Origin of the sequence: Pseudomonas sp., assembly GCF_032058845.1 — a bacterium.
Taxonomy (GTDB): Bacteria; Pseudomonadota; Gammaproteobacteria; order Pseudomonadales; family Pseudomonadaceae; genus Aquipseudomonas.
Map to the genome: position 1 here is coordinate 1 of NZ_DAMCCR010000028.1, position 43,724 is coordinate 43,724.

The window sequence follows — 43,724 nt, forward strand, 5'->3', positions numbered from 1 at the left end:
CGGCCGGCGGCCGCGAAGCCGCCGGCGGCCACTACTTCGGCGAAGTAGAACAGGTCATTCAGGTCACGGGCGGCGGGCGGGGTACGCAGCGTGGTCATGGCGAAGGCCGGTTTACCGAAAGGGCGGCCATGATAACGATCGCAAAGGCGACAGGGAAAGAGTACAAGTGTGCTCTTTAGGGTTTTGAGGCGACCTCTAGCTACCGAATGGCCGTTTTCGTCCTACTGATAGAACGATGCAGTGCTTATCCGCGGGCTTATCACGGATTGATACCTCCCGTAGGATGCTGATCATCCTGATCGGCCTGCCGATTACCCGTCCTACAGGAGCCCCACCATGAAACTGCTGCACATCGATTCGAGCATCCTTGGCGAACATTCCGCCTCCCGCCAGTTGACCCAGCAAGTGGTCCAGGCCTGGCAGGCCGTCGATCCGAGCGTCCAAGTGACGTACCGCGACCTAGCTGCCGACGCCATCAGCCATTTCTCCGCCGCCACCTTGCTCGCTGCCGGCACCGCCGAAGCGGCGCGTGACGCCGCCCAGGCCCACGAGGCTCAGCTCAGCGCCCAGACCCTGGCCGAATTTCTTGCTGCGGACGCAGTGGTCATCGGTGCGCCGATGTACAACTTCAGCGTGCCCACCCAGCTCAAGGCCTGGATTGACCGCATCGCCGTTGCCGGCCAGACCTTCCGCTACACCGAAGCAGGCGCCGAAGGCCTGTGCGGCGGCAAGAAGGTTGTGCTGGTGTCTACGGCAGGCGGTCTGCATGAAGGCCAGGCCAGCGGCGTCGGCCATGAGGACTTCCTCAAGGTGTTCCTGGGCTTCATCGGCATCACCGACGTGCAGATCGTGCGTGCCCAGGGCCTGGCCTACGGCCCCGAGCACCGCGATGCGGCCCTGCAAGCAGCGCAGTCGCAGATCGCCGGCGAACTGTTCGCCGCCTGATCGCAGCCTTGGCTGTGCCGAACCGGCTGGCGCCGCGAGCGTCCGCCGGTTTTTTTCATCGAGATTTCATCTTCGAGGCGCTGAGCGGCCCTAGGCTGCTATGCATCCAATTGGTTGGCGGTCGCCCGCCTTGCGTCAGCCCCCAAGAATGAGCACTAGCCAACGACCGGCGCCGATCGGAATCTCGGCGCCTGGCGGCGGTCCACTCACTGTGCAGACCGGCTTGCGCTCACGGTCTGCATCACCCCGGCTTACCGACTTGCCGAAAGGTTCTTCGGCACACATCGCCAGATCCTGCACAGGAATCGCCCCATGCGTGCGCCTCGCCAATCCTTTGCCGTGTTGCTGGTCGCCTTGATGACGCCGGTGGTCGATGCCGCCTCCTGGAGCGCCGGAATGCAGACGCTGCAACTGATCGACCCGGTGGACGACCAGCCCATGCAGGCGCTGGCGTTCTACCCCTCCAGTGCGCCGCCGACGCAGATGCACCTAGGTGATTACCAGATAGACGCCGGCGCGCAACTGCCCATCGCAGCGGGGCGTTTCCCGCTGCTGGTGATGTCGCACGGCAACACCGGCAGCCCCTTGGCACTGCACGACCTGGCCACCTCGCTGGCCCGCCAAGGCTTCGTCGTCGTGGCCGTGACCCATCCCGGCGACAACACCCAGGATCACAGCCGCCTCGGCGCACTGAGCAATCTGTACGGTCGGCCTTTGCAGGTCAGTGCGGCCATCAGCGCAGCGCGCGCCGATCCGCGTCTGGGCCTGGCACTGAACCGTGGCAAGGTTGGCGTGATCGGTTATTCGGCCGGTGGCGAAACGGCCTTGATTCTTGCAGGCGCCGAACCAGACCCTACGCGTCTGCGCCAGCATTGCCTGGAGTTTCCTGGCGATGCCGATGCCTGCCACGCTCACGGCGTGCTGCGTGCTGACTACGATGAGCTGGGCCCCGCTGCCGACCGGCGAGTCGGCGCCGTCATGCTGCTGGCGCCGTTGAGCCTGCTGTTTGGCCGTCAGGCGCTGTCAGCGGTGCACGTGCCCGCATTGATCTACAGCGGCGACAACGATCAGTTACTGATGCTGGCACGCAATGCCCAGGCGCTGGCGCGCAAACTGCCCCAGGCGCCGGACTACCGGTTGCTGGCCGGTGCAGGGCATTTCGTGTTCATGGCGCCGTGCGATGCGCAGCAGCTGCAGCGCATGCCTGCGCTGTGCAAGGACGCCGATGGCGTGGACCGGGAAAACATTCACCAGACACTGCAAAGCGAGGCGGGGGCGTTCTTCGGCCAGGCATTGACTCTGCCGCATCTGCAGCGCGTCAGCGATCGGCATTGAGCGCAGCCCGCACGCTGGCAAGCCGACCCCGACCCGCCTGAAACAGGCCGGCCGGATAACGGCAAGGATCAGAGGGGCTTAGCCCCCGGACTGATCTTCTGGCTTGACGGTGTCTTCCGGCCACTCTGGAGGTGGCGGCTGAGGATTGTCGGGATCCAGCTCGGGGTGCTCGGAGTCGGCGGGCGGGCTGTCCGGCGACGGGTGCGCACGCCCCGGTGCTGGCTCGCCGGGATTTTGCAGCACTTCGTCGATGTACGGGTCGGGGGTGTGGGGAGTGGTCATGACCAGGTTCCTCTGAAGGTGTGCGGGGACAATAGAACGTTGGGCCTGCGCACCAACCCGAGGGTTCAGTCTTTCGTCTCCAGCAGCACTGCCGGTGTGCTGACCGCCAGCTCGCCGAAGCGCTGCGCGGCATCGATGTAGCGCAAGGCAGACTTGGCATCCTTCCAGCCCACATAGCTCATGAGCGATTTCAATTCCCAGCCGTTGGCCGTGGCCCAGGTGGCAAAGCCGCGGCGCAGCGAGTGCCCGGTGTACAGCGCCGCCGGCACCTCAGCCCGCTCCAGCATGCGCCGCAGCAAGCCGATCAGGCTGTTGCTGTTGAGCGGTGCGTCGCCGAGGTTGCCCCAGCGGTCGAGCTTGCGAAACACCGGACCGCGGGCCAGGCCGGCGACTTCGATCCATTGCAGATAGGCCGTGACCGGGCACAGCGCCTTCAAGGCCGGCGTACGGTGCTGCACGCCCTGCGCCTCTCGGTCACCCTTGCTGCGCGGCAGGTACAGGCTGATGCCAACACCGGCCTGGGCCTGAATGTGTTCGACCTGCAGACGGGCCAGCTCATCGCCGCGAAACCCGCGCCAGAAGCCCAGCAGCAACAGGGCGCTGTCACGGCGTGCGCGCAGCAGGCCGGGCACGTCTTGCTCGGCCTGGGCCTGGGCAGCCTCGCGCTCGAAGCACGCCACTGCGCTGCTCAAGTGCTGCAACAGCAGGGGCGCGGCCTGGCGCGGCGGCGCTGGGTGCAGGGTGCGGATGCCGCGCAGTACCTGGCGCACCAGCGGGGCTTTGGTCGGGTCGGGAAAACCCTGGCTGACATGCCACTGGCTGAGCGCCGCCAGGCGCTGGCGCAAGGTGCTCACCGCATGCACATCGGCATGGTCGGCCAGGTAGCGGGCGATGCTGTCGGCGGTGGCTGGGAGAAAACCGCCCCAGTGCACCTCGAAATGCTCGACTGCTGCCTGGTAGCTGCGCCGGGTGTTGTCGCGGGTGGCGGCGCGGACGTAGCGCTCGATGTCAGTCATGGTGAGGGTTTCAAGCGGGAAATGCCGCCACCTTAAACCAGTGTCCGGCCACGGCCAAGGCTCGCCTCAATGGGTACAGGCCGCGTCCTCGACGCCATTGAAAGGGGGATACGCCTGCAACTGCTGGGCGCACAGTGGCCGGCTGAAGTGATAACCCTGGGCGATGTCGCAGCCGGCAAGCTTCAGGCACACCAGTTGCTCACGGGTTTCCACGCCCTCGGCCACCACTTCCAGGCCCAGGCGCTTGGCCAGGATGATGGTCGAGGAGACGATCGGGCTGTCGTCGTAGCTGTTGCACAGCGGCGCGATCAGCGTGCGGTCGATTTTCAACTTGCTCAGGGGCAACGACTGTAAATGCGCAAAGCCTGCGTAACCGCAACCGAAGTCGTCCAGGCTGATGCCCATGCCCGCTGCGCGCAGCCGGCGTAGATGCTCCAGCGCCAGGCCCTCGCCGTCGAGCACGGTGGTTTCGGTAATTTCAAGCTCCAGCCGCGCGGGTGCCAGGCCGCGTTCCTGCAACTCGCTCAGCAGGCGCTCACTGAAATCAGCCTGGCGCAGCTGCAACGCCGAAACGTTCACCGCCAGACGCGCCGTGACCGCTTGCACCGACCAACGCACCAGTTCCTCACAGGCCAGGCGTAGCACCTCCCAACCCAACGCGACGATGAACCCGCTGCGCTCGGCCAGACCGATGAAGCGGTCGGGGTACAGCAGGCCAAATGCCGGGTGCTGCCAGCGCACCAGCGCTTCATAGCCGGTGACCTGCAGCGTGTCGAGGCGGATCAGTGGCTGGTAATGCAGGACGAACTGACGCTCGGCCAAGGCGTTGCCAAAGGCCTGCTCAAGGGTGAAGGCCTGGATATCGGCCAGGTTCAGGGAGGGGTCGAAGAAGCGGTATTGCGCGCGCCCGGCCTGCTTGGCCGAATACATGGCGGCGTCGGCGCAGCGAATCAGGCTGTCGATGTGCTGACCATCACGCGGGCAGATGCTGACGCCTACGCTCGGGCTGGTGTTCACCTCCTGGCCGTCCAGGGAATAGGTGGCCGACAGCTTGTCCACCAGCGCGCGGACCCAGGCATCGATCTGCTCCTCGCTGCGCTCACCGGCCAGCAGCACGACGAATTCATCGCCGCCAAACCGTGAGGCCTGGTCGGTGTCGCCCAGCAGGCGCTGGATGCGCCCGGCGACGGCCTGCAACAACAGGTCACCGACCTTGTGCCCGAGCGAGTCGTTGATTGACTTGAAGCGGTCCATGTCAATGAACAGGATCGCCAGCAATTGCCGGCGGCCGCGCTGTACGGTGAGTGCCTGGCTGGCCACTTCGACGAACTGGCGGCGGTTGAGCAGACCGCTCAAATGGTCGGTGGAGGCGGCGTGGCTGCTCAGGCGGTGAGCGTCTTCCAGGCGGCCGATCAACTGCTGGTTGACCTGCTGCGACTGCTCCAGGGCGTTGAAGGCATCCTGGCGCTTCTGCAGCAAGCGCAGGCCCCAGGCCAGGCACGCCAGGATCAGCCCGGTCATGCACAGGTTCAGCCAGAACTGGCGTGCGGATGCAGCACTGGCACCGGCCAGAATCTCCTCATGGCGCTGGCTGACCACCACGCTGAAACCGTGATCGGCCAGGCGCCGGTACAGGCTTTGGTACACGCCGTCGGCACTGGACTGGGTAATCAGCCCGGCCTCGCTGGCACTGGCCGGCAAGGTGGGCAGCAGAGCCCGGCCTCTGGCCGCAACCCCTTGACTGTCAATGCGCAGTCGCTCCTGGCCATCGTCTTGCAGCAGCCGCACCAGGCCGCTGTGGCCCAGTTCGATGTGCTGGAACAGCACCGACAGATAACCCGCATCCAGCTCCACCCACAGAATGCTGTCGATGTCGTCGGTCAGCGGCGCACTCAACGGCAGCATGAACATCAACTGCGGCGCCGGCGACGCACTGCCGGGCTGGAGGTCAAGGTGCGCGAGCAATGGGGTGAAACCCACGTTTTGAACGTGCTGCGCCAGTTGGGTCAGCCAGGCGGCGGGCAGTTGCGGCAGGTCATCCGCCTGACTGCCTGAGAGCAAGCGGCCTTGCCGATCGTACAGCGCCATGCGTGCAAACGCCGGGTCCTGGGCCAGCAGTTGGGCGAGGCTGAAGTCGATGTGGTGCGCGGCGCTGAGGCTGTCACGGGTGACCCGCCCGACGACCAAGGCCCGATCGACCACTTGGCGCAGGCTTTGCGCAACCACGCTGGCGAGGTTCAGGTGCTCGGCGGCTTTGGCCTGCAACGCTTGCTCGCGTGCAGCGGCGCGCTGAGAGAAATGCAGCGCCCAGAGAAAGACCAAGGTGAGGACGCAGAGCGCCACCAAGAGCTGTGGCAATAGGCCTGCGGAGGAAAGGGTGCGGCGTGTCACGGCGGGGGCGTCTCGACAGGGGCGGTGGAGGAGGAAATTACGACAGCGAGATGACAGCCGGATGACTGGTGGCTAAATGCCTTGCCTCAGCGACTCAGGGGCGAGCGCATTCTGCTGGCGACTGAGCGGGGCCTTCAGCGTGCCTTTGCCTCCTGAAACGAGGCCGGCGATGCGTTCTTTAACCCTCTGCTGGCGGCGATGCGCAACCGGGGTTTCGTACTGCAGGCAATGGCTATCCCCAGCCATCGCGATAGAAACGCCCATCTGATGCGATAAGCCGTGATTATTTAATGTCAGAATCCGTTTGATTACGTCCTCTGTTTACTACAGAATCAGTACGTAATTACATAGTACGTAATACAGTACGAAATTGAAGGAGCATACATGGCCAGAGGCGGCATAAACAAAGCGGTGGTGCAGCAGGCACGCCAGTCGCTGATGGCGCGTGGTGAGCACCCGAGCATTGATGCGGTGCGCGTCGAACTCGGCAATACCGGCTCGAAATCCACCATTCATCGCTACCTCAAGGAGCTGGAGGCCCATGAACCCGCCGGCTTGAACGGCGTGCAATCGCTCAGCGACCAGCTCGCACAACTGGTTCAGCAACTCGCGGTCCAGCTTGAGCAAGAGGCGCAGGCACAGTTGCTCACCGCGCAGGCTGCGTTCGAGGAGCAGGCTGGGCAGTTGCAGATTCAGCTGGATCTGACTCAGCAGGCCCTGGCAGCCGCTCATCAGCAGCAGGAAGTACAAGCGGCGGCGCTGCAGGCGGAATCGGAAAGGCTCACCGAAAGCAAGGCTTCGCTGCAGGCCGAGCAGTTGCGCAATGCGAGCCTCAACCAGGCGGTGGGTGAGCTTCAGGTGCGGCTTGCGGACAAGGACGAGCACCTGCACTCACTCGAGGAGAAGCACCGGCATGCCCGTGACGCCCTGGAGCACTACCGCGCCGCTACCCGTGAGCAGCGCGAGCAGGATCAGCGCCGTCATGAGGGCCAGGTGCAGCAATTGCAGGTCGAATTACGCCAGGTACAGCAAAGCGTGATCATCAAGCAGGATGAACTGACGCGCCTGCACCGCGACAACGAGCGGTTGATGGCCGAACAACGCCAGGCAGCAGTGCAATTGCAGCTGCGTGACGAGCACCTGGAGCAGCGCGATGCGCAGATCGATGGCTTGCGCTCGATGCTGTCGCAAGTCCAGGGCGCCAGTGACGAGCTGCGCCGCCAGGTCAGCGGGCAAGCGCAGGTGCTCGAGCAGCGTCAGGGCATCTGTACCGAACAGGCACGGCAACTGGAGCGATTGGGCGCTGAGGTGCAACGGGTCAACGAGGCGTGGCAGGCGAGCAGGGAGGAGGTCGAGGCGTTGAGAGAAAAGGCGTCAGTCGAAGCGGCCCCTCGTCTGGGCAAGGGGCCGGCATCCGATCACTGATCGGCTGTTTTTTCAGCTTCAGCACGTTGGGCGGCATCGACGCCGGAACTGGACAATTTGATCGGGTAATTGACACTCACCTGGTGCTCATCGACCTCAACGCTGCCGTCATGAATCAGCCCTTGATCCTGCAGGGTCTTGAGCATGCCGGCGACGGCTTTCTCGCCGCGGTAATTGTCGAGAATTTCCTTGCCCAGCCCATGGGGATGGGCGTGCAGCAGACGCGTGAGCAGTTCGGATTGCAGTGCTGGGTTGCTCATGTAGTTACCTCAAAAGTGGGTTCATCAGAACAGCGATGGCCGCCATGTGCACTGCGGTTGAGCGCTTTTACACGCAAACGTTTGATTTTTTTCTGCCGGCGCAGCGCCGGCTTCGGAAGGAACCGTGCCGATCCGCTGCGGTTCCCATGCATCACAGACGCTGCGCTGGCGCGCTGCCAGCGCTATAGTCAGGGCCGCGAAAGGCTCCAAGAACAGGGATTGCAATGCGTTCAGGCAAACAACAGGACGACGAAGGGCTACTCAGCGCGACGGGCGATGCACGCGCGGTGCCGCTGTTCCGCCTGGTTGCCAGTTTCATGGTCGTGGTCATGCTGACCTTCTTCACAGTCGAAGGCTGGCGCATCTGGCGCGACTACCGGCACGCCTTGCTCAATGCGCAAGACGCCGTCAGCAACCTGGCGCGCGCCACCGCGCAACATGCCGATGACGCCATCCGCCAAGTCGATGCCATTACCGCGGCGCTGGCCGAGCGGGTCGAGGGTGATGGCCTGGCCCACCTTGACCGCAAGCGCCTGCACCGTCTGCTGCACCAGCAGGCCGAGATCATGCCGCAGTTGCATGGGCTGTTCATCTACGACGCCCAGGGCTACTGGCTGGTGACCGACAAGACCTCGGTGCCGCCCAATGCCAACAACGCCGACCGCGATTACTTCGTGTACCACCGCACGCACACCTCGCGTGAAGTACACATCGGCTCGGTGATCAAGAGCCGCTCCACCAATGACCTGATCATTCCCATCTCGCGCCGGCTCAACTACCCCGACGGCAGTTTCGCCGGGGTGTTGCTGGGCACGATCAAGGTCGACTGGTTCGTCCGCTACTATGGCGACTTCAAGATCGATCAGCGCGGCGCGCTGGTCCTGGCCAAACGCGATGGCACGATCCTGGTGCGCCGGCCGTTCAGCGAAAAGGTGCTCGGCCGCAGCCTGGCGCAGAGCGACATCTTCCTCAAGCACCTGCCATATGCCGACCAGGGCGTGGCCGAGGCCAAGGCCGTAGTGGACGGCACGCAGCGCATCTATGGCTATCGCGCGCTGGCGACGTACCCGCTGGTGGCCGAAGCCGGGCTGTCGCGCGAGTCGATCATCGAGCCGTGGCGCCACGACATGATCAAGAGCGTGCTGGTGCTGTTGTTGCTGCTGATCGGATTGTCGGCGTTTGCCTGGATCGTGCTGCGCCAGCTGCGGGAACGCATTGCCATCGAACGCGCATTGTTGCAGGCGCACCAGACGCTCAGGGCGCTGGCGCTGACCGACAGCCTGACGGGGCTGGGCAATCGCCGGCGGCTGGACAAGGTCATGGAATCGGAGCTGGGCCGGGCACGGCGTCAGGATTACCCGGTGGCGGTGGTGATGCTCGACCTGGACTACTTCAAGCGTTACAACGACCGCTACGGCCACCCGGCCGGTGATCAGTGCCTGCAACGGGTCGGCGAGGTGCTGCAGGCCGCCATCAAGCGTCCGGGCGATCTGGCCGTGCGCTATGGCGGCGAAGAGTTCACCCTGCTGCTGCCCGATACCACGGCGGATGGGGCCTCGACACTGGTGCAGGAGATTCTGCAGACCCTGCGCCGGCTCGCCATCGAGCACGGCGCCAGCCCCCTGGGCATCGTCTCGATCAGTGCCGGCATCGCGGTCGGCCAGCCGGCGCATCAGTCGCTCACCGTCGCGACGCTGATGGCGGCGGCCGATGCGGCGTTGTATGAGGCCAAGGCACAGGGGCGGGATCGGTTCTGCCTTACCCAGGAGATTGCTGAAGGGGCAGTCTGAACCGGGCCGGGTCAGTGACTGAAAGCGGCACTGGCCTTGGCCACGGGGCGATATCAACGTGCCTCAGTCGACCGCCGGTGCCTGGGTCAGCAGTTGCCAGCGTACCGACGTCACACCTTTTTCCAGGCTGACCCGGCTGACCATGCGCTCCAGCTGCAGCGGCGCCTGGGCCCCGCCAAGCAATTGTGCGCGCACTTCGAGCCGCTCGCTGATGGCCAGGTCTTCGCTGTGCAATGACTGCAAGCGCAGTTCAGGATCGCTCAGGCTATGCAGCATCAGGCTGCGCACCTGAATTTCATCCTCGGCGCGGCAAATCACCCGTACCTCGAAATGCTGCTCGACCTCACTGGCCGGAACCACGTCTTGACGATCGAGGCGCTGCGCCACTTCACGCAGCAGAATGTTGGCGCACAGCACCACCAGGCTGCCGAGTGCGGCCTCGAGCAACAGACCGAGGCTGCACAGCACGCCGACGGCGGCCGTGCACCACAGGGTGGCCGCGGTGTTCAGGCCGCGCACGTTCAGGCCATCGCGCATGATCACGCCACCGCCGAGAAAACCGATGCCCGAGACGACATAGGCGGCAACGCGTGAGGCGTCTGCCGCCTGCATGCCCGGCACAGCCTGGGTCATCAACACGAACAGACAGGCGCCGGTGCTCACCAGCGCATTGGTGCGCAGGCCTGTGAGGCGTTGACGCAGTTGACGCTCGGCACCGATCAACGCACCGAGCAGCAGCGCGGTGGCCACGCGCTGCAGGAAGATATTCCATTCCATAGCAAACCTCTGAGCGGGCGATTGCCCACGGTATCGCCGCAAAGGGCGCGGCAAGGGGGTGAAGCCAGAGATGCGCAGGGCCCGAAGGGCACGGAAGGGAAACCAGGGCCTGGAGGCCAGGGAGACCAGGGTCGAGGGACGCCGACCCTGGCAGCAGTACTGCCGGACTAGCGCGCCCTGTGGGCCTGTCGCAAACGACTGGGGCTACTGTCCAATGCAGGACTCCTGTGTGGGGATGCAAATGTGCGAGGCGGACCTTACGGACGTCCCTGCTCGGGGTCAACGCCGGGGGCCGTTCCTTGGAGAAAATTCGGAAAGGTCCTACACGATGAGCGCGTTGGCAGTGCCAGCCACCGCAGTGGTAATCTCTGCACCCCCTCGCTTTTCCGCGGACCCTCACATGCTGTACAACCTCGCCGTCCTGTTCGGCACCTTGCTGGCCATGGAGGGCGTCGGCACCCTGGCTCACCAGTACGTCATGCACGGCTGGGGCTGGTGGCTGCACCGCTCGCACCACGAGCCGCACCTGGGCATGCTCGAACTCAACGACGTCTACCTGCTGGCCCTGGCGCTGATCGCTGCCGGACTGGTGGCACTGGGCAAGGCCGGACACGCGCCGCTGCAGTGGGTAGGCGGCGGAGTGGCGGGGTATGGCGTGCTCTACGTGGTGCTGCACGATGGCCTGTTTCACCGTCACTGGCCGCGGGCCCCGCGACCGCTCAACCGCTACCTGAAACGCCTGCACCGCGCGCATCGTCTGCATCACGCGCTCAAGGGGCGGGCCAGTGTGTCGTTCGGCTTTTTCTATGCACCGCCGCTTGAGGTGCTAAAACGTCAACTGCGGCAGCGGCGCAGCCTGCCAAACCACCACCACACAGCGTCCAGCCCGCGCCGCGAGCGCTAAGCACGGGCGGTAGCGCGCCCCGATGGCCGTGCGCTGCCTAACCATCGCACCCTGTTAACCCTGCGGTCTGCCATCCAGCGAGACATTCAGATACAGATACGCTTCAACATCGCCATTTCGACAGCTAGCCTTGGAAGTTTCCGCCTTGTTATTGGAGACAGTCCATGTACGGACGCCGCGATGTCCTACGCGCCAGCGCTGCCCTGGGCCTGCTCGCCGCCAGCCCGTGGCTGACCGCGGGATCGGCCAGCAGCCCGCTGCTGACCCGCACGATCCCCGCGAGTGGCGAGGCGTTGCCGGTGATCGGCGCCGGCACCTCCGGCAGTTTCGAGGTCGAACCTGGCTCAGCGGCGTATCAGCAACTGCAAAGCGCGCTCGCCGCCTTTTTCGCCGGTGGCGGGCGGGTGATCGACACCTCGCCCAACTATGGCGGCGCTGACGCCGTACTGGGTCAGCTGCTCGAAGAAGGCGGCTGGCGCGCACAGTGCTTTCTGGCGACCAAGATCGCTGCCGACAGCCGCGAGGCCGCTGAGCGACAGTGGGCTGGCACGCTGCAGAGCCTGCGTACCGACAAGGTCGAGCTGCTGCAGATCCATAACCTGCGCGACTGGCAACGCCAGCTGCCCTACGCCCGCGAACTCAAGGCGCAAGGCAAGACTCGCTACGTCGGCATCACCCATTACCTCAACAGCGGCCATGCCGAGGTGGCCGAGATCGTCCGCCAGCAACCCCTGGACTTCGTGCAGATCAACTACGCAGTCAATGCCCCGCAGGCGGCCGAGACCTTGCTGCCCCTGTGCCAGGCAAAAGGCGTGGCCGTGCTGATCAATCGCGCCTTCGATGACGGTCGCCTGTTCGCCAGGGTCAAGGATCAACCCTTGCCTGCGTGGGCTGAGCAGCTAGGGGTGGGCAGCTGGGCGCAGCTGTTTCTGAAGTTCGCCATCAGCCATCCGGCGGTGACTGCGGTGATTCCCGCCACCGGTCGACCCGATCGACAGCTCGATCAACTCAAGGCCGGGCAGGGGCCGCTGCTCGATGATGCCCAGCGCCGCCTGCTCATTCAGCAGTTCGCCTGAGCCCATGCCCGGCCTGCGGCAACGGCTGCGCCATTGGCTGAACATCACCCCAGGCGAGACCCCGGCGGTGGCCGCCGGGCTGGCGCTGTTCTATCTGCTGTTCTGCGGCTACTTCATGTTGCGCCCAGTGCGTGAAACCCTGGGCGTGGCCGGCGGCATCGACAATCTGCAATGGCTGTTCACCGGGACCTTCGTCGCCACCCTGGTCTGCCTGCCGCTGTTCGGCTGGCTGGCTTCGAAGGTGCGCCGGCAACGCATCCTGCCCTGGACCTACGGCGTGTTCGCCAGCCACCTGCTGCTGTTTGCCTGGTTGCTGGCCCGCGACCCGGACGGGCTGTGGCAGGCCAGGGCGTTCTACATCTGGCTCTCGGTGTTCAACCTGCTGGCGATTTCCCTGGCGTGGAGCGTGCTGGCGGACCTGTTTTCCAGCGAACAGGGCAAGCGCCTGTTCGGTCTGCTGGCCGCCGGCGCCAGCCTGGGCGGGCTCAGCGGTCCTATTCTCGGCACATTGCTGGCGGCACCGCTGGGCCATGCCGGGCTGCTGGTGTTGGCCGCGCTGTTTCTGCTCGGCAGCATCGCCGCCGCGCATTATCTGCAAGGCTGGCGTGCTCGTCGGCCATTGCCGGCGCAGGTCGCGCACCCCGTCAGCAAGCCGCTTGGCGGCAATCCCTGGGCGGGCGCCACCGCCGTGCTGCGTTCGCCTTATCTGCTGGGCATCGCGCTGTTCGTGGTGTTGCTGGCCAGCGTCAGTACCTTTCTGTATTTCGAGCAGGCGCGCATCGTCAGCGAGACGTTCAGCGATCGCACCCGGCAAACCCAGGTATTTGGCCTGATCGACATCGCCGTGCAGAGCCTGGCCATCCTCACCCAACTGTTCTTCACCGGTCGGCTGGCGCGGCGCCTGGGGGTCGGCGTGCTGCTGATGGGCGTGCCGTTGCTGATGGCGCTCGGCTTCGTTGCACTTGCGCTGGCGCCGACCTTTGCGGTGTTCGTGGGGGTGATGGTGCTGCGCCGTACCGGGGAGTACGCGCTGGTGCGGCCTGGACGCGAGATGCTCTTCACCGTACTGCCCGCCGAAGACAAGTACAAGGCCAAGAACTTCATCGACACGGTGGTCTACCGCGGCGGCGATGCCCTGAGCGGCTGGCTGAAACGGGGGCTCGACCTGATGGGCGAGCATCCGCATGCCGCCATGCTGATTGGCGCGGTGCTGGCTGTGGGGTGGGGTATGAGCGGACGCTGGCTGGGGCGGCGTCAGGAGACACTGGAAGCGGCCAGGCAAACCCTGCGCCCTGACACCTGAGCGAATACGGGCCAGCGTGGCCTCAGCGTTGACCCGCCAAGCCGGATCGATAGCACCAAGGCCCGTTGCTTCGCTCATTGCACCTGGAGCAGTTCCGCTGCGACCGGGCCTGGAACGGCCCCAGTCACTTCTACCCTTTGCTCTCGGCCCGTTCGATCGAGGCCCATGTCAGATTCAGAACCTCAGCGCAAGTGAGTGGACCTGCGCTTGACCAGCATGCTTCAGTGCGGCGCGCGGTGAATGGTCTTGAGCAGATCCTCCGGGCTGATGTGCCCGACCACCTGCGCCACCGCGCTGCCCGGGGTCGGCAGGTCGATGATGTGGTGCTTCATCTTGCCGATCACGTGCATCTCGCATGGTTTGCAATCGAACTTCAGGGTCAGCACCTCGTCGCCTTGCACCAACTGCATCGGCGCCACCTTGGTACGCACGCCGGTGACGCCCTTGGCCTGCTTGGGGCACAGGTTGAAGGAGAACCGCAGGCAATGCTTGGTGATCATCACCGGCACCTCACCATGCTCCTCGTGCGCCTCGTAGGCAGCGTCGATCAGCTGCACGCCGTGGCGGTGGTAGAAGTCGCGCGCCTTCTGGTTGTAGACGTTGGCCAGGAACGACAGGTGCGCCTCGGGGTACACCGGCGGGGGCGTGGTCTCGGCCTTGCGGGCACCGCGCGGATGGGCCTGTACACGCGCCTCGGTCAGCCCCTCGACCGCCTCACGGCGCAGGGCCTTGAGTTGCGAATTGGGAATGAAGAACGCCTCCGGTGCATCCAGCTCGATGGCGGTGGCGTGGTACTGCGTGGTGCCCAGCTGGCCGAGCAGGTCATGCAACTGGTCCAGCGCCTGCTGCGGCTTGTTGGCCGGGCCGAAGGGGCCGTCCAGGCGCACCTGCACGCTCACGCCTTCTTCGCTGATGGCCGTGAGCAGCAGGTGCGAGGCGCGCAATTGCGCTTCCCAGCGTACGCCCACGCGGCGTTCGGCCGAGGTGCGCTGCAGCGCCTGCTGCCAGTTGTGGTCGAGGTTGCGTGACAGCGGATGGTTCGGCCGTAGTTGCTGCAGCCCGGCAGGCATCTCGTTCGGCTCGACCCGGTAGCGGTAACGGGGCTGGCCATCTTCCTCGGAGGTGGAACGCAGCTCGGCGATGTTGGCACGAAAGCCGATGACTTCGCGCTTGACCAACACGTTGAGCCCGTCGCCATTGGACAGCGGCACCTCGGTAACCACCTGCAGGTCGCGCTTGCCGACTTTCTCGACCACGCCTACGGGCAGGCCGGTGAAGGTCGGGGAGTCGAACGCGCCGATATCGATCTTGCGGTCGCTGACGAAATAATCGGTGCTGCCGCGGTGGAAGGTCTTGTCCGGGTCGGGCAGGAAGAAGTGCTCGGTGCGCCCACTGGAAGCGCGGGCCAGGGCGGGGCGGTCTTCGAGAATAGCGTCCAGCTCGCGGCGGTAGTGGGCGGTGATGTTCTTCACGTAGCCCATGTCCTTATAGCGGCCCTCGATCTTGAACGAGCGCACGCCGGCGTCGACCAGGTCACGCAGGTTGGCGGTCTGGTTGTTGTCCTTCATCGACAACAGGTGCTTCTCGAACGCGACCACGCGGCCCTGATCGTCCTTGAGCGTGTACGGCAGACGGCAGGCTTGCGAGCAGTCGCCACGGTTGGCACTGCGCCCGGTCTGCGCGTGGGAGATGTTGCATTGGCCGGAAAACGCCACGCACAACGCGCCATGAATGAAGAACTCGATGGCAGCGTCGGTCTCGCCGGCGATCGTGCGGATCTCCTGCAGGTTCAGCTCCCGGGCCAGCACCAGCTGGGAGAAACCGGCCTGGTCGAGAAAACGCGCACGCTCCAGGGTACGGATGTCGGTCTGCGTGCTGGCGTGCAGCTCGATGGGCGGAATGTCGAGTTCCATCACGCCCAGGTCCTGCACGATCAAGGCATCGACGCCAGCATCGTAAAGCTGATGGATCAGCGCACGAGCCGGCTCCAGCTCATTGTCATGCAGGATGGTGTTGATCGTGGTGAAGATGCGCGCGTGGTAGCGACGGGCAAACGTCACCAGCTCAGCGATGTCCTTGACCTCGTTGCAGGCGTTGTGCCGCGCGCCGAAGCTTGGGCCGCCAATGTAGATGGCGTCGGCGCCATGCAGGATCGCTTCACGAGCGATCGCCACATCACGGGCGGGGCTGAGCAGTTCGAGGTGGTGCTTGGGTAGAGACATATCGTTATAGGTTTGGGCTGGTCACGGTCGAGGCGGGGGATTGTAGCGGCGAATTGCCCAGGCAGCACCCTCGGGCTGCCCAAGTGCCAAAATCTCAACCGCTAGAACTGATACTCCAACCCAGCGCCCGCATACCAGGCCCGGCCCGGTGCTGCCTCATAGAACCGCCCGTTACGGTCCCCGACGATGACCGAACCCACATACTGCCGGTCCAGCAGGTTATCCAGCCGCACCATCTGGTTGAACGTCCACTGCCCGACATGCTGCTCGAACCGCGTTCGCCAGTTGAACACGGTATAACCCGGGGCGACGTGGGACTGGTTGCTGTCCTCCACATAGACCTTGCTGCGCACCTGGCCTTCCAGGCCCATGCTGATGCCTTCGTGCGGCGTCCATACCAGCTCGGCGAACAGGTTGCTGCGCGGCACACCTGGCAGCTGGTTGCCTTTGTCGATGACGGTGCCGCTCAGCTCGAAGGCCTGATCGTAGGTGGCATCGAGGAAGGTGTAGGCGAGGTTGGCCTGCCAATGCTCGCTGAACTCGCGCTGCGCGCTCAGCTCCAGCCCCCGGCGCAGGGTCTTGCCGGCGTTGCGGTAGCTGGTGCGCCCGTTACTGGAAGCATCGACCACGATCTCGTCCTGGGTACGGATCTCGAACACCGCCAGGTTCACCCGCGTTTGCGCATCCGGCCGCACCTTCAGGCCCACCTCGTACTGCGTACTGGTAGCCGGTTCCAGGCCGAAGTTGAAGGCCCCGGCTGCCCCCGGTGCGTAGGCCATTTCGGCCTGGGTCGGGGTTTCCACCGCCTTGCCGAGGCTCACATAGCCCTGCAGGTCCGGGGTGAAGGCATACATCAGCGACACACTGGGCAGGGTGCGCTGATAGGTCTTCGAACCACTGGAATCGCCATCGCCGAGGAAGCGGTCATCGACCTGCATGCGCATGCTGCTGCGCCGCAGGCCCGCGTCGAGGGTCCAGCGCTGTAGCGTCCAGTGCGCCTGTACATAGGGGTCGAGACTGGTGGCAGTGTCGGCTTCCTTGCGCCGCAGTTCACCTTTCACGCCCAGGGTGCTGCCGTTGAAGTTCTGGAATCCACGGCGATCATCGCGGCTGCGGTCGTAGTCCAGCCCTGTGGTCACGCTCAGCTCACCGGGGGCGCTGCTGATGGGCTGGATCCAGCGCAGGGTGCCGCCATGGAATTCGCGGTCGAAGTCGACCACGCCGCCACCGCGCTCGTTGGCGGGCGTATTGCGGGGAATCGACAGGTACTGGATCACGCTGCGCTGCCCGCCATACAGGTTGAACTGCAACGTGGCATCGCCGAACGCGCGCTCATAGTTCATGCCCAGTTGCTGGTGATGAATGCTCTTGCGCGTGTTGTAGGCTTCGGCCACCGTCGACACCGAGCGCGGGTCCTGCTGATAGGCCTCCCAGGTCTGCCCGAGCGGGTCTTGCGTGCCGTTCTGCTCCAGGGTACTGGCGATCAGGGCCAGGCGGCTGTCTTCATCAGGGTTCACGTGCAGCTTGGCAAAGGTCTGGTCACGCCGCGCGGCGCTGTGGTCGCGGTAGCCGTCAGTGTCCATCCGCGAAGCGTCGACGATGAAGCCGGCCTGCTCGTTACCGCCTTCGCCATACACCCGGTTCTTGATGAAGCCGTCGCTGCCGAGCGTGGTCGCCGCGCCAACCTTGGGCGGGCCGCTGCCGTCACGGGAGAACATCTGGATCACGCCGCCGGCGTTGCTGCCATAAATCGCCGAGGCCGGGCCGCGCAGCACTTCGATGCGATCGGCAACGTCGAGATTGAGCGATGCCGCCTGGCCCTGGCCGTCCGGGGTGCTGGCGGGAATACCGTCGCTGATCAACTTCAGGCCGCGGATGCCGAAGGCCGAGCGGGCACCGTAGCCGCGCGAGGAAATCTGCAGGTCCTGGGCGTAGTTCTGGCGGTTCTGCACCACCAGCCCCGGTACGCGATTGAGCGCCTCGGACAGGTTGACGCCGAGCTGACCCTCGGCAAACTGCGCGCGCTCGACCGTATCGACCGAGAACGGCAGGGCGAAGCTGGCGCTGGGCGCATAGGTCCCGGTCACCACGATGGGCTCGAGCAGCGTCAAGGTTCCGGGTGTGTCGGCCCAGGCAATGCCGCACAGCCCGAGGCCGGGCAGCAGGGCGGTGAGCGGACGGCGCCAGGAGAAAGGAGGGGGCATGCGTAGAGTGTCCTGCAATAAAAAGGAGCGATTCGGCTGGGGCGTTTGGGGTATGGACGCGGCTTTACGCGTGAGAAAGCTGTTGGCAGCGCGGTCAGGCGACTCATCGCAGTCGCCCTGAATCCTCCGCGAGCGCCTGGGCGCCTGCTCATGACCGGGTAAGCCGGCGCCCTAGGGGCTGGGCGCTACCTGAGCTGTACGAGACCGTTCCAGCAGCGTGCGTAACAGCCGATGTGACTTCAGGCCTTGGCCGCCATGGCCGTGACTTCCACGCGCATGCCGTCGAAGGCCAGCGCCGCCACGCCAACGGCCGCGCGCACCGGCCAGGGTTTGGCAAAGAAGCGCTGATAGACCGCGTTGAACGCCGCGCGATCGGCCATGTCGGTGAGGTAGATGGTCAGGTGGACCACGCGATCCAGGCTGCTGCCGGCGCGCTCGAGGGCGTCCTTCAGGGCCTGAAGGGTGCATTCACACTGGGTGGTGATATCGCCCAGCTCCAGGCTGCCATCGGCGCGGGTCGGAATCTGCGTGGTGACCAGCAGGCCGTTGAACTCAGCGACATCGGACGAGATCGAGTCGGCGTCGCTGTCGGGGGTGAAGGTGATGTCGTGATGGGCCATGGAAATCCTTGCCGGTGTGAAGGGAAAGCCGTCAAGCGTACTGGAGCAGCCTGCTGCGGTCGAGGTTCGCGTCCTCTGTGCGTTGTGAGGGCGCAAACAGTCAGCCAGCGCCGTGCTCGCCACTACGGGAGACCGGGTGGCCTCAGCAGCGACCGAGACAGGCCGCTCGCCGCACATTGAATTACGCACGTCAGGCCGTCAGAATCGCGCCCCTACACGCGTCATGCCAAGCAGAGAGGCCAGGATTGAACGAACAGACACTGTCGCGGCGACTGGAACGCGTCGCTGCCCAGGTGCCACAGGGCGCACGCCTGGCCGACATCGGCTCCGACCATGGCTACCTGCCGATTGCGTTGAAACTGCGCGGCGTGATCGACAGCGCAGTGGCCGGGGAGGTGGCGCTGACGCCGTATCTCTCGGCCCAGCGCAAGGTGCGCAAGAACGCGCTGCAAGCGGTGATCGACGTGCGCCACGGCAGCGGTCTGACGGTTTTGCAAGCCAGCGACCGCATCAGCGTGGTGACGATGTGCGGCATGGGCGGGGAAACCATCCGCGACATCCTCATCGAGGGCCAGCAGCACCTGAGGGGCAACGAGTTACTGGTGCTGCAGCCCAACGTCCGCGAGTGGGTGGCGCGTGGCTGGCTGGCCGAGCATGGGTACCAGATCATTCACGAAGAGATGCTGGAAGAGAACGCCTTCACCTATGAAGTGATCGTCGCCCGCCGCGCCCAAGGGCCGCGCTATACCCCTGAGCAATGCTACTTCGGCCCGTTGCTGATGGCCGAGCGCAGCGCGCTGTTCCTCGCCAAGTGGCGGCTCAACCTGCAACGCAAGCAGCGAGTCATGGCGCATTGGCCCAAAGCCAAGGATGTACCGTCGTCCAAACGCGAGGAAATCGGTCAGCAGGTGCGCTGGATCACCGAGATGCTGGGCTGAGTGGGTAGCGAGTCAGTCGTGATGACCGGCGCACGCGGCCTAATACAGGCGCCGCGTACCGCCAGCAAAAACGCTACTGCAGCCGTTGGGGCTGCTTCGCAGCCCATCGCGACTGAAGTCGCTCCCACACCGATCGGTTGTGCCTGCATAACAAGCGCTCCCAGGCCACCGCGTCCTCTATTGGAGCGGCAGATCCGGCGCTCCGATTGGTCGCGAGGGCCGGCGTAGCCCGCCTGGTTCAGGCGCCCCGTGCCACCTGAAAAAACGCGACTGCAGCCGTTGGGACTGTTTCACAGCCCACCCCGACCCAAGGCGCTCAGGGCCCAGCCTGCTTGCGCAGGGCCTTCGCACGCTTTTCCAGTACCAGATAGGTGATCACAGCGACCACCAGCGGGATCAGGTAGTACAACGTGCGATAACCGAGCAGCGCTGCGACCAGGCTGCCCTGGTTGACCTGGCCTTGCAGCAGTGCCAGGAACACCGTTTCCAGCACCCCCAGCCCGGCGGGGATGTGCGCAACCACACCCGCGACGCAGCTGATCATCAGTACGCCGAACACCGACGGGTAGAACACTTCACCCGGCATCAACCACCAGATCAACGCGGCCATCAGCGCCCAGTTGCTGCCACCCACGAGCACCTGACACAGCGCCAGCCGCAGCGAGGGCAGGGTGATCTCGTGTCCACGCACCGACCATTCGCGGCGCTTGGACAACCCGCACGCCAGCAGATAACCCACAGCCACTGCCAGCATCGCCAGGCCGATCAGCTGCAGGCCGGTTTCACCCACCGCCCAGGTGTCAGGCAGTTTCACCAGACGCAGGGCGAACACGGTGCCGGCCACCAGCATGTAACCCATCCAGTTGGTCAGCAGGCCCAGGGTGAGGATGCGGGTGATGGTCGCGTTGTCCAGGCCCAGGCGGCCGTACAACCGATAGCGCAGGGCCACGCCGCCCACCCAGGTGGTGAAGTTGAGGTTGAACGCATAGCAGACGAACGCCACCGGCAGCACTTGCCACGCAGGCAAGTTGTGCCCGGTGTAGGCGCGGGCCAGCAGGTCGTAGCTGGCGAACACGGCATAGCTGCACGCCGCGATCCCCAGGCCGATGATCAAGGTACTGGGCTTGTAGGCCTTGAGCGACTCCACCACCTCGTTCCAGTCCAGGTTACGCGCCAGGGAATACAGCAGGGCAGGGATCAGAATGATGAACAACAGGGTCAGCACGCGCTTGCCCCAGGTCATCCAGGTTTGCTTGGCGGGCATCAGGCAGGCCCTTCATGCAGGTCAGTGGGGGCGGCAGCGTCCGGTTGCAGAGGCTTCAGGCGCTGGCGGTGGGCCGGCAACCAGCCGGCGACACGGGGGAAGGATCGCGTCATGTGGAAACCCATGAAGATCAGCGGCGCGCGCCACCAGTAACCGCGGATCATGCGTTCCAGGGTCACGGTCTTGCAGTGCTGGCCCGCCAGTTCCATGAGGTGGTCGTGCAACTGCTGGTTGAAGGCGCGGTCCCGAATCAGCAGGTTGGCTTCCAAGTTCAGCGACAGGCTCAACGGGTCGAGGTTGCTCGAGCCGACGGTCGACCACTCTTCATCGATCAGCGCGACCTTGCCGTGCAGCGGCCGCTGGCAGTACTCGAAGATGCGCACGTTGTCGCGCAGCAGATAGTTGTAGAGCAGCCGTGACAGCGCCCGCACCCAACGCATGTCTGGCTGCCCCTGGAGGATCAGAGTGACCTCGACGCCACGCCGGGCCGCATTGCGCAATTCGCGCAGCAGTCGGTAGCCGGGGAAGAAATAGGCATTGGCAATGACGATACGCTGGCGGGCCATGCGAATGCCCTCCAGGTAATAGGCTTCGATGTCGGTGGTATGCCGGCCATTGTCGCGCTCGGCCAGCATGGCCGTCATGGTACCGGTCGGTTCCAGCTGCGGGTGCACCTCACTGGGCGGCTGCATCACCTGGCTCATCAGGCGCTTGCTCGAGGCATGCAACTGAGTCACCACCGGGCCTGTGACTTCCACCGCATAATCCTGCTTGGCCATAGGCCCGAAATCGCCCAGGTGGTCGGCGCTGTAGTTGATGCCGCCGATGAACGCGCGCACCCCGTCGATCACCACGATCTTGCGGTGCAGCCGGCGGAACAGGTTGGTGCGCATGCCGGCCAGGCGCGGCTGCGGGTCGAACGCATGAAAGCCCACGCCGGCCTGGGTCATCGACGCCAAGAAGGCGTCGCTCAGCGAGGCGGTGCCGTAGCCGTCCACTGCCACTTCCACGCGCACACCGCGCTGGGCGGCCTCGATGAGGACCTGGCGCAGCTGCTGACCGACCTTGTCGTCATAGATGATGAAGGTTTCCAGCATCACCTCTTCACGTGCCTGGGCGATGGCCTCGAACACACGCGGATAGTATTGCTCGCCATTGATCAGCAACTCGACCTGGTTGCCCTCTGCCCACGGGCGCTTCACAGGTTCACCTGCGTGGCCAGTGGCGCATGGTCGGAGAGGTGCGACCACGGATACTTGGACAACACCTGCGCGCCGCTGGGCATGGCGTTGCGCAGGTAGATACGGTCCAGGCGCAGCAACGGCAGGCGGGCCGGGAAGGTGCGCGCCGGGGTGCCGAAGCGCTCACCGAACGCCTCGACCAGGCGCTCGGACAGCACCGCGTCTGCCTTGAGGCGCCAGTCGTTGAAGTCCCCGGCGATGATCACCGGTGCCTTGGCCGGCAGGCTGTCGAGCAGTTCCAGAAGCAACTCGACCTGACGCTGGCGATGCGCTTCACGCAGGCCCAGGTGAACACACACTGCATGCACCTCGTCATGCCCGGGCACGTCCAGGCGGCAGTGCAGCAGGCCGCGTTGTTCGTTGCCCTGCACCGACACGTCAAGGTTGTCGTACGACACGATGGGAAACTTCGACAGCAACGCGTTGCCATGGTCGCCATCGGGATAGACCGCATTGCGCCCGTAGGCGAACTGCGGCCACATACTGTCAGCCAGGAACTCGTACTGTGGCGCCTCGGGCCACGTGGGGTGGCGCTCGGCATGCTCGCGATGGCTGCCGTGGACCTCCTGGAGAAACACCAGATCGGCATCGGTGGCCCGCGCAGCGTCACGCAATTCGGGGAGGATGAAGCGCCGATTCAAGGGGGTGAAGCCCTTGTGCACGTTGAGGGTCAGCACATTCAGGCGGTTCACCGCGCTGGCCGTGGCGAGGGCCGGCTTGGGTTGCACGGAGCTGACGGTCATGGCGCGGCTCCTGGACTGCGCAGGGGCAGGGCAGGTCGGGCTGCAGGGCAGCCGCTGAGTTCGAGGCAGGGTTCGCGCACGCGGGAAGTCTCCGAAAGTCGTTAGGGAATCGACCTGCGGCAGGTGCACGAGGTTCAGCGATGCACGGAAACAGTCGACGCCCCGGCGGGCCAAGCGCCGGGTGGAACTTTGTCGCACCTCGGCCATTCCACCGATAACCCGTGCGACGACCGCCCGCTTCAGCCACCCCGCCTTGACGGAGGCCCCATGACCCGACACATCATCCACTACACCGGCCCGATCAACTCATCCACCTGCGGCAACCTGATCAATACCTGTGCAAAGGCCATGCACCAGGGCGCCACGATCATTCAGGTGAACGTGGCCACCATGGGCGGAGAGTGCAGCTACGGCTTTACCCTGTACAACTTCCTGCGCTCGCTGCCTGTACCCGTGCACACCCATAACCTGGGGACCGTCGAGTCCATGGGCAACATCCTGTTCCTGGCCGGCGAGCGGCGCACCGCGTGCACCTACAGCAAGTTTCTATTTCACCCGTTCCACTGGACCTTGCACGGCGCGGTCGACCACGCACGCATGGCCGAGTACGCCATGAGCCTGGACTACGACCTTCGGCTGTATGCCGAGATTGTCGCCGAACGCACGGCCGGCGCTGCCGAACCGCTGGACATACAGCGCTACCTGATGGCCCAGCCCAGGATTCTCGACCCACACGAAGCCCTGGCCAGCGGCCTGCTGACCGCCCTCGACGATGTGCCCATCGACGCCGGGGCCGTGCAGTGGAGCGTGCATGCCTGACCCCGTAGTCGCGGGCACGGTACGGGGCAGGATGCTCAGTACGGTCGCGCGCCGCTCAACGCCTCGATGGTTTCGATCAGCTCGTCATAACCGACCGGCTTGTTGAGGTGTCGGTCAAAGCCCGACTGCCGTGACTTGTGCTGGTCGGCACTGGCACCATACCCGGTCAGCGCGATGGCTGGGGTGTGACGCAGGTGCGGGAGGTTGCGCAGGGCCTTGATCAAGGCATGGCCATCCATGCCGGGCATGCCGATGTCGGACAGGATGATGTCATAGCGCCCTGTGCCCGCCGCCGCCAGGGCCTGGCGCGGGTCACTGAACGCCGTCACCTTGGCGCTTTCCATTTCCAGCAACTGCTGCATCACATCGAGCACGTCGATCGAGTCGTCCACGAGCAATACGTGCAGGCCACTGAGCCGGCCATCCTGTTGCTCCTCGGCCAGCGCGGCAACGGGCTGGGTGCGGCCGTCGCAGCTCGGCAAGCGCACGGTAAAGGTGCTGCCCTGACCCAAACCGGCGGAGCTGGCGACCACGCTACCGCCATGGGCCTCGACCAGTTGACGTACCAGCGACAGGCCAATGCCCAGGCCCTCACGCCCAGGATGGGCGTTGTGTGGCTCGGCCTGGCTGAACAGCTCGAAGATGTTCTCCAGGCTCGCCTCATTCAGGCCAATACCCTGGTCAACCACTTGAAGCTGCGCCCAGTGGTCCTCACAGGTGAGCAGCAAGTGGATCTCGCCATGGGCCGGGCTGAACTTCATGGCATTGTTCAGCAGGTTCCAGATGATCTGCTCAAGCCGGGTGTTGTCGCCGTCGATGTACACCGGCGTGTCCTGTTCAGGCAGCTCCAGGGTCACGGTGTACGGGTAATGCTCGCTCAGCACCACGCTGTGGATGCCCAGCAGCGTTGCGCACAGATCGACCGGTTGGGTCTTGAGCTTGAGCTTGCCGGTGCGGATACGCGCGACGTCGAGCAGGTCGTCGATGATGCGCGCCTGGCTGGTGACCGCTTCGCAGATGACCCCCACCGCCTTGCTCGCGGTCGCAGAGCTCAGCAGCGCAGGCTGGCGCCGCAGGATTTCGGCATTGAGCTGGATCAGGTTGAGCGGGTGCTTGAGCTCGTGGGACATGACGGCGAAGAATTCATCTTTCAGATGGCTTGAGCTCTGCGATTCCGCCAGGCGCTTGGTCTGTTCGTCGTGCAGGCGCTTGTGGCCGGTCAGGTCACGGGCGATCTTCACATAGCCCAGGGGGCTACCGGCCAGCTGGGTGACCTCGCCGCTGCAATAGAAACGGCTGCCGTCCTTGCGCACATGCCAGCGTTCGTCCTGGCAACGGCCGTCACGCCGCGCGTCGCGCAGGTCGCGTTCGGGCACGCCGCTGCGGCGATCATCCTGGGTGAAGATGAAGTCGTAGTGGCTACCGATCACGTCATTCCTGGCGTAGCCGAAAATCAGCGCAGCGCCGGTGTTCCAGTCCGTGATCAGGCCTTGTTCATCAAGCAGGATGATGGCGAACTCATGGGTGCTCTCGGCCACCAGGCGCATGCGTTCCTCACCCAGACGCAGGCTCTCTTCGGCCGCGCGGCTCTGGCTGATGTCGATGAAGGTCAGCACCGTGCCGTCGATGTGCTGCTCACTGGAGCGGTACGGCAACAGGCGCGCCAGGTACCAGCGCTGATTGTGCCCGACCACTTCGCGCTCGATGGTGGTTTCGCGCTCGGCCACGGCGCGGGCGTCATCGGCCAGTTCCGGGTAGTCGAGGCGGTGGGTGATGTCGAGCAGGGAGCGTCCGGTGTCGACCGGCAGCATGCTGAAGATGTCAGTGGCACGTGGGGTGAACCAACGAATGTGCAGGTTGTGGTCGACGAACACCGTGGCGATGTCGGTCGAGGCAATCAGGTTGCTCAGGTAATCGTTGACCTTGTCGGTTTCCTCGACCTTGGTCTTGAGCTCGTAGTTGACGGTGAGCAGCTCTTCGTTGATCGACTGCAGCTCCTCCTTGCTGGTTTCCAGCTCTTCGCTGGCCGAACGCAGCTCCTCGTTGATGGCCTGCATTTCCTGGTTGGAGTTGGTCAGTTCCTCGCTGGAAATCTCCGATTGCTCGATGGTCTCCTGCAACTGCAGGCGAGTACGCTGCAACTCGCCTTCCAGGCTGGCCAGGATCATGTCGTCGGTCTGCTGGATGCCTGTGGCCACGGGCACCGGGCGGTCCGGCTCGCGTTCGGCGAAGACGATCAGCAGGCACTCGCTGCCGCTCGGGTCATCGGCATGCGGCTGCACCAGGATGTCGACCTGGCTGCTGTCAAGCGTGACCGAGCGCGAGGTCACCGCCTGGCCGGTGTGCTGGGCGTGCAGCAGGGTACTGCGCAGGGTGGGGCGCAGGGGCGCCAGCACCAGGTTGAGCAGGTTGCGGCTGAGCTCGCCGCCCATGTGCTGCAGGAAGCGGCCGACGCCATCGCTCATGTGCAGGATGTTGCCGTCCACATCGACGATCAGGCTCGGCGGCATACGCCGGGCCAGGGCGCGGTGATGGATCTCGGCATAAGACAGCTTGCGCCCGGCCGGCGTCTTGACCTTGGCCGGCTCCGCCGCACTCATGTTGTCGTTGGGGGCCTGCAGCTGGGAGGCACGACGCCCGCCGCCGTTGACCTTGCGCGCACGGAAGATGCGATTGCGCTTGTCGATGGGGGTGAACAGCTCGGCGGCCACATCGGCCGACTCCGAGCTGCCCAGGAACAGGTAGCCGCCTGGGCGCAGCGCATAGTGGAACATGCGCAGGATGTCGCGCTGCACGTCACGGTCGAGGTAGATCAGCAAGTTGCGGCAGGCCACCAGGTCGAGCTGCGAGAACGGCGGGTCGGAAAGCAGATTGTGGCGCGCGAACAAGACCTTCTCACGCACTTCCTTGCGCACCCGCAAGTGCTGATCTTCCTTGACGAAGAACTGGCGAATGCGCGCCGTTGACACGTCAGTCGCGATCGACTCGGAGTACAAGCCGGCCCGACCCTGGGCGATGGCGCGCTCATCGAGGTCGGTGGCGAATACCTGCACCTTGGCGGTACGTTGCTCCATGGCCAGCTGCTCGATCATCATCATCGCCACGCTGTAGGCTTCTTCACCTGAGGAGCAGCCCGCCGACCAGATGCGCATCTCGCGGTGTTCGAGGGCATCGTCGCGGTCGCTGACCAGCGCCGGCAACACATGCCGCTCGAGGGCTTCGAAGGCTTCGCGGTCGCGGAAGAAGTTGGTCACGCCGATCAGCATGTCGGCCAGCAATGCCTGCGACTCTTCGCTGTGCGCTTCAAGGTAGGCCAGATAGCCACGCAGGTCGGTCTGCCCGGTGAGGTGCAAGCGGCGCTCGAGCCGGCGCAGCACCGTCGCCCGCTTGTAGTGATGGAAATCGTGGCCGGTGTTGTTGTGCAACTGGCTGAGGATTTCATCGAGCAGCGGGTGGGCGCGCTCCGGGTCGGTCTGCTCGGTGCCCAGGGCCGGCGGGCGTTGATCATCGTCGATTCTTGGCAAGTTCACCTGCCGCGCAGTGCGCCACAGCTCCATGAGTTTTTGGGGGATCTGCGCTACCGGCAGGACCACGTCGACCAGGCCGGTTGCCAGCGCAGCGCGCGGCATGCCATCAAATTCGGCATCGTCAGGGCTCTGGACCAGGCTCACGCCGCCTTGTTCCTTAATTCTCGAGAGGCCGACGGCGCCGTCCGAGCCTATGCCCGACAACACCACGCAAAAAGCATGCTCCTGGTGCACATCGGCCAGGTCGCGGAAGAACAGATCGATCGCCGACTGCGGCCCGCTGCGACGATCGGCGGGGCGCACCCGCAGATAGCCATCGTTGGTCGAGAGGCGATTGGCCGGCGAGATCACGTAGACATGGTTGGCGTGGATGGGCACCGCTTCGGTGACTTGCCGCACGGGCATCGTGGTGCAGCGCTGGATGATGTGATCGGCCTGGCTCTGGTGATCGGGCGACAGGTGCAGGACCACCACGAAGGCCATGCCACTGTCGTCCGCCATGTGCTTGAAGAACGTACTCAGGGCCTCCAGACCGCCGGCCGAAGCGCCGATACCCACGACCGGAAAGTCCAGGTGGCTGGCGCTCAGGTGTTTGTTCTTCGGACCCGCAATGGTGGATTTGGAGGAGGAGGTCATCGACGGCGCCTTGCGCAAGCCAGTACGGCCCTGGAAATACATCACCAGGAAATGGGGCTGCGATTATAGGCCTGCTGCGGGCCGGCGACGATAGGCTGCAGGAATCAATCACAGGCGGGTCGGTGCCGGACAGGCGCGTACAGATCTGCACGCGGAGCTGCCGTTTGTCAGCCGGGCAGGGCACGCGCGGAGTCATCCTCCGTACGCAACGCTCACAACCACTGCGGGGCCCGCCTGGTTGCCCCGGTCGTCTACCTTCGAGCAAGCATGGAGAATCCTCATGGCGCGCGATCCTCAACAGCCCGGCCAGCGCGGCGGCAGCAAGGAAACCAACGCTGGCAACTTCGCCAACGACCCGGACCGCGCCGCCCGCGCGGGGCACAAGGGCGGCAAGGCTTCAGGTGGCAATTTTGCCAATGATCCCGAGCGGGCCTCGCGCGCCGGGCGCAAGGGCGGCCTGAACAGCCACAGCGGCAGTGACGCGCCGTAGCCGCCCACGCAATGTCCAAGCCTTTGCTAGGCTGGGTAGAGACCCCACGTGGATCTGTTTCCAGTGGGGTCTTTTCTTTTTCGCCTGAAGGAGAACCACGATGCTTGCATTGACGTATCAAGGCGCAGGTGAAGTGAAGCTGATGTCAGTGCCGGACCCGGTTCTGGTGCACGATGACGACGTTCTGGTGCGGGTGACCCTCACCGGTATCTGCGGCTCCGACCTGCACCTCTACCACGACAAGATTCCCAGCGTCGAAAAGGGTGACATCCTCGGCCACGAGTTCATGGGCACGGTGGTCAAGGTGGGCAGCGCCGTGACGGCAGTGGCCGAAGGCGACCGGGTGGTGGTGCCTTTCATCATTGCCTGCGGCGAGTGCTACTTCTGCCAGCAACAGCTGTACGCCGCCTGCGAAACGACCAATCCCAACGCATCGGTCATCTCGGGCGAACACCCGACCCATAGCGGCGCGGCACTGTTTGGCTATGGGCATCTGTATGGCGGCGTGGCCGGCGGGCAGGCCGAATATGTGCGCGTCCCCAAAGGCAACATCAATGCCTTCAAGGTGCCCGACGGCATCAGCGACGAGGCGGCGCTGCTGCTCTCCGATACCCTGCCCACGGCCTGGCAGGCCGTGAAAAATGCGCAAGTCGGCCCAGGCTCCTCGCTGGCGATCTTCGGTGCAGGGCCGGTGGGCCTGCTGGCGGCCGAGTGCGCTCGCCTGCTGGGTGCCGAGGATATCTACCTGGTCGACGAGTACAGCTACCGGCTCAACTTCGCAGTGGAAGCCTACGGTGTGAAACCGGTCAATTTCTACCATGACCACGACCCGGGCCAGACCATTCTCAAGCAGACCCGCGACATGCGTGGCGTCGATGCGGTAATCGATGCCGTCGGCTTCGAGGCCAGCGGCACCACCCTGGAAGCGGTCATGAACATCTTCGGTTTTGAGGGCAGCAGCGGCAAGGCGTTGCGCCAGTGCATCGAGACGGTACGGCGCGGCGGCATCATCAGCGTGGCCGGCATGTATTCGGGGTTGATGCACAGCCTGCAACTGGGCGCGGCCTTCGACAAAGGCCTGTCGTTCCACATGGGTAAAACCCATGTCCACAAGTACCTGCCGGAGTTGTGTGAGCACCTGCTGGCCGGTGACCTGCACCCGGAGCGGCTGATCACTCATCGGTTACCGCTCAAGGATGCAGTCATGGGCTATGAGATGTATGACGAAAAACGTCCAGGCTGCTGCAAGGTGATCCTCAAGCTCGATGCTTGAGGCTACGCAGAGCGAAGGCCGCCCACCGTCGCGACCCTGCTGGGGAGCCCCTGGTGAGTCCGCGCGATAATTTTTTGAATTTCCTCGGTGGGCGCCGATCAACCCTATGTCATCCATGGAGAAGAGGAGGGCCCTTCGATGCCAGCTCCACAGCTTTACATCATCGATTACCGCCTGCACGACCAACAACGCAGCTTCATCATCCGCCTGGAACGCATGGACAACGCCGAGGCGTGGCACTGGGCGAGCTGTGACGCCGGGATCGGCATCATCCCCAAGTTCGGGCGCGAAAAGATCCGCAAGGTCAGCCGGCCCATGGCTGAGCGTTATGGGATCACCGACGTGCACTGGCGTCTGTCAGGTGCGCGTGACACGCCACCGGCGGGGCCAGGGCGCACCGAGCAGAAGCGTGCCGAGGGTGAAGATGTGTCCAGCGCGGGGGAGTCGGTCGTACTGGCGTGACGGCGCGCGCCGTCACCGCAGTTTGCCGGTTCACTTCTTTCTCCCATCAGGCGCTGCCTGATTCACTTCTCCAAGCGATGCACCGTCACGCCGTGCGGTGAGGCTTCATCTTCTCCACGAAGCCGAGCGTTCCCTTCAATAATCAGTGCCTCTCTTTCCTGATGCCAGTTTTTAGCGGGCTGAACGGAGGAGGGGAACTGTCCGGTGTGACCTGCGCATCACCAAACCTTCAGGGGTGTCTTGACGAGCCTGCCGATCGGCCTGAATTGGCCAGGGCGCGCAGTAGGGTGCCGGGCTATTGATAACACATATGCATCAATCAATGAGAACTTAGCACTAATCGTTTCAATATGTGTCAGTCATACTCGGGTCTAAAGCGTACAAGCATCTTAAAAATATCGCTGGAGACTCACCATGCAGGCCTCATCCCCCACCTCGGGTAGCGCACGATCGCGTGCCGCAGCCGTGTTTCGCGTTACTTCAGGAAACTTTCTCGAACAATTCGACTTCTTCCTGTTCGGCTTCTACGCCACGCAGATCGCCAAGGCGTTCTTTCCAGCCTCCAGTGAGTTCGCCTCACTGATGATGACCTTTGCCGTCTTCGGGGCAGGCTTCCTGATGCGCCCGCTGGGCGCAATCGTGCTGGGTGCCTACATCGATGATGTGGGCCGTCGCAAAGGCTTGATCGTCACGCTGTCGATCATGGCCAGCGGTACGTTGCTGATTGTGCTGGTGCCCGGTTACGCCAGTATCGGGCTCTGGGCGCCGGCCCTGGTGCTGCTGGGGCGGTTGCTGCAAGGATTCTCCGCAGGTGCGGAGCTGGGTGGGGTGTCGGTGTATCTGTCAGAAATGGCAACGCCAGGGCGCAAAGGCTTCTATACCAGTTGGCAGTCGGGCAGCCAGCAAGTCGCAATCATCGTCGCGGCAGCCTTGGGTTATGGCCTGAATCAATCGCTGGCCCCTGAGCAGATCAGCGACTGGGGCTGGCGTGTGCCGTTTGCCGTCGGCTGCATGATCATCCCGTTCATCTTCCTGCTGCGGCGCAACCTGCAGGAAACCGAGGCCTTCGCCAATCGTACCCATCGCCCGACCATGAAGCAGGTGCTCGGCACCCTGGCCAGCAACTGGGGCGTGGTGGTAGGCGGCATGCTGATGGTGGCGATGACCACCAGCGCGTTCTATCTGATCACCGTTTACGCGCCCACGTTCGGCAAGACCGTGCTCAACCTGAGTACCACCGATGCACTGCTGGTCACGCTGCTGGTGGGGGTGTCGAACTTCTTCTGGCTGCCCATCGGCGGCATGCTCAGCGACCGCTTCGGGCGTAAACCGATGCTGATGGCCATGACGGTACTGACCCTGTTTACCGCGTATCCTGCGCTGTCGTACCTGGCCCATGCCGCCAGTTTTGCGCACATGCTTGAAGTGCTGCTGTGGTTCTCGTTCCTCTATGCGCTCTACAACGGGGCGATGATTCCAGCGCTCACCGAAATCATGCCGGCGGAGGTCCGGGTGGCGGGCTTCTCACTCGCCTATAGCCTGGCCACGGCGTTGTTCGGTGGCTTCACCCCGGCGATGTCGACCTGGCTGATCCACCTGACCGGCGACAAGGCGGCACCGGCCTATTGGGTGACCTTCGCAGCTGGCTGCGCGCTGTGCGCCACGCTGGTGCTGTACCGTCAGTCGACGTTGAGACCCAAGCTCGCCGTCTGAAGCATTGGCCGCACGCGATTCCGGGGTTACGTGCGGTGCCTCTCATTGCCTAAGGAGTCATCCATGACCCTACAGATAAAGATGCCACTCACGGCGCTGTTGCTCAGTGGTATCGCGCTGAGTAGCGCGGCTCAGGCTGAAACGCTCAACGTCATGACCTCCGGCGGGTTCGCGGCCGCCTACGAGCAGCTAGGTCCGCAATTCGCCGCCAGATCTGGCGATACGCTCAACACCATTTCCGGTCCATCCATGGGCAAGTCACCGCAGGCGATTCCCAACCGTCTGGCCAACGGCGAGCATGCCGATGTCGTGATCATGGTCGGCTATGCGCTCGATGAATTGATCAAGCAGGGCAAGGTCGATCCGGCCTCGCGGGTCGAACTGGCCGATTCACGCATCGGTATGTCCGTGAAGGCGGGCGCAGCCAAGCCGTCGATCGCGACCCAGGAGGCACTCAAAGCGGTGCTGTTGAAAGCCAGGTCGGTGGCGTACTCAGACAGTGCCAGCGGCGTCTATGTGGAAAAGGAGTTGTTCAAAAAGCTCGGCATTCAGACGCAACTGGCCCCCAAGAGCACGATGATCGAGCGCACACCCGTGGCATCGGTGGTCGCCAGCGGGGACTATGAGCTGGGCTTCCAGCAAGTCGCTGAACTGCTGCCGATCAAAGGCGCCACGTTTGTTGGCAAGATCCCGGAAGACGTGCAGTCAGTCACCCGTTTTGCCGCAGGCATTCCGGTAAACGCCGACCATCCGAAAGAAGCCAAGGCCATGCTGGACTACCTGTCTTCGCCCGAAGTCCAGCAAACCGTTCAAGCCACTGGCCTGGACTCAGTCTCCCGCTGACTCGGCGCCCATCGCCCGGACCCGCATTTCCAGCTCCAGCGCCGCAGGGGTGAGGGTTCGACCCCGGCGCCTGATCAACCCGACATCGCGGAAGACCTCAGGCGCCACCAGCGGCACGTTCATCAGCGACGGATGATCACCAATCGGCATGGCGATCGATGGCACGGCCGCCACCCCCAGACCCGCTTCCACCAGGCCCAGCATGGTGGTGACATGCCGGGTCATGCACACGCTTGGGCGGGCAGGGCGCAATGTCGACAGCGCCTGGTCCAGCAGCAGGCGATTGCCCGAGGTGTTGTCCAGGCCGATGTAATCGTGGGTGAACATCTCCTGCCAGGTCACCACTTCGCAGCTCGCCAGCGGGTGGTCCTTGCGACAGGCCAGCACGTAGCGCTCGCGCAGCAGCCGTTCAAAGTCCAGCTCCGGCGCCAGGTTGCCACTGAAACTGAGCCCGAAATCCGCCTCCCCACTGGCCACTGCGGCGCTGACGTCATTGGCGCTGGCATCGTGAACCTTGACGTTGATATGCGGATACGCCCGGTGAAAGGCGCTGATCACCTTGGGCATGAAGTAGTAGGCAGTGGAGGGCACGCAGGCGATGGTGACCTTGCCGGTCATCACCGAACCAGTGTCGCCCAGGCTCATCAACGCGGTATCGACCTCATCGAGAATGCGCTCGGCACGCGGCAGAAAAGCCCGGCCGACGCTGGTGAGGTCAACCCGGCGGGTGGTGCGCACCAAGAGCCTCACATTCAGCGCCGTCTCCAGCTTATCGATGCGCCGGCTGAGGGCCGGCTGGGTGATGGAGATCGACTCCGCGGCCTTGCGAAAGCTGCCGTGCTGCACGACAGCCCGAAATGCCAGCAGGTCGTTGAGATCGAAGTTCAGGGACATGGACAGGGCCGTGAAAGAAGAGGGCGGATGAGTGCGCTGTGCCCAGGGGTCAGGGTGACTAAGGACGGCAGACTTTACGAATGAATTATGAATAAAATCATGTATATCAATGGCTTAACTCGACTAAATAGTCATTTAGTCGAGTTGGCTGACGAGCTGGGTCAAGCAGCAGGATAGGGCATGTGATGAACTGACGGCCAAACCAGGGCTCGTATCTTCCAACATCATGCAATGGTTGTTCAACAGAGGATGTCATCATGCCAATCTACTTGTCCGCCGAAGCGCAATTGCTCCCCGGCACTGAACTTGTCATCGAGGCCCCAGCAGCACAGGGCCCTCATGCAGTGGTGTTCGAAGACGACGGCGAAACCGGTTACTTCTATGCGCTCAATACCGCCAGCGGCGAACAGAACCCCATTCAAGATGCCTTGCACATCTACGATGTGGCACAGATTTCCGACCGCGACAAAGCCTCGCAGATCAAGGTGGGCTGGGCTCAGGATCATCTCAAGGCGGTGCTGCTGATCAATGATTACCCACACGCCGTCTTCGACTTCGAGGCCAAGCGCGGCTACTGCCGCAGCGGATTCCCGCAAGAAAGCGGCAATGAATGGTCCCTGGATGGCCATGAATGGGCGGATGAGGCACTGCAGCTGTTTGCGTGAGTTTGGCGGGTGATCGGCGCTGGTTCTCGAACGTTTAAAAGGACTTCGGGGTGTTAGCGTCCTGGGGCTGCGGCATTGTGGGTAGCTGCGTCGGTAGCTGCAGCGTAGCTATCCGTCACAGCGGCCGTGGCCAGTAACGCTTCAGTCCGCAGCGCTGTAGAACGTCACAAGTAACATGACATATACGGTGTCTGGCACACCCAGGTCGACGAAGGATCGTTCAGCGCAATGGCGCTGCTGGTGCTGGGTCCCGCTGGTACAGCAACTTGGGTATTGCTACTCGACAGCCAGAGTACGCCGGAGAAAATCGTGCAGAAGTCCTCTTGGTCGCACGAGGCCGAGCACGATCGTTTTGAACAGACGATCACTGGGATCACGACTGAGAAAGACAAGCTCGGTCCGGTCGTCACGCACACGCCTGAAACCGTGCGCGCGTTTATAAGACGGTGAAGTTTGGTGATGACGTCATTGGCGTTATTTGCAGGCGTTTGAACATGAGGTTTCGAATCGCCTGCCATGGGTTGGGACGAATAATACGTGGTAGCGCATAATGTGTATTATGTTAAATGCAGTCACTCAGATCCTCTACCGAGCCCCCATGTCGACATTGATCATCAAGCAATTTCAAAATGACTGTAACCGTTGCGAATCACGGACACTCCTACCCCTTAAACCCCCGCAACCCCCAGCCCATAAGGCCTCCAGCCTCTCGGGGTTGCTTCCGAACGCCAGCAAACCTCAGAAATGCGGACACTTCTACCTCTGAGCGCCTTCCGCAACCCCTTGAATTCATTGGGTCTCGTCAAAAAACGCTCGTTTGAACCGTTGCTCCGGTTTTCTGCGCTATCAGGACACTCGAGTTATCTGCGGGATTTCCAGAACCACCCCTGTAAGCGAGTAAATCCAACGCCTCCAGGGTTTTTTGCACCTAATGCGGACACCTTCCTGCGCACACGGCGAACCCCATAATCAGGACACTTTCCGTATTTTCAACGCTCAACGAGCCACAGTTCTCATCTGAAATACACGCACCCTGTGGCCCCTAAAGCCCAGCACCACCAAGCAAGCAAACGCTCCAAGCCACGCGCTCCGGGCCTCACAGGAGTCCCTCGATGTCGATCCTGGAATTTAGCTCCCTGGAAACCTCCTAGTAGCAAATCTGTCGCACAGCTCATCCACGAACGACGCTCCGGGCCGTTTTCCTGCGAACGCGACGATAATGCGGACACTTTCCAAAGCCCGCCCTGAGCAACCACTAGGCGGAATCCCCATTTCTGCTGTCTTAGGTGTTATGTGCAGTCAATGCGGACATTTTCCGAAATCGACCTGCACGACAATAATGCGGACACTTTCGAATGAATAAGCTTTAAATGTGGACACTTTCGGGAGACAAATGGACATTGGGTGAGGAAGCGTATTTATGCTTATATTGCCACTTCACGCCAGTGACTAAAGAGCCTTAAAGAGGCTTCCTCATCCTACAAACAATATAAAGGGAATTCGCATAGCTCCTTAGGCCCCGCCCCTCAAGGTGGCGACTGAAGCGAAAACAACAATATTCTTATAAACCGAAATTTATCTGGGCGACAAGGAATTACCAATGCCTGACGCTGCTAGATGCGAATTGATCATATATGACGCAGCCAGGCAGATCCACAACTCCGAATATTGCTTAATGCGTTTCTTGCCATATGTCAAGCAAGCATGATAGTCACTGACGGATGGAGTGGATGGGCGAAAAATTTGCCGAGGTTGCGGCCGGCCAAACTTGGCGCTACTATCCGGCAATTCCCATTAACTATGGTCAGTCGATTGAAGTGAGTAATTGAAGCGGGCGGTGCAGGAGGTAAAAACTTCCTAAAACAGCCAGATTAGGAAGTTTCAATTGCTGACGTCGACCGGCCTTATACGGTATGTAAGATGACCTGCAATCCCCGGCCCATATTTGAATCTCACAGTGATTTCGTTGATCAAGATTTCACTGTAGGCCGGCCATCGATCGCCAGCGTAGCGCGATTTTTGGAAGGCTTTGCTCCCGAACTCAAGGCCATTCCAGGGTTCCTGGCCATCAGGGGCTATCTGAGGTGTTATGCCGACAACGCGCTTACATACAGCACGTACCGTGGCCACGTTGAGCGGCTATTTCTCTGGGCGCTGATCGTCCGCCAGAAGCCTGTGCACGAGTTGAAACGGCTTGATGCCGAAGCGTATCTTGAGTTTTGCAAGCACCCGCCAGCCGCTTGGGTTGGGCCAGTCATTCGTAATCGGTTCATTTCAGAAGATGCTTTAAGTAGTGCTGATCAGCCACCGGGTCTAGAATTAGCGGCCAACCCCAAATGGAAGCCTTTCACACTGCGCGCCCCGAAACAAAATCGCAGCCTAAGTGAAAGTTTTGTGGACAATTCGTCGACCGACTATCACTCATCAACCGGTAGCATGAGCAATGTATTTAAGATTGCAAACGGCTTCTGTGAATATCTAGTGGAAGAAGAAATCACTAGTTCGAATCCGTTTCGCAAGGTTACTAAAAAGGGGCAGTACAGTTCATCTCAGCTAGAACCCAGCACTTCTCGGGCGTTAACCCCTTTGCAATGGGATTATGTGATTGATACTGCAGAATCCATGGCCGCTGCTGACCCAAGGAAACATGAGCGCACCCTATTCGTGCTCGTTACGATGTTTAGCATGTATTTGCGCATATCGGACATCGTAGGGCGTACAAACTGGCAGCCCACCATGGGGGACTTTCGTCTAGATGCTGATGGGAACTGGTGGTTCCATGTTGTGGGTAAGGGCAACAAGTCCGGAAAAATCGCAGTGCGTGATGAGTATGTAACGAAGTATCTCACAAGGTACCGTACTTTCATTGGACTGAGTCCATTGCCTACTTATCAGGAGAAAACTCCACTCCTGAAAACGCTGAGCGGTCGCCCAGGCCTCTCGGATCGACAGGTGCGCGCCCTCCTCCAAACCGTTTTTGATCAAGCGCTCGTCAGAATGCGTGAAGAAGGACGTGAGCCTTATGAAATGGACAGCCTGCGCGTAGCATCATCGCACTGGCTACGTCATACCTCGGCGACCTTTGATGCGCCGTTCAGAAACGCGAAGGATCTCCAGTACGACCTGAGGCATTCCAACCTGGCGACTACCCAGAACACTTACTACCACTCACATGATCAAGAGCGAGCGCGGTCGGTCAAGCACTTAGGAACGCGAGACAGAGGTTGATGCTGCGCTGCCCTGCTCTTGCGTCACCATCTTGATACTACTAATCACAGCGTCAACAGTAGTGCCCGGGCGTCTCCCTGCGTGAGCTTCAGCGTACCGTTAGCCGGGGCGGCGGAAAACGGCCTGAGCGTTGATACCTACCCTTGATGTCCGCCAAGCCCTGGCCCGCGATAGCATCGTGGGCAAAAGGGCCAATTCGAGATCACTTCTGATTGCGACCATGCTGGCAGAAGCTTTGCCATCAAGCGCTTTGAGTGTGTGAGACACCCAGCGCATCGATGCATCAAGATCGCCGTTACACAAGCTTTTAGCTGCCTCGAGCACTTCTAGGTAACGGTCGTGTTGACCAAGGGACAAAGTGCTCATGTGAAAGCGTGCTCCGCTTTGGCTATGCCTCACGCCGGACGTGTGCCTGCGTCGAGCTGTGATTATTGTCGATTGCTTGGCGAGCGTCTGCTGCCATTTGCGATGCTAGCGCGTAACGAGTCTGCATGAGTTCTTTGGGGGTACATTTGTACTCCATCGCTATTCCGGTCACCAAACCCTAACAGCCTCCACTCCTGACTAGGGCAAGGATGCAGGTGGGGCGCTTTGTTCGCGATCACGTATCGCGGTGAAACCAGACGCAGCAACTCCTGAGGGCTGGGCACGGCCTGCGGCACGGCTGTCGTGAACCAAGCCCCGACTGCGTCTGGGTCTCGGCCCTCCGGGCTTCCATCCTCGTGCTCGCGCGCTCCGCTTGCCTCATGACTTCACTTCGGAATGCCTGAGCAGACATCATGCGATGTGTTGCGGCGAGGCTTGCTCCATGTGCACCATGAAATGAAACAATAATAATAAAGGCCGCAACCATGAACTCCGTTTTCGCCTTCATCCCGCAGCAGATTGGTGCCTCAGACGCTCCGCAATCTAGTGAGAAACTGGACAGCCAAGTGGTATCGATTTTCCAGGCAATTGGCATATCCTATTCGATCCTGGACAGAATGATTGCCCACGACGCCGGCTGTGCGAATGCAGCTGCAGAGTTCTTCGTTACAACGCTTATGAAGGACGGTTGGTCATGGAACACATCGAACCGGTTAGTGACAGAGACCGACTGGCAGCACCGGATGTATCGAGCATGGAGCTTTTTGAACGCCGAGAACCGCGGGATCGCAGCGGCGCTCGACTATGAGGTGTACCAAAACTATTGGCTAAATCTGGAATTTTGCGCGGATGGGTTTGAAGGGAAGATGGAGCGTTGGATCGCCGGGGCTTGAATCGACCATTGGCGACGGTTGCGTTGCGCTAGTCTGCAGCATCCTGCCGTTCCGAGGGCCTAGTACTGGCATGCTTCGGGTCGGCAGTGTTCTGAACTGCACGACTCAGCGCCAACTGCTCTTGCATCCATTGGCCTGCCAATTTGAACTCCTGCATCATGTCCGTGAACTCTTTTTCAGTCAGAGCTCTGGGAATATCTGGCCTCAAGGCGCCCCCTCCAAGCAACGAACCGATTGGGAGCAGGATACTTGATTTTCAGACCGGCATCGCATCCGCTGTGGCACATCGCCTTGGTGCAGTCGGCGGGAAAACTAAGCTATAGCTTAGATTCTCTAGCCAATCGTGACAAAAACCGCAAAAATTAAAGTAAACCTTAGATTTTAGATCCCGACCTTAGGCTGTGGGCTGCCCAACAGAATGCGTACGAGGCCCCAGAGCTCAACATTCGCTCGGTCTCGAGGAGCCCTTCAAGACCGCAGCTGAAGCCCAAGGCCCAAACGACATGTACCCACCTACCCTGGCTTGCGAAGGATGCGCTTCGCCGCTGGCTCATTTCTGACGATGAGCAGCTCGGAGTCCAGGACTGTGCGCGAAATAAATGCGAGCGTGCGTAGCGTGGGCTGGCCATCGATTGCCCGCGCGACTTCATCTGGATTGACCGACTTGTGCCCGATGAGGCGCCGGCTTCTGCTTTTACGAAGCGCGTCGACGATCAATTGGCCAAGTTGGCGAATCCCGCCCTCATCCAGATCCCGGATGGCTCGTTGATCCCGGGAGGTACCGAGAAGATCACCCATCATGTGGGTTTTGACTTGCGATGGGTCATCCGAGCATCGGTAGGCCACAGGGCGGCTATTGAACACAACGTAGTGCTCATCGTCGTCAGGCAGCACACCGATATCATTGGGGCGGAACCCGAACGAGTTGTCGACGATCTGCTTCGACAGGTAATGCGTATTGAGCTCGGCGCTTAGATGGAACGCAGGTGCCACGTAGTAGACTTCACTGCCCAGGCTTTCGAGCTCAAGTAGCAAATCATGCTGCGCGGAATGCCGTAACGCATGCAGGTGCCAACGGTAGTAGGCGCCCCCCATCAGCGTGTATTCCTTGCAGTTTGTGCGCTCCAAGCGATGGCTCAGCTTGAACTGCAGGAACAGTGGCGATCCGAAAGGAATCTTGACGTCGTAGCCACCACCCGGCTTTCCCTCCTTCTGCAGTGAAGGAAACTCGGGAGCAGCCACCACATGAGCACCGGGCGCTGTAATCAGCTCGTTGGTGAAGGCGAAGCCGTAGGAGAATTCTGACATCTCGGGTTTCATTGTTGCGGCGTCCTTGCTGTTGGCCGTTCATGGCAAAGCATCGGGTTTTACTGTTCGCATACTGGAGGTCGGTGACTAAGGGGCAGGTGCTGACGCTGCAAGCTCCAGAATCGACCAGCCAGCTTTCTAAAGAGCAGCTCTGTGCTTAACACCTGTAGCGCCCTCCCCCAATGAACTCTGGCGTATGGCCAAGCACAGCATGTGCGACGGACGGGTCATCCCGACGTACATTAGCATCATGTCTTTCTTCGCTGTTTCCTGAGGCCTCTTGGTAGCTGCTTTTTTGCCCTCAAGACATGGCATGAGTTTCTGGATGAAGTGACTGCCCCTGAAGGTCTCCAAGATTATCGTCGCTGCGTGTGTCTTGCCCTTTTCCGAGTGAATGGATGACATCCGGATATCGACGCCGGCGGAGATATCCTGGAAACGGTAGGTGTTTACAAGGGATCCCCTAGTCTCTCCGGCTTCGGTGACAACCGGAGCAGGCTCATAGGCAAGGTATTGGCGGCCCAGAAGTTCAGCTGCAACACCCTCAGAATCATAGAGCGCGGCAGCCAGCACCATGAGCTTCGGTGCGATGACCTTGACCCAGTCCTGCTGCGCGATTTCGGATGGCACAAACAGCATCTGCTGGAGGCACTCGCGGTACCGAGTGAAGGCTTCGGGCTTGGTCGTGAATTTCTCATGTACAGCGGGTTGGTGCCGACCTCGCATCTGAACCAGGCTACGAGGGAAAGCCACCTCACCGCGGTTGATCAGGCACGAGGCCAGTACCTCAACGGCCGCATTGGCCGTGGCTCCTTTAAAGATTTCTTGGTTTGGGCCGCCAACGCGGGCCCAGCCGGGAAAGCTAGCTATGGGTTCTCGCCTCTCGCACGTCGAATTCCGCCTATAGAAACGGTTTCATGTCCGAACCCCTAGGCGTGCCAAGTATCACGTTGAAGCAGAATCCGCTATGGCATCGGTTTACGTAAACCCGGTTCCTTGGGCGAAGCCGTATCGCTATTATATGGCCAACTGCCAGTGGTGTCCGATGCACCGAGCGCTTGAAGGGATTCTCAATGATAAAAAGGTTCCGGCTTGAGCAAAAAGGCCGCTACGAAAAGCTGGTAATTGCTCGACGTCTATCCGATATGTTGGACAAGTACCTGGACGGGCGTCCTGCCCCGATGTTCATAGGTGCCGAACAGGGCGGAATCCCTCAGTGGGACGACGTAGTCGTTCAGCACACTGAGGAGCACTGGGAACACTTACAAATCAAGAGGCAGACCACTTGCTTCAGCGATAAACACGTCGACAAAGACGCCTTCCTGAAGTCCCGCAAGAAAAATGCAAAGGACGATAAGGCTGGTAAGGGCGCCAAGCCGTCTAATCCAGTTGTTGATGCCGAGGAGGCTGTCGATACCGAGGCAGCCAAGGAGCCTGCTGACGACGACTTCGATTCGGAGCTTGAAAAGGTAATGAAGAGCCTAGCGTCCTGGCAGGCGCCAGCGAGCGGCACAAAACCTTCGAAACGTACCTTCACGCTGCACCTCCCCGGCCTTGATGTAGCGATCAAAGGGCATAGCAAGGCACATATCACTACCATAAATCATCTGCGTGAGTTTTGGGACTCATGCAACAAAGACGGGCTCAGCGTCGGCGATTTATCCCAGCGTGATGACAATCCAACCCAGAGGGTTTACACCTGGCTTACGACCTGGTGCGGATTCAGGGACTGGTTGCACGTCGTTGAAAAAATGCAGATTCTCAGCATCGAATCTCTGGGGGATGAGACCGAGCTGGAAAGGGATGCGCTTGCTTCTCTTGACAGACATTTTCTAGATTCGCGCACGACTCTAAGCCTTCTTATCGACTACATCTCTGATAACACTACTGACACTAACGTGATCAGCTGCTACTCAGCTGCAAAGCAGCTACAGAAAATGCTTCGTCCCAGCTTCCAAACCTGGACTCAATACCTACTTGACCCTCTCGGTCATGATTGGACAGTCACGGGCACGCATGACCTCAACGGCCCTGTTATAGGTAGCTCTGTAAATCCTGCCAGCCAGGTAGTGGGTCATCATTGGAAGGAGGGTGCATTCAACAGGCAGTTTCGGGTGCACGCCAGCTACTGCTCTCCCTCCCCCGGGGTCAACGCCCTACCCTCCGCCATCCTTCGGTTGGCTCTGCACCTAAAAGCCGGCAGCCACGGTCTGCTGCTCGGCGAGCCTGTATGGCGTCAGGGCGTAGATCAAGAGCTAGGCAGCACACTCGGAATCGGGGAAACCGACCTCGATGACCTACCGTGGCTCCAAAATACTGAGTCACTCTCCTGCGGTCTAGGTCGGCCCATTACATCGCAACTAGACAATCGCCGAGAATCAGCGGCACTCCATGACGCGATGAACGAAGTGGTTTGGCAGCAGTTGCAGAACCGTGTCGATCAGAAAATGGCCAAGATCGTTGACCTGGATTTACTCGCTGCCATGGAAGCCATGTGGCGGGAATGGAATGTCGAGCTATCGGCAGACCAAACGGCCCGGCAATCCCTTTTCGAGCAACTGATGTATCCACAAACAGAGGGGTTGGATGCAAAGCATGCATTGCGCATCGGCCCTCGTACGCTGGAACTCCTTGAAATCGCAATCCTGATGCTGATGCTGACATGCGTGGGGCTTGGTGGCGCTGATGCGCACTGGCGCGCTATTCCACCAATAGGAGAAATTCTTAGCATCGCTTTGCGCCATTGGTCTGGCGGCGCTACAGACCGAGGCGGCCCGAGACTATTGAGTGAGGACAGTCTGCGGGTAGTGCTAGGTCAGTCGCCCGCTCCCGTGGTCATTTTGTCTGGAGTTGAGGCCTCTGCTACCTGTTTACGTGATTCAGGAATGGCTGACGATAGAGCAGCAGAAAATAGTATGGCAGCGGAGCGTCAGCCCCGCCTACTGATTACGCGTTTCCAGGTCTATAGCCAACTGCAAAGAGGCACGCTGACGTCGTTGCAAGACTATTTCAAAAAACAATGGAATGAATGGCGTATTGAGCGCGATGCGGCAATTAACGCTTGTGGGAAGGGGCAGTGATTATGATGACGCTTGAAGATTTAACGACGGCAATAAGCCAGCGCGCGCAGAACAGATACCAGGTGCAGGTTGTTGACGCATTCGAACTGCCGGCGGCCGACTATCCTTCAACCATTTTACGGCTCAAACGCCAACGGAGTACGAATGCCGGCTGGCGTACCGTTTTGTTGATTGAATTACCTTCAAGCTCTCTTCAAGCGGCCTACCAATGGTCTGCTGATGTCCGGGATGTTTTACCAGAGCCTGAGACATCTGATCTTTATATGTTCATGTTGATCGGAGACATCTCTGATAACGAGGCAGCTCGCATTGAGACCGATGATCGTTTCTGTCGCAAAGTCGTGCCGCGTCAGTCAGAGATTGCTCCGGATTTCCTTGATCGCACTTTCTTGGCCGCGCTAGATCCGCCTGGCAATGTAGAAACCTTGAGTGATCCTCTGGTTTCAGCATTCAAGGCAATGGTCAAATCCCACCCTTGGACAGGTCGGCACATGGTTGCTTGGAAGGCAGAACTGCTGTCTACAGCCAGCGGCGGTGATGTGGTGCAAATCATGAGCGATTCGGTGATCACCAGCGAGAACCCGCAATGAGCAAACTTGAATCCATCACCCTAACGAACCTGCGCAAATTTGGCCCTAATGTCACCATCGAATTGAGTCCTGGAGCGACCATTTTGCTCGCCCCCAATGGCACCGGAAAAACCACCGTTTTCGAAGCTATAGAACTCGGGCTCACTGTGTAGTGGTCTACTAACCCCGGACACCCATTTAGGCGAGAATGCTCGCCACAGA

General features: G+C 61.9%; 36 protein-coding genes. 21 read left to right on the forward strand and 15 right to left on the reverse strand.

The genetic code is table 11. The features are described 5' to 3' along the window. Nucleotides 1-336: 336 nt before the first annotated feature. Together RT028_RS07840 and RT028_RS07845 are read left to right on the forward strand one after the other, a co-directional pair. Nucleotides 337-945, forward strand: coding sequence for an FMN-dependent NADH-azoreductase (locus tag RT028_RS07840; protein WP_312934136.1), 609 nt, complete (start codon nucleotides 337-339; stop codon nucleotides 943-945). A gap of 312 nt (nucleotides 946-1,257) precedes the next feature. Next, complete coding sequence (locus tag RT028_RS07845) at nucleotides 1,258-2,280, forward strand: dienelactone hydrolase (RefSeq protein WP_312934137.1); 1,023 nt, start codon at nucleotides 1,258-1,260, stop codon at nucleotides 2,278-2,280. Nucleotides 2,281-2,358: 78 nt separating this feature from the next. On the opposite strand, the gene RT028_RS07850 is transcribed toward RT028_RS07845, so the two are convergent. From RT028_RS07850 to RT028_RS07860, 3 genes are all read right to left on the reverse strand, one after another. Further along, on the reverse strand, nucleotides 2,359-2,562 hold the full coding sequence (locus tag RT028_RS07850; protein WP_312934138.1) for a hypothetical protein: 204 nt from the start codon (nucleotides 2,560-2,562) through the stop codon (nucleotides 2,359-2,361). A gap of 65 nt (nucleotides 2,563-2,627) precedes the next feature. Then, nucleotides 2,628-3,578 carry a site-specific integrase gene (locus RT028_RS07855; protein ID WP_312934139.1) on the reverse strand — a complete coding sequence of 317 codons (951 nt, stop codon included), beginning with the start codon at nucleotides 3,576-3,578 and terminating at the stop codon, nucleotides 2,628-2,630. 66 nt (nucleotides 3,579-3,644) lie between these two features. Then, nucleotides 3,645-5,969 carry an EAL domain-containing protein gene (locus tag RT028_RS07860; RefSeq protein ID WP_312934140.1) on the reverse strand — a complete coding sequence of 775 codons (2,325 nt, stop codon included), beginning with the start codon at nucleotides 5,967-5,969 and terminating at the stop codon, nucleotides 3,645-3,647. A gap of 384 nt (nucleotides 5,970-6,353) precedes the next feature. On the opposite strand from RT028_RS07860, the gene RT028_RS07865 reads away from it, so the two are divergent. Continuing rightward, nucleotides 6,354-7,394: a DNA-binding protein gene (locus tag RT028_RS07865; protein WP_312934141.1), complete on the forward strand. Its 1,041-nt coding sequence runs from the start codon at nucleotides 6,354-6,356 to the stop codon at nucleotides 7,392-7,394. On the opposite strand, the gene RT028_RS07870 is transcribed toward RT028_RS07865, so the two are convergent. After that, complete coding sequence (locus RT028_RS07870) at nucleotides 7,388-7,654, reverse strand: hypothetical protein (RefSeq protein ID WP_312934142.1); 267 nt, start codon at nucleotides 7,652-7,654, stop codon at nucleotides 7,388-7,390. The genes RT028_RS07865 and RT028_RS07870 overlap by 7 nt on opposite strands. Nucleotides 7,655-7,878: 224 nt before the next feature. Between RT028_RS07870 and RT028_RS07875 the strand changes: the two genes are divergently transcribed. After that, on the forward strand, nucleotides 7,879-9,444 hold the full coding sequence (locus RT028_RS07875; protein WP_312934143.1) for a sensor domain-containing diguanylate cyclase: 1,566 nt from the start codon (nucleotides 7,879-7,881) through the stop codon (nucleotides 9,442-9,444). A 63-nt stretch (nucleotides 9,445-9,507) separates the two neighbouring features. Here the strand turns inward: RT028_RS07875 and RT028_RS07880 are convergent, their stop codons facing one another. Beyond that, nucleotides 9,508-10,221: an MgtC/SapB family protein gene (locus RT028_RS07880; protein WP_312934144.1), complete on the reverse strand. Its 714-nt coding sequence runs from the start codon at nucleotides 10,219-10,221 to the stop codon at nucleotides 9,508-9,510. 400 nt (nucleotides 10,222-10,621) lie between these two features. Here RT028_RS07880 and RT028_RS07885 point away from each other — a divergent pair, with 400 nt between their 5' ends. The 3 genes from RT028_RS07885 to RT028_RS07895 all read left to right on the forward strand — a co-directional run bounded on the left by RT028_RS07885 (nucleotide 10,622) and on the right by RT028_RS07895 (nucleotide 13,504). Further along, nucleotides 10,622-11,125 (forward strand): beta-carotene hydroxylase, encoded by a 504-nt coding sequence (locus RT028_RS07885; protein WP_312934145.1) that lies wholly within the window; start codon nucleotides 10,622-10,624, stop codon nucleotides 11,123-11,125. A gap of 164 nt (nucleotides 11,126-11,289) precedes the next feature. Then, complete coding sequence (locus tag RT028_RS07890) at nucleotides 11,290-12,201, forward strand: aldo/keto reductase (RefSeq protein WP_312934146.1); 912 nt, start codon at nucleotides 11,290-11,292, stop codon at nucleotides 12,199-12,201. A gap of 4 nt (nucleotides 12,202-12,205) precedes the next feature. Further along, nucleotides 12,206-13,504 (forward strand): MFS transporter, encoded by a 1,299-nt coding sequence (locus RT028_RS07895; protein WP_312934147.1) that lies wholly within the window; start codon nucleotides 12,206-12,208, stop codon nucleotides 13,502-13,504. A 221-nt stretch (nucleotides 13,505-13,725) separates the two neighbouring features. Here RT028_RS07895 and RT028_RS07900 read toward each other — a convergent pair whose 3' ends face one another. The 3 genes from RT028_RS07900 to RT028_RS07910 all read right to left on the reverse strand — a co-directional run bounded on the left by RT028_RS07900 (nucleotide 13,726) and on the right by RT028_RS07910 (nucleotide 18,550). Next, the gene (locus tag RT028_RS07900) at nucleotides 13,726-15,726 is read right to left on the reverse strand and encodes a U32 family peptidase (protein ID WP_312934148.1); all 2,001 of its coding nucleotides are present in this window, start codon (nucleotides 15,724-15,726) and stop codon (nucleotides 13,726-13,728) included. Between the two features lie 101 nt (nucleotides 15,727-15,827). After that, the gene (locus tag RT028_RS07905) at nucleotides 15,828-17,930 is read right to left on the reverse strand and encodes a TonB-dependent receptor (RefSeq protein WP_312934149.1); all 2,103 of its coding nucleotides are present in this window, start codon (nucleotides 17,928-17,930) and stop codon (nucleotides 15,828-15,830) included. Between the two features lie 239 nt (nucleotides 17,931-18,169). Continuing rightward, nucleotides 18,170-18,550: a RidA family protein gene (locus RT028_RS07910; protein ID WP_312934150.1), complete on the reverse strand. Its 381-nt coding sequence runs from the start codon at nucleotides 18,548-18,550 to the stop codon at nucleotides 18,170-18,172. A gap of 245 nt (nucleotides 18,551-18,795) precedes the next feature. Here RT028_RS07910 and RT028_RS07915 point away from each other — a divergent pair, with 245 nt between their 5' ends. Beyond that, a complete protein-coding gene (locus RT028_RS07915; RefSeq protein ID WP_312934151.1) occupies nucleotides 18,796-19,488 on the forward strand; it encodes a tRNA (adenine(22)-N(1))-methyltransferase in 693 nt (230 codons plus the stop codon). A 316-nt stretch (nucleotides 19,489-19,804) separates the two neighbouring features. Here the strand turns inward: RT028_RS07915 and RT028_RS07920 are convergent, their stop codons facing one another. Genes RT028_RS07920 through RT028_RS07930 form a run of 3 tightly spaced genes read right to left on the reverse strand, consistent with a single transcriptional unit; the run spans nucleotide 19,805 to nucleotide 22,736 of the window. Continuing rightward, the gene (locus RT028_RS07920) at nucleotides 19,805-20,752 is read right to left on the reverse strand and encodes a lysylphosphatidylglycerol synthase domain-containing protein (protein WP_312934152.1); all 948 of its coding nucleotides are present in this window, start codon (nucleotides 20,750-20,752) and stop codon (nucleotides 19,805-19,807) included. Beyond that, nucleotides 20,752-21,954, reverse strand: coding sequence for a cardiolipin synthase ClsB (gene clsB / locus RT028_RS07925; RefSeq protein WP_312934153.1), 1,203 nt, complete (start codon nucleotides 21,952-21,954; stop codon nucleotides 20,752-20,754). Before clsB ends, RT028_RS07920 begins: the two co-directional genes overlap by 1 nt. Continuing rightward, a complete protein-coding gene (locus RT028_RS07930) occupies nucleotides 21,951-22,736 on the reverse strand; it encodes an endonuclease/exonuclease/phosphatase family protein (protein WP_312934154.1) in 786 nt (261 codons plus the stop codon). The genes clsB and RT028_RS07930 overlap by 4 nt, the downstream gene beginning before the upstream one ends. Nucleotides 22,737-23,003: 267 nt before the next feature. On the opposite strand from RT028_RS07930, the gene RT028_RS07935 reads away from it, so the two are divergent. Next, nucleotides 23,004-23,555 (forward strand): ATP-dependent Clp protease proteolytic subunit, encoded by a 552-nt coding sequence (locus RT028_RS07935; RefSeq protein WP_312934155.1) that lies wholly within the window; start codon nucleotides 23,004-23,006, stop codon nucleotides 23,553-23,555. 35 nt (nucleotides 23,556-23,590) lie between these two features. On the opposite strand, the gene RT028_RS07940 is transcribed toward RT028_RS07935, so the two are convergent. Then, entirely contained in the window at nucleotides 23,591-27,718 is a 4,128-nt protein-coding gene (locus RT028_RS07940; RefSeq protein ID WP_312934156.1) for a CheR family methyltransferase, read from the reverse strand. A gap of 280 nt (nucleotides 27,719-27,998) precedes the next feature. On the opposite strand from RT028_RS07940, the gene RT028_RS07945 reads away from it, so the two are divergent. The 5 genes from RT028_RS07945 to RT028_RS07965 all read left to right on the forward strand — a co-directional run bounded on the left by RT028_RS07945 (nucleotide 27,999) and on the right by RT028_RS07965 (nucleotide 32,499). Next, nucleotides 27,999-28,208 carry a general stress protein gene (locus RT028_RS07945; protein WP_312934157.1) on the forward strand — a complete coding sequence of 70 codons (210 nt, stop codon included), beginning with the start codon at nucleotides 27,999-28,001 and terminating at the stop codon, nucleotides 28,206-28,208. Between the two features lie 100 nt (nucleotides 28,209-28,308). Then, nucleotides 28,309-29,481, forward strand: a complete 1,173-nt coding sequence (locus RT028_RS07950) for a zinc-dependent alcohol dehydrogenase (RefSeq protein ID WP_312934158.1) — start codon at nucleotides 28,309-28,311, stop codon at nucleotides 29,479-29,481. A gap of 138 nt (nucleotides 29,482-29,619) precedes the next feature. Continuing rightward, a complete protein-coding gene (locus tag RT028_RS07955) occupies nucleotides 29,620-29,943 on the forward strand; it encodes a DUF6555 family protein (RefSeq protein ID WP_312934159.1) in 324 nt (107 codons plus the stop codon). A gap of 414 nt (nucleotides 29,944-30,357) precedes the next feature. After that, a complete protein-coding gene (locus RT028_RS07960; protein WP_312934160.1) occupies nucleotides 30,358-31,656 on the forward strand; it encodes an MFS transporter in 1,299 nt (432 codons plus the stop codon). 63 nt (nucleotides 31,657-31,719) lie between these two features. After that, nucleotides 31,720-32,499 carry a substrate-binding domain-containing protein gene (locus RT028_RS07965; RefSeq protein WP_312934161.1) on the forward strand — a complete coding sequence of 260 codons (780 nt, stop codon included), beginning with the start codon at nucleotides 31,720-31,722 and terminating at the stop codon, nucleotides 32,497-32,499. Here RT028_RS07965 and RT028_RS07970 read toward each other — a convergent pair. Continuing rightward, nucleotides 32,485-33,393, reverse strand: coding sequence for a LysR family transcriptional regulator (locus RT028_RS07970; protein WP_312934162.1), 909 nt, complete (start codon nucleotides 33,391-33,393; stop codon nucleotides 32,485-32,487). The two genes, RT028_RS07965 and RT028_RS07970, sit on opposite strands and share 15 nt — an antisense overlap. Nucleotides 33,394-33,650: 257 nt before the next feature. Here RT028_RS07970 and RT028_RS07975 point away from each other — a divergent pair, with 257 nt between their 5' ends. The 4 genes from RT028_RS07975 to RT028_RS07990 all read left to right on the forward strand — a co-directional run bounded on the left by RT028_RS07975 (nucleotide 33,651) and on the right by RT028_RS07990 (nucleotide 38,545). Next, on the forward strand, nucleotides 33,651-34,058 hold the full coding sequence (locus tag RT028_RS07975; RefSeq protein WP_312934163.1) for a DUF2251 domain-containing protein: 408 nt from the start codon (nucleotides 33,651-33,653) through the stop codon (nucleotides 34,056-34,058). Between the two features lie 228 nt (nucleotides 34,059-34,286). Further along, the gene (locus RT028_RS07980; RefSeq protein ID WP_312934164.1) at nucleotides 34,287-34,508 is read left to right on the forward strand and encodes a hypothetical protein; all 222 of its coding nucleotides are present in this window, start codon (nucleotides 34,287-34,289) and stop codon (nucleotides 34,506-34,508) included. Between the two features lie 1,470 nt (nucleotides 34,509-35,978). Then, the gene (locus RT028_RS07985; protein WP_312934165.1) at nucleotides 35,979-37,286 is read left to right on the forward strand and encodes a site-specific integrase; all 1,308 of its coding nucleotides are present in this window, start codon (nucleotides 35,979-35,981) and stop codon (nucleotides 37,284-37,286) included. Nucleotides 37,287-38,137: 851 nt separating this feature from the next. Then, a complete protein-coding gene (locus RT028_RS07990) occupies nucleotides 38,138-38,545 on the forward strand; it encodes a hypothetical protein (RefSeq protein WP_312934166.1) in 408 nt (135 codons plus the stop codon). Between the two features lie 513 nt (nucleotides 38,546-39,058). On the opposite strand, the gene RT028_RS07995 is transcribed toward RT028_RS07990, so the two are convergent. Further along, nucleotides 39,059-39,865 (reverse strand): hypothetical protein, encoded by an 807-nt coding sequence (locus RT028_RS07995; protein WP_312934167.1) that lies wholly within the window; start codon nucleotides 39,863-39,865, stop codon nucleotides 39,059-39,061. Nucleotides 39,866-39,991: 126 nt separating this feature from the next. Then, on the reverse strand, nucleotides 39,992-40,483 hold the full coding sequence (locus tag RT028_RS08000; protein WP_312934168.1) for a hypothetical protein: 492 nt from the start codon (nucleotides 40,481-40,483) through the stop codon (nucleotides 39,992-39,994). 443 nt (nucleotides 40,484-40,926) lie between these two features. On the opposite strand from RT028_RS08000, the gene RT028_RS08005 reads away from it, so the two are divergent. From RT028_RS08005 to RT028_RS08015, 3 genes are read left to right on the forward strand one after another with little or no spacing between them, the layout of a single operon-like run. Beyond that, on the forward strand, nucleotides 40,927-42,933 hold the full coding sequence (locus tag RT028_RS08005; RefSeq protein ID WP_312934169.1) for an ABC-three component system protein: 2,007 nt from the start codon (nucleotides 40,927-40,929) through the stop codon (nucleotides 42,931-42,933). A 2-nt stretch (nucleotides 42,934-42,935) separates the two neighbouring features. Further along, entirely contained in the window at nucleotides 42,936-43,523 is a 588-nt protein-coding gene (locus RT028_RS08010) for an ABC-three component system middle component 1 (RefSeq protein WP_312934170.1), read from the forward strand. Continuing rightward, the gene (locus RT028_RS08015; protein ID WP_312934171.1) at nucleotides 43,520-43,675 is read left to right on the forward strand and encodes an ATP-binding protein; all 156 of its coding nucleotides are present in this window, start codon (nucleotides 43,520-43,522) and stop codon (nucleotides 43,673-43,675) included. Before RT028_RS08010 ends, RT028_RS08015 begins: the two co-directional genes overlap by 4 nt. Nucleotides 43,676-43,724 lie beyond the last annotated feature (49 nt).

Excerpts from the sequence above, each read along its gene's own strand:
- RT028_RS07840 (WP_312934136.1), top strand. The coding sequence starts at position 337 with ATGAAACTGCTGCACATCGATTCGAGCATCCTTGGCGAACATTCCGCC.
- RT028_RS07845 (WP_312934137.1), top strand. The coding sequence starts at position 1,258 with ATGCGTGCGCCTCGCCAATCCTTTGCCGTGTTGCTGGTCGCCTTGATG.
- RT028_RS07850 (WP_312934138.1), bottom strand. The coding sequence starts at position 2,562 with ATGACCACTCCCCACACCCCCGACCCGTACATCGACGAAGTGCTGCAA.
- RT028_RS07855 (WP_312934139.1), bottom strand. The coding sequence starts at position 3,578 with ATGACTGACATCGAGCGCTACGTCCGCGCCGCCACCCGCGACAACACC.
- RT028_RS07865 (WP_312934141.1), top strand. The coding sequence starts at position 6,354 with ATGGCCAGAGGCGGCATAAACAAAGCGGTGGTGCAGCAGGCACGCCAG.
- RT028_RS07870 (WP_312934142.1), bottom strand. The coding sequence starts at position 7,654 with ATGAGCAACCCAGCACTGCAATCCGAACTGCTCACGCGTCTGCTGCAC.
- RT028_RS07875 (WP_312934143.1), top strand. The coding sequence starts at position 7,879 with ATGCGTTCAGGCAAACAACAGGACGACGAAGGGCTACTCAGCGCGACG.
- RT028_RS07880 (WP_312934144.1), bottom strand. The coding sequence starts at position 10,221 with ATGGAATGGAATATCTTCCTGCAGCGCGTGGCCACCGCGCTGCTGCTC.
- RT028_RS07885 (WP_312934145.1), top strand. The coding sequence starts at position 10,622 with ATGCTGTACAACCTCGCCGTCCTGTTCGGCACCTTGCTGGCCATGGAG.
- RT028_RS07890 (WP_312934146.1), top strand. The coding sequence starts at position 11,290 with ATGTACGGACGCCGCGATGTCCTACGCGCCAGCGCTGCCCTGGGCCTG.
- RT028_RS07895 (WP_312934147.1), top strand. The coding sequence starts at position 12,206 with ATGCCCGGCCTGCGGCAACGGCTGCGCCATTGGCTGAACATCACCCCA.
- RT028_RS07900 (WP_312934148.1), bottom strand. The coding sequence starts at position 15,726 with ATGTCTCTACCCAAGCACCACCTCGAACTGCTCAGCCCCGCCCGTGAT.
- RT028_RS07905 (WP_312934149.1), bottom strand. The coding sequence starts at position 17,930 with ATGCCCCCTCCTTTCTCCTGGCGCCGTCCGCTCACCGCCCTGCTGCCC.
- RT028_RS07910 (WP_312934150.1), bottom strand. The coding sequence starts at position 18,550 with ATGGCCCATCACGACATCACCTTCACCCCCGACAGCGACGCCGACTCG.
- RT028_RS07920 (WP_312934152.1), bottom strand. The coding sequence starts at position 20,752 with ATGCCCGCCAAGCAAACCTGGATGACCTGGGGCAAGCGCGTGCTGACC.
- RT028_RS07930 (WP_312934154.1), bottom strand. The coding sequence starts at position 22,736 with ATGACCGTCAGCTCCGTGCAACCCAAGCCGGCCCTCGCCACGGCCAGC.
- RT028_RS07935 (WP_312934155.1), top strand. The coding sequence starts at position 23,004 with ATGACCCGACACATCATCCACTACACCGGCCCGATCAACTCATCCACC.
- RT028_RS07940 (WP_312934156.1), bottom strand. The coding sequence starts at position 27,718 with ATGACCTCCTCCTCCAAATCCACCATTGCGGGTCCGAAGAACAAACAC.
- RT028_RS07945 (WP_312934157.1), top strand. The coding sequence starts at position 27,999 with ATGGCGCGCGATCCTCAACAGCCCGGCCAGCGCGGCGGCAGCAAGGAA.
- RT028_RS07950 (WP_312934158.1), top strand. The coding sequence starts at position 28,309 with ATGCTTGCATTGACGTATCAAGGCGCAGGTGAAGTGAAGCTGATGTCA.
- RT028_RS07955 (WP_312934159.1), top strand. The coding sequence starts at position 29,620 with ATGCCAGCTCCACAGCTTTACATCATCGATTACCGCCTGCACGACCAA.
- RT028_RS07960 (WP_312934160.1), top strand. The coding sequence starts at position 30,358 with ATGCAGGCCTCATCCCCCACCTCGGGTAGCGCACGATCGCGTGCCGCA.
- RT028_RS07965 (WP_312934161.1), top strand. The coding sequence starts at position 31,720 with ATGACCCTACAGATAAAGATGCCACTCACGGCGCTGTTGCTCAGTGGT.
- RT028_RS07970 (WP_312934162.1), bottom strand. The coding sequence starts at position 33,393 with ATGTCCCTGAACTTCGATCTCAACGACCTGCTGGCATTTCGGGCTGTC.
- RT028_RS07975 (WP_312934163.1), top strand. The coding sequence starts at position 33,651 with ATGCCAATCTACTTGTCCGCCGAAGCGCAATTGCTCCCCGGCACTGAA.
- RT028_RS07980 (WP_312934164.1), top strand. The coding sequence starts at position 34,287 with ATGGCGCTGCTGGTGCTGGGTCCCGCTGGTACAGCAACTTGGGTATTG.
- RT028_RS07985 (WP_312934165.1), top strand. The coding sequence starts at position 35,979 with ATGACCTGCAATCCCCGGCCCATATTTGAATCTCACAGTGATTTCGTT.
- RT028_RS07990 (WP_312934166.1), top strand. The coding sequence starts at position 38,138 with ATGAACTCCGTTTTCGCCTTCATCCCGCAGCAGATTGGTGCCTCAGAC.
- RT028_RS07995 (WP_312934167.1), bottom strand. The coding sequence starts at position 39,865 with ATGAAACCCGAGATGTCAGAATTCTCCTACGGCTTCGCCTTCACCAAC.
- RT028_RS08005 (WP_312934169.1), top strand. The coding sequence starts at position 40,927 with ATGATAAAAAGGTTCCGGCTTGAGCAAAAAGGCCGCTACGAAAAGCTG.
- RT028_RS08010 (WP_312934170.1), top strand. The coding sequence starts at position 42,936 with ATGATGACGCTTGAAGATTTAACGACGGCAATAAGCCAGCGCGCGCAG.
- RT028_RS08015 (WP_312934171.1), top strand. The coding sequence starts at position 43,520 with ATGAGCAAACTTGAATCCATCACCCTAACGAACCTGCGCAAATTTGGC.